Source organism: Chryseobacterium sp. MP_3.2, assembly GCF_035984805.1.
Classification (GTDB): Bacteria; Bacteroidota; Bacteroidia; order Flavobacteriales; family Weeksellaceae; genus Kaistella.
Map to the genome: position 1 here is coordinate 55,976 of NZ_JAXCHW010000011.1, position 44,183 is coordinate 100,158.

Here is a 44,183-nt window from a genome sequence, read left to right on the forward strand (position 1 = left end):
AAAGAGGATGAACTGGATTCTTAAGAATAAACCACAGCTTGCCAATCTTGTTTCCCATTGGGAGGTAGAAGGTAAAGGCGGAAAACATTTGATGAGCGTGCTAAGGAAAACCCGGCTCACCAGGATTCTGCAACGGATGGCAGATGAAAAAGAATTTCTATCTGATTACGGAATTCGATCCATGTCAAAAGTTTACGAAGAAAACCCCTTCACCTTTAATGTAGATGGAAAAAACTTTAAAGTAAAATATACCCCTGCAGAAAGTGATAGTTCCATGTTTGGCGGAAATAGCAATTGGCGCGGACCCATCTGGTTTCCAATTAATTTCTTAATCGTAGAAAGTCTTCAACGCTTTCACTATTACTACGGCGAGAGTTTACAGGTAGAGTATCCTGCAAATAGTGGTGAAATGAGAAATCTGGAATTTGTTTCCGAAGATTTAAGTGACCGCTTATGCTCTATTTTTTTGAAGGATGAAAATGGAAACCGCGCATTTAATGGGGGCAACCAGCTTTTAAATCAAGATCCACACTTCAAAGATTATATTCAGTTTTTCGAGTATTTTAATGGAGACACGGGTAAAGGAATTGGCGCCTCTCATCAAACAGGGTGGACAGCAACAGTAGCGAAATTGATTCAACCAAGATTAGGGACACTTAACTCATAATAAAAAAAGGCTAAATTAATTTAGCCTTTTTCTTTTTGCAGTATAAAATAGGGTTAAAAAAGAGATTACGCTTTTTCTCCATTAACATATACTGCGTATTCCACGGTTACATTTGGCTCCATGGTTTTAGAAACAGAACAGTATTTTTGAAAAGAAAGATCCGCGGCTTTCCGGGCTTTTACAGGATCGATCTCTCCCTCCAGATAAAACTTTACTTTAATATTTTTAAAAGGTTTTGCTTCATCTACTTCAATTCTTTCTCCTTCTACCTCTGCAGAAAAACCCGTTACAATCTGGCGCTGTTTTTTCATAATAGAAACCATATCAATGCCACTGCAACCTGCAAGTGCCATCAACAATGACTCCATGGGAGAAACTGCTTTTGTGCCCTCAGATTCAGAAATATTATCAAGTAAAATGGCGTTCCCTATGGAATTGGTACATTCAAATAAATAGTCACTGTTCAGTCTTTTAAGAGAGATTTTCATAATTGGGAAGGGATTTTTAATTTTTTAAAGATAAGGAGATTACGTTAATGCATCAAAGGAGGAAAATGAATTTTAGCTTTTTTTGATCGAGGTCTCATTTCTAAAATTACTAATGAATTGAATTTAACTAAAAGTAGCAGTGAGTTTTCTGCTCGAAAACAAATTAAAAACATAGTCAGAAACTCCTGCTTCCACAATTTAACCAAAAATAACAATGGAAAATTTTCATTACAGTAAATATTTAGTAAATTTAAGTGATAAAAAAAATATTATGAGATACGAAAATGATAGATCCGGCAATGGCGGTGTAATAAGTGCACACAATGAGGCTGAAGAAGTGGGAAGATTAACCTATACCATTTTTCCAGATGATCATAAATTGATCATTACCTTTGTCCTTGTACATTCAAAATTTGAAGGAAAAGGAATGGGAAAATATTTAGTAGATGAAGTAATAAAATTTGCGCGAGACAACAATTGGAAAATTTATCCACACTGTTCTTATGCAAGATCCGTTATGAATCGAATGACTGATGTGGATGATATCTTACTAGACCGATAACAAAAAAACTCAAAGAATTTCTTTGAGTTTATGTTTTACATACTGTTCATTAGCTCTTCGGTGATTTCCATGTTGTGATATACATTTTGCACATCATCATCTTCTTCGAAACGTTCCAGCATTTTCATGTTGATTTTGAAATGCTCTTCAGTAACTTCTTTAGTAGTATTTGGAATTCTCTCTAAATCGGAGCTTTTAGCATCCATCCCTAAATCTTCTAATTTGTGTGACAGGGTACCAAAATCTTCAAACGCTGTAGTGATCATGACTTCTTCGTGATCGCTATCAACATCTTCAGCACCGCCATCAATCATTTCCATCTCGAAATCGTCCCAATCCATTTTAACTAAGGATTTATCGATAGAAAATATTCCTTTTCGATCAAAAATAAAAGCAAGTTCTCCATTCTTTCCTAAACTTCCTTCAAACTTATTAAAAATTGCTCGAACGTTCGCAACAGTTCTTGTTGGGTTGTTTGTCGTACATTCTACAAAAAAGGCAACACCGCCTTGTCCATAACCTTCGTAAGTTATTTCCTCATATTGTTCTGCATCTGCTCCACTTGCTTTTTTAATGGCTCTCTCTACATTGTCTTTCGGCATATTCGCGCCTTTGGCGTTTTGAATACATCTCCTCAAGGAAGGATTTGAATCTGGATCAGGACCGCCGGCTTTAACTGCAAGTGCAATATCTTTTCCAATTTTTGAGAATGACTTGGCCATTTTATCCCAACGAGCCATTTTTGAAGCTTTTCTATATTCGAATGCGCGTCCCATAATTTTTTTTATTAATATTTACAAATTTACATAAAAACAAAAAAACGCCCTCAAATTGAGGACGTTTTTTTTATAAATTGAAAGGATTAATTATTTCCTTCTTTTTTTAGTTGAAGTCTTTTTTACTTCGATAACTGGTAAGTCAGATTTTTCAATCGCATCAAAAGCAGCTCTATCAACAGCAGTTGCAACAACTTTTCTGTCAGCCATTCTTTCAGCGTCAGATGCTTTCTCAGAAACCATTGCGTTAGCTTCACCAACACCTTTAGATTTCAATTGATCAGCAGCTACTCCTCTTGCTTCTAGAGCGTTTACTACCGCAGCAGCTCTTTGTCTAGATAATCTTAAGTTATAAGCTTCAGAACCTTTTTTATCAGTTTCACCTGTTAATAAGAATGTTCCACCGTTAGAAGATTTAATAATCTCTGCAGCTTGATCTAATTTAGTATTAGATTCTGGTCTGATAGTCGCTTTGTTAAAGTTAAAGAAGATTCCTTTTAGAGCTCCTGTAGCTTCATCAGCGAATACTGTTTGTGGTTTAGGACAACCGTTGTATTCAGCAAGACCGAAAACTGTAGGACAAGCATCATCTTTATCTAAGATTCCGTCTCCGTCTGTATCTGGCCAAGGACAACCATTGTTTTCAGCTGGACCAGCAACTTCTGGACAAGCGTCATCTTTGTCAACTACACCGTCTCCGTCTGTATCTGGCCAAGGACATCCGTTGTTTTCAACTGGACCTGCAACATCTGGACATTGATCATCAATATCTGGAATTCCGTCTCCATCAGTATCTGGACAACCTTGAAATTCTGCTAAACCTGGAGTATCTGGACATCTATCATCTTTATCTAAGATACCATCTTTATCTCTATCCATGTTTCCGAATCTAAACAATAGGGAAGCAGATGCTTGCCAAAAGTTTGCTACATCAGACTTATCAATTGGAGTAGAAACATAATCTCCTTGAACACCTAAACCAAAGTTTTTAGTGATCCAAAAATTAGATCCAATTCCTGTAGCTAAAGTAAAGTGATCTTTTCTTCTTTGAGTACTTGGCTCACCAGAGAAACCTGCATAAGTTTTACCATTAACATCAGTTAAAGGAAACGCTACACCTGAGTAGTCATGTCTCATATAGTTTGCACCAGCTCTTAAGTAAGGATCAAACCAAGAATCTTCATTCCAAAGACCATTAAATTTAAATTGTAGACCAAGACCTGTCATTAGGAAAAATTCTTTTCCCATTCCAATTCTTTTATTATCAACATTCCCAACAGAAGTTTGCCAGTCTAGAACTAAATACTTGTTCAAGTTTCTTGCAACTGTTAATTTTGATAATGGTGGAGTAATGGTAAAATTGTCAATGTTATACAAGTCACCTCCGTCGCCGCCTCCGAAAGCACGTGGAAGTACGTCTCCAACTTGTCCTCCTGCTGCAACATGATTTACCCCGTGAGCACCAACACCGATTAACCACGGATTACTGGTAGTCTGAGCGAAAACAGTAGAGGCAACAGTAAGTGCCAATGCTGAAATTCCTAATTTTAGATTTTTCATAGAATTAAATGATTAAATAATTGATAATGCAAAATAAATATAATTTTTCCTTATAAACAAAGAATTTTAGAGTTTTTTTAACTTTTCTTTAATATTCGGTCCAGATTTCTTTTATTTTCTCTGTCTTTTATACTTTCTCGTTTGTCAAATAACTTTTTACCTCTTCCTAAAGCGATTAGAATTTTGGCTTTCCCTTTATCATTGATATAAAGTTTTAAAGGAATAATGGTGTTTCCAGCGTCCTTTAATTTTTTTTCAAATTTTTGTAGCTCTCTTTTGTGCAACAGCAACTTCCGTTCCCTTTTGGTTTTATGATTATAAAATGTTCCCAATTTATATTCATCAATCATCATATTAATAATGTAAAGCTCCCCATCTATAAACTGACAAAACGCTTCTGTGATACTTGCTTTGCTTGACCGCAGAGACTTTATTTCTGTGCCTGTAAGTACCATTCCCGCTTCTATTTCGTCTAAAAGCTCATACTCAAAACGAGCACGTTTATTAAAGATATTTACAGTTTTTTCTATTTTCATTCTTTCTATTGTTATCTCTTAAAAAATGTTAAAAATTATCTAATTTTAACTAAATATTTTCAATGTTCATTTTGAGTTATCCTTTTTAAAACCAAGATCTTGTAAGTTGCTCGCTAAACCCAATTTCTTTTCGTAATTTTGCACCAAATTTACAAAACTATATGTTAACAGTATCTAATTTATCATTACAATTCGGGAAAAGAATACTATTTGACGAGGTAAACATCATGTTTTCCAAAGGAAACTGCTACGGAATTATCGGAGCCAACGGTGCTGGTAAATCCACATTTCTTAAAATACTTACTGGTAAACAAGATCCAACCAGCGGATCAGTATCATTGGAGCCAGGAAAAAGAATGTCCGTTCTAGAACAAGATCACTTCGCGTACGACGAATTTACAGTCTTAGAAACCATATTAAAAGGCAATCAAAAACTCTACGAAATAAAAGAGCAGATGGATGCACTCTATGCAAAAGAAGACTTTTCTGATGAAGATGGAATAAAAGCAGGAGAGCTCGGCGTAATTTATGATGAAATGGGCGGATGGAATTCCGAATCTGATGCAATGACAATGCTCTCTAATGTAGGAATCAAAGAGAATATGCATTATCAAATTATGGGTGAACTTGAAAACCAGAACAAAGTAAAAGTTCTTTTAGCTCAAGCACTCTTTGGTAATCCAGATGTTCTTATTTTAGATGAACCTACCAATGATTTAGACATTCAAACCATTGCTTGGTTAGAAGATTTCTTGGCTGATTATGAAAACACCGTTATTGTTGTTTCTCATGATAGACACTTCTTAGATACCGTTTGTACGAACATAGCCGATTTAGATTACTCCAAACTAAATTTATATTCTGGTAATTACTCTTTCTGGTATCAAGCCTCCCAATTGGCCACAAGACAAAGATCTCAAGCTAATAAAAAGGCAGAAGAAAAAAAGAAGGAACTTCAGGATTTCATCGCACGATTCTCTTCTAACGTAGCAAAAGCAAAACAGGCCACTGCGCGTAAAAAGATGATCGACAAACTGAACATCGACGATATTAAACCAAGTTCCAGAAGATACCCCGCAATAATATTCGAAACAGAGCGTGATGCAGGAGACCAAATCTTGGAAGTTAAAAATTTAGAAAAAACAAAGGATGGTGAGTTATTGTTTTCGAACATTGATCTCAACCTGAAAAAAGGAGATAAAGTGGCGGTGCTTTCTAAAAACAGTTTAGCCATCACAGAATTTTTTGAAGTTCTGTCTGGTAACACGAAAGCGGACAAAGGAGAATTTAACTGGGGAATTACAACCAACCAATCTTATATGCCCGTAGATAACAATAATTTTTTCCAAGAAAATATCAATTTAGTAGACTGGTTACGTCAATTCACAAAAAATGATGAAGAACGCCACGAGGAATATATGCGCGGCTTTTTAGGAAAAATGCTATTCTCTGGTGATGAAGCTTTAAAATCTTGTACCGTACTTTCTGGAGGTGAAAAAATGCGCTGCATGTTCAGCAGAATGATGTTGCAGAGAGCCAACGTACTTTTAATGGATGAGCCAACAAATCACTTAGATTTGGAGAGTATTACTACTTTAAACAATTCCCTAAATAATTTCAAGGGAACGATACTATTGTCTTCTCATGACCACGAAATGCTGGAAACGGTTTGTAACCGGGTAATAGAATTGACTCCTAAAGGAATTATTGACCGCCAAATGACTTATGATGAATATTTGGCAGACAAAAAAATTAAAGAACTACAAGAACAGATGTATTCATAATTTCAATTTGTCCTTATTTATATAAACCGTTCATTTTGAACGGTTTTTTTCTTAAAAAAAATCCCCTCAGAATAAAATTCCGAGAGGACAAAAAAACTAATATAAGGGAAAATTACGCGATAAATAAAGATGCAATCGCGGTTGCTTGAGCTCCAGTGATAGTCTCATCAAAAGATGCTGATCCAGCAGCCGCTCCAAATAAGGCAGCGGTATTGTATCCTGCTTGAACCGTTAATTCTTCGCCAGCATATACTGCATCTGTAGCTGCAGGCATATTTCCGCCGTTTTTCAATTCAATCCAACCTTTATTGGCACGCATTCTACGAACCTTGGAAGCATGTCTTGCTTCAACAGAGTGAATCTGTAACGCTGCTTGTAAAACTGCTTTATTAGAAGCAACATTTCCAGCTTGTCCTTTGTAAGCTCTAACACCAGTATCTTCGAAAGCTTGTGCAAGAATCATAAATTGCTGGTAATCAGTAAAAGGTTGGAAGTTTCCACCCGCTGTAAAATCAAATGTTGGTTTTGCTTTAGGAGCTTCTCCTAAAGAAGTCAAAGCAGCTTTTAGGAACACAACGTGTGCGGTTTCATGTTTGCTGATTTGGTTAAAAACTACACGATCATTTGCTGGTATAAGACCAGATTTTTCTAAGCCTAATCTGTAGTATTCATCTTCCAAATATTCCAGTACCAATGCTAATTGCAATGCATCTGTTAGTGCAGAAGCAGGTGCGAAGCTTGGTGCTGCTAATGTTTCTGCTTTAGCATTAGTAGTCATCATAGCTCCCAATCCAAGTGGAAGAACAGCTACTGCAGCTTTTTTTCCAAAATTAGAAATGCTAGTTAAAGATCCTAATCTTGAGGTTTCTGTGGTGAAAAATTTATCATCCGACAGTTTATCTAGTATTGTAAGTAAGTTCATAATAAGTAAATTTAAAATTAATGGTTATCCGATCCCTTGTTCTTTCCAAGTAAATGGTGTTTTGAAAAATGCACCTGCTGCAGCCACAATTTCTTTCGGCTCTTTTGCAACATCTAATCCATTTGCTGCAACCACATCATCTCCAGCAAAATCTCCAGAACCTGGGTTAATTAGATCTCGGATTGCAGATGCATGTCTCGCTTCTACACTTACAATTTTACCTGCAATAACTAAATAATCTAAATTCGTAATATATTTACCTGCTCCGTTATAGGCGGCAACACCAGTATCCTCTAATGCTTTAGCTGTGGCTAAGATTGAAGTTCTGCTTTTAAAATCAACCCCGTCATATTTAAATTCTAATTTAGGTGTTGGAGTTGCTCCTGCTGCTAATAAAGCTGCTTTGAAAAAATCTCTGTGGATTACTTCGTGATTATAAATGTCCGTGAAAACTTGTTTCTCGGCATCAGATATACCAGTATAGAAACCGTTAACAACCTTTGTATAAAAATCTGCTTCTAATTGCTCCAAGGCATAAGCATAATTTAATATTCCTACATCACCCTTTCCCAAATCAAAGATGGAATCTGGTTCCACATATTGATAATTGTCATCTCTACAACCTGCTAAAGTTAGCCCTGCTACAACGAGTCCTACCCCACCTAATTTTAGAAAATTTCTTCTGTTGGTATCCAAAGTCGCTCCTTTGTTTGATACTTGGATCTGTTTTTCCATAATAAAATTTTTTATTTGTTTGTTAATATCATCTACGAATGATAGATGCATTTAGATTTAGACATTAACAAACAAAATGCCAAGTTGTTGATTATGTGGTCAATAAATTTTGTTTAATTCTATAAACTAACTTTTATTTTATATTTTAAGTACTAATTTTCACTTTATCTTAGAGAATTATTAAATGTCTGTAAATAGCTTCATATAAGTCATTTTTTACTTTTATAATATACTTGCGAGCTAAATTATTAAGCCTTCTTTAATGAAATTGAGTAAAACTTTCGACGAGATAAATTATAAAGCCAAAGAAAACTTGATAAAAAAAATCGTTACTTTTGTGTATGATGATTCAAAAATGGATATATAAAGAAGAACCGAATGAAGATGTTGTTGATAGTCTGAGTACTTCCATTGGTTGTGGCACTTTCGAATCTAAAATATTGGTGTTGCGTGGAATTGATAATTATCAAAAAGCGAGAGAATTCTTTAAACCAAACATTGGCGATGTTCATAATCCTTTTCTTATGAAGGATATGCAACTTGCGGTAGACCGTGTAGCAACAGCCATTGAAAACGGTGAAAAAATATTGGTTTACGGTGATTATGATGTGGATGGCACTACTGCCGTTGCGGTAATGTATCTTTATCTAAGTAAGATCGTTGATAAAAAATATTTGGATTATTACATTCCAGATCGAAATATTGAAGGCTATGGAATTTCTATTGAAGGTATTGACTTTGCCAAAAAGAATGGCTTTTCTTTGATTATTGCATTAGATTGCGGAATTAAAGCTTTGGATAAAATTGATTATGCTAAAAGCTTGGATGTTGATTTTATCATTTGTGACCACCATTTACCAGGTGAAAAAATTCCTGAAGCAGTAGCGGTTCTAGATCCAAAAAGAATCGATTGCAGATATCCTTTTAAGGAACTTTCTGGTTGCGGCGTTGGATTTAAATTATGCCAAGGCTTAAACACACTCTACAAAATTCCAGAAGCGGAACTTTTTGAACTTACAGATTTGCTTGCAATTTCCATCGCAGCAGACATCGTTTCTATGACGGGGGAAAATCGTTTTTTTGCCAAGCAAGGTTTAAAAATTTTAAGAAAAGCAAAAAATTTGGGTTTAAGAATGCTTATTCCCGAAGATAAACTCGCCACTTTCGAAATATCCAATATTGTATTTGAAATCGCTCCAAAAATCAATGCCGCCGGAAGAATTTCTCAGGGAAAAGCTGCCGTAGAATTGATGGTTTCCGATAACTTAAAACAAGCTCACCAAATTGTAAATGACATTGTTACGCTCAATGAATCCCGCAGAGAAATGGATATGAGCAGCACCACTGAAGCTTTATTACAGGTAGAAGAAACTGGTCAGGTCAATAATTTTTCTACAGTTGTCTACGGTTCTGGGTGGAATAAGGGAGTAATTGGAATTGTAGCCAGTAGATTAACGGAAACCTATTATAAACCCACTTTAGTTTTTGCAGATGGGAATAATGGAGAAATGGTAGCTTCTGCGCGTTCTGTTTCAGATTTTGATGTACACGATGCCTTAGAAAACTGTTCAGATTATTTTCTGAAGTTTGGAGGTCATCCCGCTGCAGCAGGATTATCTTTAGAGAAAGATAAGTTTGAACTCTTTAAAGAAAAATTTGAAAAAGTAGTTGCCGCCAAAATTAAAGAACACCAAAAAGAACCCAGTATTGAAATTGATGCAGAAATCACTATTGATAATTTAGACCGGGATTTCTTTAGTTTCCACAAAAAATTAGCGCCCTTCGGGCCGCATAATATGAAACCTATTTTGGTCTTAAAAAATCAAAAAATTACGGGCTTGGTGAAAACTATGGGGAAAGACAACAGTCACGTAAAATTTTTCATTAAGCAAGAATCTACTGGGAAAAACATTGAATGCATCGGCTTTAAACTCGGAAAATACTTCGAGGACTTCCGAACCAAATCATTTGATTTTGCCTTCACTGCAGAAGAAAATCACTGGAAAGGAAATGTGACCTATTACCTCAATATTCGTGACGTAAAATTTAACTAAAAAAAATTACCGTCAAAAGTTATAAACTTTTGTGGCGTTCAAATTCCTTGGTGCGATCAAATAAAAATCGATAGGTTGCTAATTTTCGGGTGACTTCGGTTTCTAGGTTTTCTGCAATGCTCATCATTTTTGGATTAAAATCGCCTACCCACTGCATCTCGTAATCTTCAAAATCAGTTGCTTTTTTGAAATGTTTGGTGCCTTCCCAAATGAGATAGCCATCAACTCCCTTTCTTTGCCATTCTGGAACGATTCCAAAAACAAGCCCAACCATTTTTTTATTTTTCTTAAATTTTTTCACAAATAGAAACTTCAGTTTTTGCCAAAGTCCAAATTTTCCGTCCAAATATTTAAACCATTGATTAAGATCTGGAATATTCATCCAAACAGCAATCGGTGTTTCTTTTTCATAGACAAACCAAGAAATATGTTCATTGATTACGGGCTTTAAAGTATTGAACATCTTCGTTGTCTGCGGAATGGTGAGTTGCTTACCTTCCCCATGTTTTGCCCATGCCTTGTTATAAACTTCTGTGAAATCTGCGGCGAACTTTTCCATATTTTTCACCCTCATTCTTTTCGCCGAAATATTCTTGTTCAAAGAAATCCGCGCATGCATATCCATGAAAGTTTGCGCAACCTTACTAGGAATTTTCCTGCTGTAGCACAATTGATTAAAATAAATCTGAAATCCGTAATGGTCAAAAAGATCTTTATAATAAGGAGCATTGTAATTCATGCAATAAAGCGGTTCCGTAAAACCCTCGATCAAAAGACCCCAAAACCGATCTCTTTCTCCAAAATTGATGGGTCCATCCATCGCTTTCATTCCCTTTTTTTCTAAAGTATCCTTTGCGAAATCAAATATAAACCCGGCAGCATCCTGATCATTGATACAATCAAAAAAACCAATTCCACCGGTTGGCTGATCTTGTTTATATTTTTTATTGATGAAAACTGCGATTTTTCCCACCGTTTCATTATTTTCATTTGTAAACAGAAAACGTTCACATTCTCCAAATCGAAAGGATTTATTTTTAGCGCTATCAAATACAGCCTCAATATCTTTATCAAGTGGTCTGATGTAATGAGAATCGCGTGCAAACAAGCGCGCAGGAAAATCCAGAAATTCCTTTATTTGAGCTGGAGACTGTACTTTCTCTACCTTCATTTCTCAAAAATAGTAAATATTTATTTTCAATAATAAGGTAATTTTTATTTTTTTTCAGTATTTTTAAAAAAATCAATTCTTTTGAAAAAAACCCTCGTTATTTTCGCTCATCCCTACTTTGAATATTCTACTTCTAACGTAGAACTGATCAAAGTGTATGATGGTGTGGATAATTTAGTTTTTAAAGATTTATATGAAGAATATCCAGATTTTCACATTCAAGCTTTTAAAGAAAGAAAAAGAATCAGAGATTATGAAAGGTTGGTCTTTCATTTCCCCCTCATCTGGTTTTCTATTCCACCATTACTGAAATTGTGGATAGACGAAGTTTTTGATATGACCTGGACTATGGAAAAAAATCATCCTCTCCAAAATAAAGACGCGGTTATTATTGTAACCGTTGGTGGTAAAGCAGAGCATTACACCGCAGAAGGAATGTACGGCTCCACCTTAGAAGAATTGCTAAAATCACTTACCTTATCACTAAAAGTGAATCAAATTGATGTAAAAGAATTCATTGCCATACATTGTTCCGATGATTTAACGAAATTCGATTTAGACACCCATTCAGAAAAAATTAAAAAAACCCTCAACTTAAAATAATGGAGAATTCATTCGCGATGACCGCGCTCATTTTTTTAGGTGCAGCAATCATTATGGTTCCGCTTGTCCGAAAACTGGGGTTGAGCTCTGTTATCGGCTTTATTTTAGGGGGAATTATCATTGGTCCATTTGTTTTAAAATTAACAGGTAGGGGCTCTGAAGACATCATGCATACCACAGAATTCGGGGTGATTATGCTGTTATTTTTGATCGGTTTAGAAATAGAACCAAAGAAATTTTGGAAAATCAGAAAGAAAATTTTCGGCATGGGAATGAGCCAGATGGTACTCACGGTGGGTATTTTATTTGCCATCTTCTATTATGCAGAATGGCGCATTGATCAAGCATTAGTAGCTGCACTGTGTTTTGCGCTTTCTTCAACAGCAATCGTTTTACAGACTTTAAAGGAAAAGAATATTTTCCGGACAGAAGCTGGAGAGTCCTCATTCTCCATCTTATTGTTTCAAGATATGGCGGTAATTCCAATTTTGGCCTTATTACCTATTATCGCAAAAATGCCAGAGGATAAAGAGAAACAGATACTCCTTCAATATCTTCCAGATTGGTTGCAACCATTTTCCATTATTTTCGGAATCGGACTACTTGTAGTCATAGCCCGTTATTTATTTGTTCCGTTTTTAAGATATGTTTCTAGATCTGGGATGAATGAGTTACTCACCGCTTCTTCCCTATTTTTAGTCATTGGAGTTTCAGAATTAATGGATGCCGTAGGATTAAGTCCCGCCTTGGGAGCTTTTATTGCCGGTGTTATGTTGGCAACGAGCGAATTTCGACACGAGCTCGAAAGTCAGATTGAACCATTTAAAGGATTGCTCCTCGCTGTCTTCTTTGTGAGTGTGGGTGCAAGCATTAACTTCTTCGTCATCATGGAAGATCCGATGTTCATTTTCACTACCACTCTCGTTGTTTTAGCAGTAAAATTTGCAGTGCTTTTTGGAGTAGGGAAATTCTTTAAACTAAAGTGGGATCAGAATTTTATGCTGGCTTTTGCCTTGTCACAGATCGGAGAATTTGCTTTCGTATTAATTAATTATTCTACAAATCTCTATTTATTAGATCCCGTATTGAATGCGCAACTGTTGGCTATTACTGCGATCACAATGTGTATTACACCGATTCTACTGCTTATTAATGAAAAATTTATTGAACCACGATGGCAAGAGGTAAAAAATGATGATGATGATGAAATAACTGAACCGGTAAAACAACAGAAAATTATTATTGTCGGTTTTGGACATTTCGGGAGCACCGTGGGGAGATTATTGCGAGTAAATGGTGTGCAGGCAACGGTTTTAGATAATGATCCAGAACGCGTGAATATCTTGAGGACCAACGGATTTAAAGTATATTATGGAGACGCTGCAAAACCTGGAATTTTACGTTCAGCCGGTGCAGAAACCGCTGATTTACTAATTCTTTGCCTGGATAGCCCCGAGAAAAATAAATTCGTTTTAGAATATGCCAGAGAAAAATTTCCACAGCTAAAAGTATTTGTTCGTGCAAAAAATCGGTTAGACGCGTATGATTTTATAAGCAATGGAGTTGATAATATTTATCGAGAAACTTTAGGAACTGCAGTGAATATGGCAGTAGACATATTAACAGCCAATGGAATGCGGGCCTATGCTGCAAGACGACTTGGTCAGCGATTTATGCTGATTGACAAAGCGGTAACACGCAGATTGGCCACGGAAAAAAACAATGGTACGGTAACATTTACGATGAAGGAATATTTGGAAAGAGAAGCTGAACTTCTGGCGCAAGACAGTCACTCATTTGATGATTCCCAATGGAATGAAAATGAAGATTTCTAGCTAGTTAGCAGGACAATCTTTCACTTCAATATTTACCAAATTAACAATTTTATCTTTAGAAGTTACTTTAACATCAGGGAAATTTCCGGAAATACATTCGGAAGTGGTGTCTGAAAACGCACCTCCTGTTGCAGTAATCTTCACATCAGGGCCAGAAAGCTTATAGTTATTTTCATTAAAATCTGTTTGGTCTAAAATGTAATTCTGACCATCAATATTAATATTTCCCGTACTGGAGTTTTGATCAAAGTAAAAAATCACTTGTCCTTTTTGCGTAAAAATAACACGGCCTTTTTCCGAGGAAACTTCTTGAGGGACAATAGAAAAAGCCACTATTGGCTCAGCATTATCGAAGGTTGGGATTTGAATACTGTCTAAAGTTGTCATTCTGGTAGAGTCTTTGGCCGCAGCTCCTTCAATGGTTTCACTCTCTTTTTTACAGGAGAAAACAGTCATTAAAATTGCTAATAAAAGGATTTTTTTCATGTTCAAAATTATATTTTAATCTTCAACAAGAATCATTCCTTCGTTAAAACTAAGTAGGACCAAGGTAAAAGAGTAAGCATTGTTTTGTCTTCAATATTGTATATTTTTCCCGTGAACAATTCTATGTATTTTCCTTTGTAGTATTTTGTTTCTAATGTAACCAATACCCTTTTATCTGAAAAATTAAGAATTGGAAGCACCGCATCCTTATTTTTTTCCCGGTAAAATGAAATAACTTGATCTTGATGATTATTTACAACACGAATCATTTCTCCCCCATATTTCCCATTCCAAAGCGCTTCATTCTTATGTTTCAGGTGAAAAAGCTTTGTAAATATTTCTGCGTTTTCACTCTCTTTCCATTCAATAACATCTTTTTCAAAAAATTGTAAACTTCTGTTTAGCCCCGCTTCCTGACCACTATAGCAAAGCGGCATTCCATTCACAACGCCTGTCATCACGATGGCCGTTTTTAAGCCGGCACCAAAATTTAAATAAGGATTTCCTTCCCAAGAATTTTTATCATGATTATCGGTGAAGGTCATGCGATATCCATTTCTCGGCACCGTATTCACATCATGAGAAAGATATTCAACCAAACCCGATAATTTTTGCTGATTGGTTGCCACTCGAAGCTCATTCCATAAACTCCAGGAATAGGTCATATCGAAAGATTTCTTGTACAAATCCCGACTTTCCCATTCCGCCAACATAAAAACAGGTTTAATTTCATCCAATTCTTTTCTAGCGTTTTCCCAAAAATCTAGCGGAATAAATCCGGCAACATCTGCTCTGTACCCATCAATATTGGTTTCTTTCACCCAATATTTCAGTGCATCCGTCATGTATTTCCTTAACTCTGGATTATCATAATTAAAGTCAATTACATCGTCCCAATCATACCACGGTGTTGGCTGAAAATTTCCCTCGCGGGTTTTTGTGTACCAATCTGGATGTTGCATTGCTAATGGATTATCCCAGGCAGAGTGATTCCCAACCCAGTCGATGATGATGTACATTCCCATTTCATGAATTCTATCCACCAAATGCTGAAAATCTTTTCTCGTTCCAAATTCCGGATTAATTCCTTTAAAATCTTTCACGGAATAATAACTCCCCAAACTTCCTTTTCTATTTTTATCCCCGATCGGATGAATCGGCATAAGCCAGATAATATCTACTCCCATTTTTTTCAAGCGAGGTAAATGACTTTCAAATGATTTAAAAGTTCCTTCTGGCGTATATTGGCGAATATTCACCTCATAAATCGTGGCATTCTTACTCCATTCTGGGTGTTCTATTTCCACATATTCTTTCGGTTGATACTGAGATTCCGTGGTTTGACCGTAAATTAAGTAGATTCCAAAAAATAAGATGAATATGGTGTAGAAAAGCTTTCTCATGATTTTAAAAATTAATTTAAATCCAAACTTAAAATGGCAAGTGAATAACCTTTCATCCCAAATCCACTTATAATTCCGTCTACATTCACGGCGGTTACAGATTTTTGGCGGAATTCTTCTCTCTTATAAATATTGCTAATATGAACTTCAACTTTAGTAACGGAAATGTTTTTTAAGCAATCTGCGATGGCGTAGGAATAATGGGTAAATGCACCTGGGTTAATAATTAAAGCCTCGAAATTATTTTTTTGTAAGCGATTAATTATTTCTCCTTCCACATTAGATTGAAAATACTGTAACTCATGGTGTGCAAAATTTTGTTTTAATTCTTTTAGATAATCTTCCATAGAAACATTGCCATAAACATCGGGTTCTCTTGTTCCTAAAAGGTTTAAATTAGGTCCATTCAATATTAAAATTTTCATGATTTTTTTTTACAAAGGTGATTTCTTTACGTAAAGTTAACATTTCTCACCTTAAAAATTAATTATGAATCATTTATTAGCGATGAATGACTGAAAAACAACTCAAAACTTATAAAAAAAACATACTATAATCAATAAAAATGTATTTTTGTGGTAGTTTTTCATCCCATAATATAAGCCATTGAGCACCTTTAAGAACGTTTTAAAATATATTGGAATCTTCCTGCTAGGCTTGATTTTCTTTGTTATTGTCTTAGTTTTAAGCTTACAACTTCCGGGCGTGCAAAATTTAGCCAAAGGTAAATTGGTTAATTTCTTAGAAAAAAAGATTCAAACTAAAGTCAGTCTAGATCGAGTTTATATTGATTTTCCGAACAGCTTGGTTATGGAAAATCTTTATTTAAAAGGACAAAAAGTAGACACTCTACTTTTCGCTCGCAAATTAGACGTGGGGTTAAACATCCCGAAACTACTGAAAAACACTGCAGATATTACGTCCGTTAATTTAGAGGGTGTAAAAGCAAATGTGGTTCGGAATGAGGACGGTACTTTCAATTTCGATTATATCATGAATGCCTTTGCCACGAAGGATGAAGAAGAAAGCCCTTCAAAACCCTTTATTATTTCCTTAGATAAAATCGATTTAAAAGATATTCAGGTTTCTTTTATTGATCAGCAGTCCCGAAATGATATCGCGCTCTACTTTAAATCATTCAGCACGCGGGTGAAAACCTTTGATTTGCAGAATAATTCCTATGCCGCAAATGACATCAACATGGATGGTTTAAGGCTGAAGCTAAAACAGGATTTTCTAGAAGAAGTTGCGGATGAAGTAGAACAGAAAGTTGATTCATTAAACCAGCAAAAACCCATGAAGATTGGTTTAAATAAAATAATGCTGACCAATTTTGATATTGACTATGGGGATGAAAATACGAAGACTTTTGCAAAAGTTATTTTTAAAGAACTAAGTACCAAGATTAACAAAATCGATTTACAAAACGCTAATTACGGGATTGAGAACGTTTATTTAAGAGGTGCGAACATCAATGCGAAATTATTTTTACCCGCCACAAATGCAAATCCAAAAACGCAAACTGCGAATTCTGCTGAAACTGAAAAACCTCTCGCTTTACTCCTCAATAAATTTGTTTTTGATGATGTAAAAGTAGTTTATAATAATGCCGCAATCGCTAGAACCCGAAGCGGAATGGACTTTAATCATTTAAATTTCTCCAAAATGAATTTGGAGGTTCGGAATTTTAAAATGAAAGAGGGAACTTTCGCAGGTACGGTGAACTCAGCAGAAATCAAAGAAAGTCGCGGTTTAGATATTCAGAGACTTGAAACGGATTTTATTTATGAGGAGAAGCAAGCGTACCTGAAAGATCTATATCTAAAAACTCCAAAAACGCTACTTCGGGATGAATTAATTCTTAATTATAATTCCATAGAGCAACTTTCTGCAAATCCCGGAGCAGTAAAAATCTCCGCCAATATCGAAAATTCCAAAATCGGTTTTAGCGATATATTGATGCTTGCACCTGAATTAAGAAATACCGCACCTTTTAGTAAATACCCGAATGCAATTTTAAATATCAACACCAGATTAAAAGGAACCATCAACGATTTGAATATTCAAACCCTACAACTTTCTGGGTTGGATAATTTAAGGGTCAATGCATCTGGAACCATTAAAAACGCGATGGATCCGAAAAACTTGTATTACGATTTAAAAATAGGAGAATTAACCTCTTCCGCGAAAACGATTTTTAATCTCGTACCAAAAAACACCATTCCAAGTAATATTTCCCTTCCTTCGACTTTTAAATTAGCGGGAACGGCAAAAGGCACCACGGAAATTGTGAATACAAATTTAAAAATGACCTCAACTTTAGGAAATGCTGGGATTAATGCCTCCGTGAATATGAAGGTAAAAGGAGCTGAACGCTATGATGTTGTCGCAAATCTTAAGAATTTACAGATTGGTCAAATTATCCAGAACAAAGATTTAGGTTCTATCACCGGACAAGTTTCCGTGAAAGGGCAAAGCTTTGAACCGGAAAGAGCCATTGCAGATATCAAAGGTAATATCGCTTCTGCTTATTACAATGGTTACACTTATCGAAACATGGCGCTGAATGGCAAAGTGAATCGAGGTTCTTATGTCATGAATTTAGACTCTAAAGATCCCAATGCGAATTTGAAACTAGTGGCTTCCGGAAATTTCGTAGATAAAAATCCTTCCATCAAAGTTAACGGCACGATCCAGAAATTAGATTTGAATAAATTAGGATTCTATGATGAGCAACTGATTCTGGCCGGAGATATTGACGGCGACTTTTCCAGCTTGAATCCAGATGCGCCCAATGGAACTTTGCAACTAAGAAACTTTGCAATTTCTGACACGAAAGACGTTTATCCTTTGCAAGATGTTTATCTAAATGCGGTTTCAACATCAGACAGCAATAAAATTGAATTGAAATCTCAGATTGCAGATATTAATTTAAGAGGAAAATATAAATTAACGCAAATTTTTGGCTCATTGCAGCAAACGGTTAATCAATATTATCAATTTCAACCAACGGGAACAAAAGCAGTGAAAATTGCTGCAAACCAATACTTCACTTTTGACGCGAAGGTGAAAGATGATAAATTACTCCGGAAATTTGTTCCTGAATTAACAGATTTTGAACCAATCACTTTAACCGGAAATTACGATGCAGACTCCAGAAAATTAGAGATTAATGGGCAAATTCCACAAGTGACATATGGCGAAAATGTCATAAGAAACGGAACCATCGCCGTTAATAATCAAAATGATGCATTGGTTTATGATTTAAATTTAGGCGAATTTAATAATGAAAGCATTGCCTTGATGAAAGTTCAGGTGAATGGTGATATCAAAGAAAACCTCGTCACTTACACAGCTTCTACAAAAGACGAAAAAGACGAGATTAAATTTCTAATTGCTGGAAACGCAAAAAAAATGGGAGATCTCACCAAGATTTCCTTAAATCCAAATGGCTTAAAATTAAACTATACAGATTGGCAAGTAACTCCAGATAGTTACATTCAGCTGAGCAACCGTGGCATTTTTGCCAATAACTTTGGAATCTCAAACGCAGGTAGCGAAATTCTGCTTCAATCTGAAACCAATACGCCAAACAGCCCGCTCAATATTTCCATCAAAGATTTTAAAATTGAAACCCTAACGGAACTTGTAAAAAAAGATTCCCTTTTAGCGAAAGGAAATATAAATGGAACGGCGCAACTTCGGGATTTACAAAATAACATGACTTTCACGTCGGATTTAGATATTACAGAACTCTTCTTTTACGGCAGTCCGGTTGGAAATTTAGACGTACAAGCAAATTCACAGTCTGCAGATCTTATCCGAGCAGACATTGCACTGAGTGGTTTTGACAATGATGTAAAATTAGGTGGAACTTACAATATTAAATCCAGCGGACTGAATATGAATTTGGACATGAACCAACTTCAAATGAAAACGGTACAAGGATTTTCTATGAATTCCATTGAAAACGCAGAAGGTTATCTCTCTGGAAATTTAAAAATTGGGGGCGATACGAATGCACCAAAAGTTTTAGGCGCGGTGAAGTTTAATGAAGTCGGTTTAGGAATTGTACAGCTAGGAACTAAATTCAAAAACATCAATGACGAAATTAAATTTACAAACCGTGGAATCGATTTCGATGATTTTAAAATAAAAGATGAATCTGGAAATGCAATTGTAATTGATGGGTCGGTACTCACGAAAACGTATAGTGACTTCGCTTTCAATTTAGATGTTGATGCAGAAAACTTTAAAGTGGTAGATTCCGAGAAGAATAATGACCGAATGCTGTATGGAATTTTAGCCGTCGATGCGGAATTAAGAGTTCGTGGAGATTTAAATTTACCGCAAGTTGACGGAAATTTAGTGGTGACAGAGCAAACAGATTTCACCTTTGTGTTGCCCCAATCTTCCCCTTCTTTAAAGGATAGAGAGGGAATTGTAGAATTTATTGACCAAGATAATATAGCCCTGCAGCAAACCATTAAAGCAGATTCCTTGACGAACCAAACTGATATTAAAGGAATGGATGTGAATGTGAATATTGAGGTGATTAAAGAAGCAAAAATCTCTTTGATTATTGATAAAGCGAATGGTGATTTTGTAGAACTACAAGGAGAGGCGCAATTAACCGGCGGTGTAGATCCTTCCGGGAAAACTACGTTGGTTGGTGTTTACCAAGTTGAAAGTGGAGGTTATGAAATGTCTGTAAGTTTATTGAAGAGAAAATTCGAGATAGAAAAAGGCAGCACCATTACTTGGACAGGGGAACCTACAACGGCGCAATTAGATATTACCGCGATTTATACAACCGACGCCGCACCGCTTGACCTATTGCAGCAGCAATTAACAGGAGTTACAGGCTCCGAATTAAATCAATACAAGCAAAGAATTCCTTTCAATACTTTATTGATTATGAAAGGGGAACTGATGAAACCAGTCATCACTTTTGATATTACGACTGATGAAGATAACAGTTCCGTTTCTGCAAGTGTTTTAGACAACACAAAAGCCAAACTGGATCAGTTAAGAAGGGAAGAATCTGAAATGAACAAGCAGGTTTTCGCTCTTTTGCTCCTGAACAGATTTATAGGGGAAAACCCTTTCCAAAGTGATACTGGTTTATCCGCATCTACGGTAGCCAAACAAAGTGTGAGTAGAATTCTTTCCGAACAACTCAATAATTTGGCGAAAGATTTAATTGGCGGTGTAGACTTAAATTTCGATTTAGAATCGACGGAAGATTATTCCTCTGGCGATAAAAATGAGCGGACTGATTTGAATGTAGGTCTAACTAAAAGGTTATTTGATGATCGATTGAAAGTTTCAGTTGGGAATAACTTCGCTTTAGAAGGAGACGCCCGTGCGAATGAGCAAATGACCAATATTGCTGGAGACATCACTTTGGATTACAGTTTATCTAAGGACGGACGATACATGTTACGAGCTTACCGTAAAAATGATTATCAGGTTGCTTTGCAAGGGCAGATTATAGAAACAGGACTTGGATTTATCATTACGCTGGATTACAATAAATTCCAAGAAATCTTCGACAGATCAAAAAAGAACAAGGAAATCAAAAAACAAAATACGTCTTCCAAAAAATGACAAATTTGAAAAATAGATACTATAAAATTGGAGCTGCACTTGCTTTTGCTTTGATGATTTCATCTTGTAGCAACACAAAATTTCTGCAAGAAGGTGAAATGCTTTACGTAGGCGCGAAGATTAACATCAAAAACGATACGCTTTCTAAAAAAGAAAAATCAAGTTTAAAAGATGCGTTGCAGGATCAATTACGACCAAAACCGAACTCCTCCTTTTTGGGATTGAGACCAAAATTGTACATCTACAACATCACGAAAGAACCGAAGAAGCAAAAAGGACTTGGTTACTGGCTGAAATACAAAGTGGGAGAAACACCAGTTTTACTGGGCGATGTAGATCGGGAATTCAACAAGGAAATTATCGTTAACTATTCCGAAAACAAGGGTTTCTTTAACGCCAAAGCTACCTCTGATACGATCTCTAAAAATAAGAAAGCGAGCGTACTCTATACTTTAACTCCAGGTGCAAGATATTTAATCAGCAACGTAAAATTTCCTGCAGATTCTACAGTAATCAATGCAGAAATACAATCCATCACGGACAAATCATTTTTGAAAGCGGGGAATCCGTTCGATTTAGACGTCATCAAAGCAGAAAGAGAAAGAATAGACGAGCATTTAAAAAACCGTGGATTTTATTACTTTAGTCCAGACAATATTATTGTGCAAGCAGACAGCACCGTTCAAAAGGAGCCGAAAGTTGAATTGATTGTGAAGTTGAAAGACAATACTCCCGCAATTTCCAAAGAGCAATTTACCATTGATAAAACAATTGTTTTCGCAGATTATAATATTGATGATTTAAAATTGGGTAAATATGGTATTCCCTACAAAACAGATTCTGTAAAAGTTTTTAATGACCTCTACATCATTGACCCAAAAAATAAATTTAAACCGAAAATTTTTGATCGCGCACTTTACTTTAACCGCGGAGATTTATACAATAGAAAAGACCATAACTTATCTTTGAACAGATTAATCAGTTTAGGTGTTTTTAAATTCGTGAAAAATGAATTCGTGGTTTCAGATTCTACCACTCATACCTTTGATGCCTATTATTTATTGACGCCACGACCATTTCAGTCATTGAGATTGGAAACTTTGGTTAAAACCAATTCAGCCAATTACACGGGGGGAGAAGTTAACCTCAACTGGACAAACCGAAATTTCTTTAAAGGAGCAGAGCAATTGACAGGTGCCATTTATGGCGCATTTGATGTTCAAATTGGTGGTCCAAAAGATGCCAATAACATCATTAGATTCGGAGCCAATGCGCAACTTTCTATTCCGAGAATTGTGGCGCCTTTCCGATTTAATTCCTCCAGTGCCTATGTGCCACGAACTAATTTCAACATTGGATACGAGTATTTAAGCCGAACAGAACTTTATACTTTGCATAATTTTAATACCTCTTTTGGCTATGTTTGGAAAGAAAATGAACGAAAAGAACATGATCTGAAAGTTTTTGATATGACTTTGGTAGCACCTCAAAATGTAACGGAAAAGTATCAAACGCAAATTGATGGAGATAATTCTGATCCCCTCAACATCATTAAACCAAATCCTTCTCTGCAAAGAGTGATCGACAAGCAATTAATTTTTGGTCCAACTTACAGTTATACTTATACCAATACAATGTTGCCGAAAAAAAACACCTACTATTACAAAGGAAGTGTAGATTTAGCCGGAACGATTACAGGAATAGTGAGTGGTGCCGACAGAAAAGCCGGCGAGGGAAAACTCCTTTTCGGAATTCCATTTAGTCAATACGCTAAAATGGAGCACGACTTAAGATATTATAGAAAAATAAATGAAAAAAGTTCCATTGCAACCCGAGCGATTGTGGGCATCGGTTATCCTTACGGAAATTCTGTGTACATGCCATATGTGAAACAATTCTATGTGGGCGGAAGCAACAGCATCCGTGCATTTAGAGCCAGAACTTTGGGACCAGGAAGTTATGACCCAAGAGAACAAGAAGCGACCTTCTTTTTCGATCAGTCTGGAGATTTAAAGTTGGAATTTAATGCCGAGTATCGCGCAAATATTTATAAATTTTTGAACGTGGCAGCTTTTGTTGATGCAGGAAATGTTTGGTTGGTTAATGAAGACCCAGAGAAGCCAGGCGGAAAATTCAGCAAAGATTTTGCGAAGGAATTAGCAGTAGGCGCCGGAATTGGTTTACGATTAGATTTTTCTATTCTTATTCTGAGATTAGATTTAGCCACACCACTTAGAATTCCTTACTATGAAGAAGGTGACCGCTGGACTTTTGATAAAATGGACTTTGGCAATAGAGAATACAGAAGAGATAATCTCATCTTGAACATTGCTATTGGATATCCTTTCTAATTAAAAAAAAAGTGATGAAAAAAATTAAATTTTTCTGGGAGGCTTTAAAGGAAACTTTTACGGAGTGGAATAATTCTGCAGCGGTGAAGGATTCCGCTAGTCTGGCGTATTACGCAATATTTTCTATACCTGGGTTACTCATTATCATCATTTGGATTGCGGGCAATTTTTTCGGACAAGAAGCAATTCAGGGTCAAATCAGCAGTCAAATTCAATCCATGATGGGTGCAGAGGCAGCAAAGAGTGTAGAAGATATTATTGCAGGAGCCTTAATTGACAAAGAAAATATCTTCATGAAAACTGTCGGCGTGTTTGCTTTGATATTCGGAGGAACCACCGTTTTCTTTCAGCTTCAGAAATCTTTGAATGACTTATGGGACGTAGAATCTGCCCCGAAAAAAGCCATCATCAAATTTTTACTGGATCGTGCTAATTCTTTGGGGATGATTTTGGTCATTGGATTTTTATTGATGATTACCATGGTGCTTTCCTCTTTGATCAGTTTGCTTAATCATTTCATTACTTCTCAACTGGGTTTAGAAACCTATTTACTCATGGAGTTGGTGAACTTCACGGTAGGATTTATTTTGGTCACCTTGGTTTTTGCCTTTATGTTCAAAGTTTTGCCAGATGCAGAAATTTCTTGGAAGGCGGTTTGGCCCGGAGCGATTCTCACAGCAATTCTATTTACAATCGGGAAATTTCTCCTCAGTCTGTATTTTTCTGAGCTAAAGCCTACGTCTGCATTTGGAACAGCGGGCACGGTAGTTTTAATTATGATGTGGATTAATTACACCTGCATGCTCATCTTTTTTGGTGCCGAATTCACTAAAGTATATTCAAAGAAAAAAGGATTCATAATCGTTCCCTCCAGACATGCAAAATGGAGCGCCGCAAAACTTTACCGAGAAGATCAAGCGGAAAAAGCTTTAGCTTCTGCGAAAGCATACAATTAGAAGCTGTATTCCTTTATTTAAATAATAAGGCCAATTAAATAATAAGACCAACTGAGAATTTGGTCTTTTTGTTTGAACACAAATGAAAATCTACCCTCTTCTGTAGAATTGTTTAATTTGGTTTTCCTACAGAAGAAAACGATCATATCATCTTTACACACAGCAGGAAAGTACTAGCGTTTAAACACTAAATTAGCGGTCAATTATCAAGTCTCAATGCCATTTTCATTACGGTTATACCTACGAATTCTTCTATCCGAACAATTGTCCAATTAGTATACATAAAAAAAACTTCCGAAAAGAAACTTTTCGGAAGTTAAGTAGCCCGTAGGGGAGTCGAACCCCTCTTACCAGGATGAAAACCTGAGGTCCTAACCGATAGACGAACGGGCCAGTGCGTCTTTTATAATGAGTTACGCTAACTTATTAACGTGTTTTGTCAACTTGCTTTTTAAGTTTGCTGCTTTGTTCTTGTGGATGATGTTTTTCTTCACCAATTTATCCAACAGTGAGATTACTAAAGGCAACTGTATTGTAGCTGCAGCTTTATCTTCCTCACTTCTCAATACTTTCAAAACTGTACGAGCAGTTTTGTGGTAGTATCTGTTTCTTAATCTTTTCTTTTCGCTTTGTCTGATTCTTTTCAGAGCTGATTTATGATTTGCCATATCTTTCTAAAAACTTGGGTGCAAAGATAGAATTTCTTTTCTGATTACAAAATTTATTTTAAAAAACTTTTCAAGATTTTCAACTTTAGTAGCCTATAGGGGAATCGAACCCCTGTTGCAAGACTGAAAATCTTGAGTCCTTACCACTAGACGAATAGGCCTGGTTTAGGGACTGCAAAACTATTGATAAATTTTTGATTTTGCAAACTAATCCTTGCTCTATTTAAACATTTTTTGGATCACTGTGTTTTTCACTCCTTTATCCTCCAATTGACGCTGCATTTTTACCGCATCTTCTAAAGAAGAAAATCGACCATAAGTGTAATAAAACATATTGTTTTGTTTCACTCTATTCACATCTTTTAACGTCTTTAAAATATAAGAATTAGTGCTTAATTTTTTGTCAGAGGCTTCTAATTCTATGGTATAATAACCCGTACCTAATTTTTGATTGGGCACAAAGGATATAGACGTTGCATTTTTAAATCCAGCATCTTTTGCGGTCTTCAAATTATTATCTCGAACAGAAGCTAAGTTCGTGGTACTGTAATAGTATTTATACATTCCATTTTCCTTTAAAGGCATAATGTAATTTAAACCTTTCAAGGCTGGATCACTGGATGCATATTTCATGGGTGAGGACATTAGTAAAATACGAAAATCATTTTTCAACGCTACTTCTGCGGGTTTATCTTTTTCTCTTGGCGAGTTGCTTACTCCGCCATTTCTTTCGATGGTCTTTTTATAATTAACTATTGCATCATAAATACTCTCTGCAATTTCATTTTGGCCTTTATCAGACGCCAAATATGCAGCTTCTTCATAATTACTCACAAAGCCAGTCTCAATCAATACAGACGGCATTGCGTTTAATCTTAAAACATGCAGATTTTGCTGTTTCACGCCTCTGGAAAATCGATTATCCTTTTTTACAAAATTACCTTCAACATAACTTCCGAAAAGCAAACTGGTTTCTAAGTATTTACTTTGCATCATTTTCAAAGCAATCAAAGACTCTGGAGATTTTGGATCGTAAGAGGCAAATGTTTCACGATCTCGATCATCTAAATAAATTACATCATTCTCCGCCTTCGCAACTTCAAGATTGGTTTTATTCTGATCAGGACCTTGTACAAAAGTTTCTGTTCCGTAGGGCGATGTCTTGGTACTCGCATTTACGTGAATTGAAATAAACAAATCTGCTTTGCTGCGATTGGCCAAAGTTGTGCGGTCTGTTAAGGATGGAAATTCATCAACTTTTCTGGTATAAATAACTTTGTAGTCTTTATTCCTCTCTAGCATTCTGCCTAATTTAAGGGTAATGGCTAATGTAACATCTTTTTCTCTTACCATTCCCAAGTCATCGTACCTTCTGTTCGCACCGTGGTCAGTGCCTCCATGACCAGCATCAAGCACAATGGTGAATTTCTTTTGTGCATCTGTAAATACAAATACCGCGATTAAAAGGAAGGTGAAATATTTTTTAAGTGAAAAACTAGAAGTAATCATCTTTAGATTTTAAAAATTATATTAATTTTGACCACAAATTACAGAATACACCGATTTGGTCACTACCGGCTTCAAAAATATATTACAAATCTTAATTATCCTAATTTTTAACAATTTTTTAGCACAACAAGGCGCTCAAAATTTGGCTGGAAATAAGATAGTAAACGATACGATTCCAAAATCTGATACCATTGTTCTGAAAAAGGAGCAGCTTGAATCTGTGGTTAATACCAAGGCAGATAATATACGGAATGATATTCCAAAAAAGATGACTTACCTCAATAAAAAGGCTCAAGTTACCTATCAGGATATGATCATCGATGCCGATTACATTTCTATCGACTGGGACAAATCGCTCATTTTTGCCCGCGGAGAACTGGATTCTTTAGGTCGGGTAAAAGTTCCTGCTGTAGCCACACAAGCTGGAAAAAAATATGAATATGATGAGTTTACCTACAATATAAAATCAGGTCAAGCCATTGCATTTAATGCCAGAACCGAAGAAAGTGAAGGCGTGATTGTCGCTGAAAAAACGAAGAAATACAATGATTCTGTCTTTTTTATGCGCCGTGGAAAATACACCACCGATGAATATTTCATCAAGAAAAAAGACACCGTTGCCGATTATTATTTGCTGGCTCCTAACATTAAACTGATCAAAGGAAAAGACAAGTCACAAGTGATCACAGGACCGATTCAATTGTATATTGAAAACGTGCCAACTCCTTTGGTTTTGCCCTTCGCTATCCTTCCATTTTCTGATAAAAGAAGTGCGGGAATTTTAATTCCGAGTTTTGGGGAGCGAGAGGATGTCGGTTTTTTCCTCAATTCCCTCGGCTATTATCAACCTATTGGGGAACATTTTGATTTAAAAATTCTGGCAGACATCTACACGAAAGGAAGTTGGAATCTACGGCCGGAGATGAATTATAAGAAGAATTATAAATTTTCCGGAAATTTTTCTGCAGACATTGGAACTACAGTTCGTGGAATTAAAGGTTTATCGGATTATTCCAAAACCGGAACCTATAGAATTGCGTGGCGACATCAACAAGATACCAAGGCAAATCCTTTTCTCAATTTTTCCGCCTCTGTGGACGTGGTAAGTAATAAGTTTTATAACAATACGGTTAATAACAATTACGCCTTCAATCAAAACAATCTTAATGCACAGCAGAACTCCAGTTTGAGTATTGTGAAAAGATTTTTGACTTTGCCCGTTACCATTACGGGAACTTCTTCTTATTCTCAAAATTTTTCTACTGGATTAGCTGATTTAAAATTGCCGGTTTTAAATGTAGCCATCAACCAGTTCTATCTTTTCACCCCGAAAACGGGCATCAGACAAGGACTGCTAGAAAACATTACGATCAACACGGGATTAAACTTTAATAATTTCGTGCAGACCACCGAGGATGAATTGTTTAAAAAAGAAATGTGGGACAAAATGCAGACGGGTCTTCGGAATAATATTGCAATAGGAACCAATACTACTTTAGCAAAATATTTTACTTTTTCCCTCTCGGCGAACATTGACAATGCACTCACGACCAAAACGCTAACGAAGTTTTACAATCCCATTGAAAATAAAGTTGAAGATGTATTCAATAAAAAAATTGCGGGTTACTCTTCCTTTTCTACCAGTGCGAGTTTGCAAACGGTTTTGTATGGAATGTTAAACTTTAAAAAAGACTCTCCCATTCAGGCTATTCGTCACATGATGACACCACAGATTGGGTTTAATTATTCCCCCGATTTTTCTGCGCCAGAGTTCGGGTACTATAAAAATTATTTCAATGATCGTGGGGAAATGACACCCTACTCTATTTTTGATGGTGGAATTATCGGTACGCCAAATTCTGGGTTGGTACAAGCTTTAAGCATTGCCATCAATAATAATATAGAAATGAAGGTGAAATCTAAAAACGATTCCATCGGCACCAAAAAAATTAAGATTTTCGAAGCTTTAAATTTCAATACCAATTATAATTTTGCAGCAGAAAAGTACAAGTGGTCTATGTTTACCTTTAACGGACAAACCACTATTTTTGAAAAGCTTAATCTGAATACGAGTTTGGTTTTAGAACCTTATAAAATACTCTTCGTACCTGGTGACGATGTCGGGATTAGAACAGAGGAATTTGGAAACTTCAGTATTCAAGGATTTAATGCGCAATTGTCTTATCCATTGAGCAGTGAACTATTCGGCAAAAAAGAGAAAGTTGAGCTCGCCAAAAAATACAATACTAAAGGTGAAATCCGCAATGAAAATTATTATTTTGATGAAGATAATTACTCCAGATTTCAGCAACCCTGGACTTTAAATGTGAATGCGCAATACAGTTACACCAAAAGTCTCACGCGTTTCGGAACTCAAATGGCTTCCGTAGGTTTAGATGCTACCATTAAACTTTCTCCCTATTGGAATGTGAATGGAAATCTTTATTATGACGTCATCACAAAAGAAATTGCAAACACGAGACTTGGTTTTTCTCGGGATCAAAGAAGTTTTACCATTAATTTCAACTGGATTCCGTACGGACAATATAAAGTGTATGATTTCTTTATTGGAATCAAAGCCAACATTTTACGTGATGCCTTAAAATACAAAGACCGAAGTTTCACCCAACCCAATGCGCCTTTTTAAAAAGAAATTTTTAAAACAAAACAATAGTTTTATATTTGCCAAATACAGCTGCTATGAAAACAATCATTACTACCTCCAAAGCTCCTGCCGCGATCGGACCTTATGCACAGGCGAATTTTGCGAACGGAATCCTCTATATTTCTGGACAAATTCCTTTGAACTCAGAAAATGGGAAACTTGCAGAAGGCATTGAAAAAGAAACGCATCAGGTAATGAAAAATCTGGAGGCTATTTTAACTGAAGCTGGGATGACCTTTAAAAATGTAGTGAAAGCTAGTATTTTTCTAAAAAACATGGATGATTTTTCCGTGATGAATGACATTTACGCGTCGTACTTAGATGCAGCGCATTATCCGGCAAGAGAAACGGTTCAGGTTTCCTGCCTTCCGAAAAACGTTGATATCGAAATTTCCATGATCGCACATCAATTCTAAATGAATTTTCTTCAAAATACTTTTGCTGTTTTTGTAGGTTTGGCTGTAGCTGCGCTTCTTATTTCCTTGGGAGTTAGGCTCAATTCTGCCTGGATTACATATGATGAATTTGCACCTTTTGCGCACTGGCAAAAACTGCTCAAATCCATGGAACATAAGCCGTATTTCTTTGTAGCGCTCCTTATTTCTTCTGGAATTGCAGCAAGTGTCGGTGGCGTTGTTACCGCGATTTTAGTCAAATATGCAAAAGTAGCTTACGCGATTTTGATAGGCTTTATTCTTTTATTTGTGGCAATGTTAGATGTGATTATTAACCCTTATCATCCTACATTTTACAAAATTTTAATATTTCTAACGTTCTTTCCATTCGCTTGGATTGGGGGAAAAATCACGGAGGTGATCTACAACCGCAAGAAAAAAAAACTCAGAAGACTGCAAAATAAAAAGCAGTAATTCTTTTATTCGGAGCAACAAAATAACATTTTCTTTAAAAAGCAGTCCCGCTGTTCACTATATCTTTTTTGACATTGCTTAGATGAAAAGTCTATTTTTTGAAAATTTTGCCAAAGCAATACCAAAAAAGGATGCCGTTTCCATCGCGGCTAAAAAGAACTTTTCGTTTTTCTTTTGAACTGATTTTAATTTGGTATTTTTAAGAGGTCGAATTATACTTCAACTCAAAAATAAAATACCATGAAAAAATCCCTAATTCTTCTTTTAGTTACCGTATGCACGGCTGCTTCCTTCGCGCAGAAATTCGATAAGGAAAAGCTGGATCGCTATCTTCAGACTTTGGAAAAAAATGACAAATTCATGGGAAGTGTCGCCATTTCTGAAAACGGAAAGATCATTTACTCCAATTCTCTGGGATATTCCGATGTAGAAACGAAAACCAAACCGAACGAAACCACCAAATACCGCATCGGTTCCATTTCGAAATCCTTCACGAGCGCTTTGATCTTAAAGGCGATGGAAGAAAATAAACTTTCCCTAGATACCAAAATTTCAAAATATTTTCCAAACATTAAAAATGCTGATCAAATAACCATCAGTAATTTACTCAATCACAGAAGCGGGATCCACAATTTCACAAGTGATGATGAGTATATAAAATGGAGCACGCAGAAAAAATCTGAAAAAGACCTGATGGATATTATTGAAAAAGGCGGAAGCGATTTCGAACCAAATTCCAAAGCAGATTACAGCAATTCCAATTATGTTTTACTAAGTTTTATTCTGGAGAAAATTTATAAAAAATCATATTCGGAAATTTTAACGGAGAAGATCATCAAACCACTTGGATTGAAAAATACCTTTTACGGTGGAAAGATTAATCTGAAAAATAATGAAGCTAATTCCTATCATTTTGAAAATGGCTGGATAAAAGAAAGGGAAACCGACATGAGTATTCCGCTTGGAGCCGGAGCAATTGTTTCTACTCCCAGTGATTTGCTGCGATTTGCAGATGCACTTTTTGGAGGAAAAATAATCTCTGAAAACAGTTTAAAATTAATGGAAACCCTCAAAGAAAATTATGGTTACGGACTTTTTCAAATGCCTTTCGGAGATAAAAAAGCGTTCGGACATACCGGTGGAATTGATGGTTTCAGCTCAAATTATGGATATTTCCCTGCAGAGAAAGTTTCTTTTGCCTTCACCTCAAACGGAAAAAACTTTAAAAACAATGATATCGCAGTTGCAATTTTAAGTGCTGCATTTAAGCAGCCTTATGAAACTCCAACTTTCAAATTGATCGACTTAAAAACAGAAGATTTGGATCAGTATTTAGGAATTTACTCCAGCAAAGACACCCCTTTGAAAATAACAATCACAAAAAATGATAAAATATTAACAGCGCAAGCAACGGGACAATCTGGCTTTCCCCTGGACGCAACGGCAAATAATATGTTCAAATTCGATCAAGCAGGAATCGTGTTAGAATTTAAACCCAGTGAGAAAAAAATGATTTTAAATCAGGGAGGTAAATCATATAACTTCACACAGGAATAAAAAAAAAAGTTTTATGGCAAGTGCAGATATAAAAATTCATGACAAATTTACGCTGGAAATAAAACTGCGTTTAGAACCCCTTCGAGATCAAAAAGGAACGTCGTTTTCTATCAACTCCTGGATCTTTCTGCCGAAAAGTATCGACATCAATCAACATACCTTTTCCAAAAGTGATTTTTATAAAAATCTAAAATCCAATATCAGATTAATTACGCCTGTTTTTAATCTTCATGAAATTGTACATTTTGAGAATTCGCCGCTGCAATATCTCACAAAATCTTTTGAGACTGTTGCAACTGATGCTACGAAAAGGTCCATCTCGGAGTATAAATATAATATCAGAATGTTTCTGGCCATTCTGAAAAGTTCGCTTCGAAATGAAATTCGTTTTATAAAAGAAAGCGAAAGCAAAGAGGAACGTGATTTCCTGACCGACCGTTATTATACGTCGGTGAACAGTATTTTCGCACAGTACAGAAAGCTGGAAAATATTCTCACAAAACATCTGGTAACGCCCGAAATTTTAAAACCTTTTACTTTCGGCGACGAATTCATGAGTTATTTGGTGGAAAAACAGAATTTCCATTTGTTGAAAACCTTGCTCAACGGGGAAGAAAAAGATGATTTAGCCGCGAAAAAAATTCAAAATTTAATTGACAGAGAGCGGGAATATAAGAAATCGGCGAATTACGCCATATTTGAGAAAAATAAGACAAAACAAAACCGTCATTTACTTTCCAGATTGGGATTTCTTAAAAAATTTGCAGAAAGTGAACTGTATTTAACGACCTTAAAACAGAGAGATGGAGTTTTTATCGAGCAAATTTCCATGAGCATTGCGGCAGGACTTTCCATGATCTTTGCAACTGCGATTGCTTTCGGTTTTCAGCAAAAGTTTGGAAATTTAACCATGCCTTTTTTTGTTGCTCTCGTGGTAAGTTACATTCTAAAAGATCGCATCAAAGAATTTGCGAGGTACTATTTGGTCCATAAATTATCCAATAAATTTTTTGATCAGAAGATCAATATCAATATGGATGATAAAATCATTGGGACAGAAAAGGAATCCTTTGACTACATTGACCCAAAGAAAATTCCGGAAATGGTATCGCGACTTCGAAAGGAAAATCCAGTTTCCGAAGATATTAACACCTTAAGAAATGATAATCTTATTCTGTACAGAAAAATGATCCTACTCAACCGGGAAAAACTTGACGAATTGAGTTTTTATGAAATTCCGGGAATCAATGAAATCATCCGACTCAATATTTCTAATTTTATGTTCAAAATGGACAATGCTTATTTTCCTATTTCCATTCCAAATGAAGAGAACGGTTACGAAATTACACAAGTGGAAAAAGTATACTTCTTAGATATGGTTTTGCAATTAAATATGAATGAGGTTGCAACCTACTCTTATTACCGAATCATCGCAAACCGAGAAGGAATATTGAGTGTAGAAAAAATTGCAGACCAATAAATTGGATGTTGGATGTTGGATGTTAGTTGTTAGATGTTAGATGTTAGATGTTAGATGTTAGAAAGATGCTAAATGATTCGACAAAAAAAACGCAACTTTAAAAAGTTGCGTTTTTTCTTGAATTTATTCTAAAACTAAGGCATTTTAAAACCTCTAGTGGTAATTCTTCCGTATTCATCTACGTATTTTACTTGAACATTTCCACTGTAAGACTGTAGAATTTTGTCTACATCTTTCTGGGAGTTCACAGGTTTTCCGTTGATTTCGATAACAATGTAATTATCAACAACACCAATTTTAGCCATCTCACTTCCTTCTACAACATTCCGTACGATAACACCGCTATTTAAGCCGTAGTCTGTTTTGAATTTTTCACTTAAATTATCGAATTCAGCACCAATTTTTTCAGAGACTGATAAATCCGCTTTGCTTCTGGCTTTGGTTCCGCCATTTTGATCTTTCAAGGTAACATTTGTAGTTCCTGTTTTACCATTTCTGATATATGTTACTGCAACCTTATCTCCTGGTCTTTTACTGCCTACCGCAAAAGATAAATCGTAATAACTGCCGATTGCAGTATTGTCCACTTTCGTGATGATATCGCCGGTTCTTAATCCTGCATCTTCCGCACCACCATTATCAGAAACCTCGATCAGATAAACGCCATCTCCAACTTTAACATTGGCTTTCTTCTGCTGATTGTAAGATGCAACTTGTCTTTGATCTGATAAATCCAAAGGAACTACGCCTAAGAATCCACGCTGAACCAAACCAAATTGTTTAATGTCTTCTACTACTTTTCTGGCTAAGTTAGCTGGAACGGCAAATCCATAGCCTTCATAATACCCTGTTTTAGATGAAATTGCAGAATTAATTCCGATTAATTCACCCGTCGTATTGACTAGAGCACCACCAGAGTTCCCTGGATTAATCGCTGCATCTGTTTGAATAAAACTTTCAATCGGCGTTCTAGATTGCTGACTTAGTAAATCAATGCTTCTGCCTTTTGCAGAAACAATTCCGGCAGTTACGGTAGAGTTAAGACCCATTGGATTTCCAACGGCCAAAACCCATTGCCCAACTTCTACATTGTCTGAATTGGCAAAATTTAAAAAGGGTAAACCTTTCTCTTCAATCTTTAAAAGTGCAATGTCTGTAGTTGGATCAGTTCCCACGAGATTTGCGATGTAAGATTTTTTATTAGATAATACTACTTCCAATTTAGTGGCACCTGCAATCACGTGATTGTTAGAAATAATATAGCCATCTGGGGAAATAATTACTCCCGACCCCATTCCTGTTGGCATATTTTGTGGCGGTTGCTGCTGCTGTTTTTGCTGCTGCCCAAATGGATTTCCAAAAAACTGATCAAACATATCTTGTTCACTTCTGTTATTTTTTCTATCGGAAAAGTTTTTAATACTCACTACTGCAGGAACTGTAGATTTTGATACTTTCACAAAATCATCACTTAATCCTGCCATATTCAGGGAGGCAAATTTAGCATCCGTGTTTTTCGGGGCGAAATAAGAAAGTTCCGAGTTTTTATCTTGAACTCCAAAATAGTTAATGGCACCAAAAGTAGTGGCACCAGAAAAGATTCCGACCAAGGCGTACGGAATCATCTTTTTCATCGTATTCTTCATTGTCATATATTGTTAATTCTTTGTTATTCTGCTATGAACCAAGCAAATTTAATGCTAAATAAGTAGGATTGAAAAGTGCTTCGTTTCAATTTTAACTAATTATTAACACCTTTTAAAACTTTTTAGTGATTTTTATACCTATTTGGGAAAGCATGGTAGAATTTTGTGAGTCTAATAAAGCCATGTGTGCAAATTTGTCAGTCCAAATTGTCACAATTAATTATTTCGTCACCTGAAATGCTTTGTTTAAATTTGTGACAATCCATAATGTATGAACCTAAATATCCATAACGAAACCGGCCTATTAAAATCTGTAGTTCTAGGAATGCCAAATTCCATGGGAGTTCCCCACTCCTTAGAAGACAGTTATGATGCCAAATCCTATCATTCTCTTGAACACGGAATATATCCAAAGGAAAATGATATTGTCAATGAAATGACGGCTTTCGAGAAGATTTTAGTGAAACATGGTGTTGAAGTTTATCGACCGCAGCTCATTAAGGACTACAATCAGGTTTTTGCACGTGATGTGGCTTTTGTGGTAGAGGATCAAATGATTATATCAAACATCATTCAAGACCGCTACGAAGAGCAGGATGCGTACCGGAAAATTTTCGCTCGCGTTGGGTGGAAAAAGATTATCAACCTTCCAGATACCGCACATATAGAAGGTGGAGACGTTATTGTCTGGAATGATTTCATCTTCGTGGGAACATGCTTTTCTGAAGATTACAGAAATTTTAAAACGGCAAGAACGAATGAATACGCCATAGATATTTTAAAAGAATATTTTCCAAAAAAGAGAATCATCGATTTAGAATTAAATAAAAATGATACAAATCCTTTTCAGGGAATTCTTCATTTGGATTGCACCTTTAATCCTGTGGGGAAAGACAAATGTATTATTTACAAAGAGGGTTTCGTAGATGAAAGTGACTACCGACTTTTGCTGGATATTTTTGGCGAAGAAAATTGTTTTCATGTAACAAAGCAGGAAATGTTCGAAATGAATCCCAATATTTTTTCCATCTCCCCAGAAATTGTAGTTTCTGACCAATCTTTTACGCGGATGAATAATCACCTGAGAAATGAATGGGGAATGACAGTAGAAGAAATTCCGTACCGAGAAGTTTCTAAAATGGGTGGATTGTTAAGATGTTCCACCTTGCCATTGGTTAGAGAATAATTCAGGAATTTAAGAACACCCTTGTTTCAATTTTTTAATTTCATCTTCCGTCACGAAGGTGTCATATTTCATAATCGCTGAGGAATGGAAACTGGTTCCACCTGTAAATTTTTTCAAGGCTTCTATATTTTCACTTCGCACGCCGCCACCGATTAAGATTTCAATTTTGTGCGCGTATTTTTCGACCAAGTCTTTTATATTTTCTTTTCCTGCAACTGCATTTTTTTTTCCGCCAGAAGTTAAAACTGTTCTGAAACCTATTTTAATGAGAGTTTGCATGGATGCATCTAAATCTGAAGTACGGTCAAAAGCCCGATGAAAAGTACACGGAATTTCTCCCGCCAAAGTGAGAAGCTCTTGATTACGGGGAATATCAATTTCATTGTGTGCATCTAAAATCCCGAAAACAAATCCATCTGCACCACCTAATCGAAAATTGATAATGCTATTTTTCATCTGAGTAAATTCTGAATCAGAATAATAAAAAGGTCCACCCGTCGGACGAATCATAACGTAAATTGGCTTTTTAAAGGTTCTTTTCAGATGCATAAATTCATAAAAATCCGGAGTAGTGCCGCCTTTTTCTATATCATGGCAAAATTCTATGCGATCTGCCATTGATTGTAGGGCAGTTTCCGCGGAGGTAATTTCAAAACACGCAATTTCTAACATAAGATTTTTATTATCTTTAAATTTAAGTAAATTTGAGGGATAAATAAGGAGTTCAAAGCTCTTAAAATAAAATTTAATATTGATGCAAACAGCCAAAACTGTACTGATGGTAGAACCGATTGCATTCGGTTATAATTCCCAAACGGCGGAAAACAATTATTTTCAAAAAGAACAAAAAGAAGCGAATATCCAAGAGAAAGCCTTGGAAGAATTTAATGCTTTTGCCACCAAACTTCGGGAGAAAGGTATTGAAGTGATCACTGTAAAAGACACGCTGGAACCTCATTCGCCAGATTCTATTTTTCCTAATAACTGGGTGAGTTTTCATGAAGATGGCACCGTAGCTCTTTATCCCATGTTTGCCATGAACAGAAGAGTAGAAAGAAGACCGGAAATTTTACAAGCCCTGCAAAACGAGGGATTCAATATTGACAAAGTAGAAGATTTATCTCCTGCGGAAAATGAGGAAAAATATTTGGAAGGAACAGGGAGCATGATTTTCGATCATGAATATAAAATTGCGTACGGTTCTGTTTCTTTGCGTTTAGATGAGGAACTTTTTCGGGAATTCTGCGAAAAGTTTGGATATCGACCTGTCGTTTTTCATTCTTTTCAAAATGTAGGAAACCAACGTTTGCCAATTTATCACACCAATGTAATGATGTGCGTGGCGCAGCAATTTGTGGTAATTTGCCTTGATTGTATTGATGATGAAATGGAGAGAGAGAAAATTCAGGAAACCATTAAATCGACAGACAAAGAACTGATAGAAATCTCTGAAGATCAGATGCAACAGTTTGCAGGGAATATGCTTCAGGTGCAAAATCAAGAAGGACAGCAGTTTTTGGTAATGAGTGAAACCGCCTATCAATCCTTAACAGAAAAGCAAATTTCTGCAATTGAAATGCATTGCGAGATTATACATGCAGACTTAAACACCATAGAAACCAATGGTGGCGGGAGCGCAAGATGCATGTTGGCAGAAGTTTTCTTACCACGCAATTAATATCTGAAAATCAAAAAACCTTTAGAAATTCTAAAGGTTTTTTTGAAAAATATAATTAGCTGAATGAATGTTATCTCGTTCTGTTTTTAATGTCCTTATCTGCACTGTCTATATCTCTAACTTTCTTAACTTTTTGATTTCCGAAATTGTAAACTAAAGTTAGTTTAACACCTCTTTTGTAGCGATCCTGAGAAATATTATTATAATTCCCATTTTTCTGAAAGTCTGTAATAGAAAGCAATTGTGTATCTAAAACATCATTTAAATCTAGGGCGAAAGTCCAGTTGTTCCAGATCTTTTTCACGGTAAAGTCTAAACTCATCAAAGCATCTAATTCCCCCAATTCAATCATTTGCTTATCAATGTAAAAATAATTTACGCCCAGAAACCAAGTCTTCTTTTTATCTAACTGAATATTATTACTGGTCTGAATTACAAAACTCGTAGACTTTTTACTGTTTTCATAAAGGGGGAAAATATCACCACTTAATGGATCTTGACTTAAGCTTCCTTTATTAATATTGTGCTGAATTCCTGTATTGAAATTGGTAGAAAGATAGCCTTTGAAAAAACTTTTCTGCATTCCAAGCATGGCTCCAAACTCTTGAATAGTCCCAAAATTTGTTCTGATATATCGCACTTGATTCACACCATTAATCACTCCTTGAAGAGGAACTTCTGTAATATTATCTTTCACCAAGGCGTGATTCAAAATTAAAAAGTAAGAGTTTTTATGCATGTACGTTAACTCTTGACGGTACACAGAAGCAGCTTTTACAAAAGGATTATTTTGGGTATAATTAAATTCAGTTAAATAAGTTTTAATGGGATTCAGTTCCCAAAAGCTGGGTCTTTTCATACGGCTAGAAAAGGCGTAAGAAATATTATTTTTGTCATTCATCGCATAGTTGAAACTTAGATAAGGCAAAAGTTGATTGTAATTTCTTTTAATGCTTTTCAATCTTTCGTCGATTGCATTGTCAGAATTACCTTCACTTACCGTTTGCTCGTAGCGCGCTCCAATTTTTCCAGAAAATTTTGGGGAGAATGATTTTTCAAAGGTTAAGTATGCTCCATAAATACTTTCTTCATAAAGAAACTCGTTGGGTTGTGGATTCATTAATCCTGTGCGGTAATCATATGCATTGAATTTAGTATCATTATCCGTATTGGTACTATTTAAATTTCCACCAAGGGCAATAGTGAAGTCGTTTTTGAATTTTTTGATGTAATCTGCTGTAGCAGAAAAGTTATTAATGAGTTGCGGCTGATCTTGATCAATTCTTAGAATCGGGGAATTTTGATTTTGATTAATATCCGAAGCGTAGGTGAAATTGGTGGATTCTTGATATCTTCTATAAAGTAAACCAGCCACATTTAAATTTAATTTACTACCCAAAGAATCTGTTTTCAATTCATAATTGACATTCATAGAATTGTTGTACGTATGTGCATCTTCCTTACTTTTGGTCAAAGTATAATCTGTAATGTTGGTGAGATTATTTGTAGAAGCATTAAACAAATCAATGGTAGAATTCAAGCTATTATTGAAGCGAGCGTTATAAGTGAGGGCTAAACTACTTTTGTCGTTTAATTGATAATCTATATTGATGTAACCTCCTAAATTTTTGTTCGGATCAGAAATCGCACCAACTGAGCGATTTTTTGCGGCTTGATTTCCATTGTTCAAATCATAATATTTGTAATCTACATTTTCATTAGAGTTCACGTTTGCGCTAATTCCCAATTTATCTTTTCTGTAATTGAGGCTTGCTCCAACTCCTGTGGCGTTGTAATAATTTTGCTCGTTTACAAATCTTAGATTTCCATTTAAACCATCGGTAGTTTTCTTTTTAAGAATGATATTGATAATACCGTCTGTTGATTCCACTTTAAACTCACTTCCGGGCATGGTAATCACCTCTATTTTCTGAATGTTTTCTGCCGGCATATTTTTTAAAAACTGTTCTAATCCATCTGCATCCATTTGGGTAACTCGACCGTTGATGTAAATGATGGCGTTGGATTTTCCAGCAATCTTTAAATTTTTATCGTCCGTAGAAGAAACGAGCGGCGTTTCTTTCAATAGACCAAAAGCTGTATTGCCTTTAGCAACTGGTGAAGCAGCTACGTCATACACAAAACGGTCACTTAATTTTTTAAAGACCTTTTTCGTCATGACTACTTCTTCAATTTTCTGGACTTTAGAAGAATCACTTTGTTGCTGCCCTTGTGCGAAGGTGAAAATTCCACTGAATAGGGAAATGGTTAGGATTAATTTTTTCATGGTTTTAGTTTTTTGTAGCAGATTGAGAAATAAGTTGATGTTTAAATCTACAAGCTGGAATTGGTTTGTTTTCTATAGTAGTATTACTATGCAAAGATATGTTATTATTTTAGTATTATGCAATACAAAGTAGTAACAAATATTTTATCCGTTATTTAAAGAGTTGAAAGTCAATGATAAAAATTTACAATTTGATATTAACCTGACAATTTGAACCTGCCATTTATTACATAAGATCACAAAAAAAGAACAAATTTCTTTGTTCTCGACTTGTATAATATTAAAGTTTAAACCTATTCTTCCCGATCAAATCTTGCCAATTTTCTATCTATCCAAATGGTAGCAAATGGAAAAAATGCCGCGATTAATGCAAAGACAGTGTCTTCATCGTCCCATTTAAAAATTTTTCGTGCGGGAACTAAAAGCAAGAGGTAAAGGCTGAAAAATAATCCGTGGATATTTCCAATGATGATAATATAAATAGTAGGTAAAAGAGCATCTCGCTCATACCGAATCCAAATCATAGCGCTGAAAAGGAACAGCCAAGAAAGTGCTTCTAACAAACATACTTGCTTAAACCACTTGATGATTTTTTCCTCTGAATATTTAGCAAAAAAGTTTTCAATAAGTTCCATATAAATTGTTTCAAACTCCTGCATTTAGTAAGGTGTTGGAGTGCTGCAAATTTAAGGAATTAAAAGAGATTTTGTAAAGTTGCTATTGTTATTTATAAAAACTGCTTCCATCTAAATATTCGAACACTTCAGGCGGAACCATAGGTCGTATATTTTTTCCCTCCTTAATCATTTGTCGAATTTTGGTCGCAGAAAGTTCGATGATGGGCGCATCAATCATAGAAATATGTTCATGTTTTATATATTGCGAATGGTCACTTTCAGCCTCACTTATTCTTGGATAAATAATAATTTGATGATTCTTAATCAACGTTTCCGAATTTTTCCATTTGCCTAAGCTTTTCAGGTTATCTTCTCCCATAATTAAAGCAAAAGAAAAATCTGGATATTTTTCATGAAGGTACGTCAACGTATCAATCGTATAACTGGGTTTCGGCAAGGAAAATTCCACATTTGAGGCGCGCATTTTTGGATAATTTTTTAAGGCAACTTGTACCATATCTAATCTATTATGATCTGTGAGCAGCGACTTTTTATCTTTAAAAGGATTCTGCGGACTTACTACGAACCAAAGTTCCTCCATATCTGTATTCTCCAAAATATAATTGGCCAAAATTAAATGCCCAATATGAATGGGGTTAAAACTCCCAAAAAACAACCCAATTTTCTTCATCTACTTCCTAATCTATATTTCTGGATACTGAATTAAAATCATTTGCAATTAATAATAACGGTCGATAAGTTGAAATTTCCAGGCTTTAAAGATAAAAAAATTAAAGCAGCATTTGAAGCCAGTGGAAAATCAATGCTATTAATAAAATAGAAATAAAACAAAAAAGCGCATTCTGCGATATAATAAACTTCCGTAAATTGAGTTCCATTTTAGGAACATCCTTTTGAAATTTTACTACTCCATATTTGTACTGCTCTTCTGTGTTTTTTACCAAGCACAGAAAAAGGAATATTGGCTCATTGACGTTCAAACTCAAACTAAAAAAGTTCAACCTGATTCTCTTTCTGCAGTTCAATTTCTGGATTCGCTTGCACAAAACAATTACTATCTAACAGAAGTAACCGACGTTAAAGTCATACAGCAAGTCACGGAAATCTACTTTGACAAAGGGAAAAATTACAATGAAGCAAACGTTCAATTAACAGAGAGCGTTCAAAAATCCATCAAAACACCTTCTGCATTTTTTACCAAAAATTTAGATTCACTGAAAAGAAGTATCGGCGAACAATATCGAAATAGGGGTTTTACCTTTAACCGGGTAAAGAGCAAATATTTAGGAATGAAAGATGACATTCCGCTCGTAGAAATTTCTATAGCAGAGGGAAATAAAAGGCAAATCGATGCCTTTGTGGTAAAAGGCTACGAAAAAGTTCCAAAGCGCTTCATCAAAAATTTAGAAAAAGAATACCGAGGTAAAACATATGCCGATAATAATCTGAATCAAATCACTCAATCCCTCCAAAACCACCCTTTCCTTCGCTTAGAAAAACCACCGCAAACTTTGTTTAAAAAAGATTCTACGCAGGTTTTTCTTTTTTTACAGAAGAAAAAATCGAATACTTTTGATGGCGTTATTGGTTTCGGAAATGATGATGAAGAAAAGTTTACTTTCAATGGAAGTCTTAATGTAAATTTCCGGAATATGTTTAACAGTTTTGAAACCGTAAATATATTTTGGCAAAGAAACCCCGATAAAGGTCAAACCTTTGATTTGAAAACAGATATTCCGTACCTCTTTAAAACAAACGTCGGAACTGAAATTAATGTTAATGTTTTCCGTCAAGATTCTACTTTTGCGCAGGTAAAACTTCGTCCCAGTCTTTACCTGAATTTGGGCAATCGTCAAAAAATTGGTCTTCGAGGCACTATTGAGACGTCTACAGTTTCTGATTCTCTCTACACACAGGCAAAAGATTACACCAAACAAGGAATTGGAATGTGGTACTCTTTCACAGAACCTTCGGAAGTGGAACTTTTTCTTTATAAAACCAGAATTAGGGTTGAAGCAGATTATCTAAATACCACGTACCAAAAAGAAGATCTAACTTTTTCACAAAATAATTTCTACTTGTCTGCAGAGCGAAACTTCGGGATTAAAGGAAATCATTATCTTAATTTACGCGGAGAATCGGCCCTCTTAAATTCTAAAAATGAATTAGGGACCAACGAATTGCTGCGTTTTGGCGGATGGAATTCTTTCCGAGGGTTCAATGAGAATTCTCTTCTGGCAGATTTCTATTATTTCGGATCAGCGGAGTACCGCTATCTTGTGGGAAGTCAGGCTTTCTTTGATGTCTTTGGACAATTTGGAGAATTTAACAATAAGAGTTTAAATTTAAAACCAAAAATTTACAGCTTCGGATTAGGATTTAATTTCGTGTTGCCAATTGGCTTAATGAGTTTTCAGCTCTCCAACGGAAATGAATTTGGTAATTCAATAAAATTTGGAGACACTAAAATCCATTGGGGAATACTGAGCAGGTTTTAATATTCCAATAATGTTCAACCAAAATATAGCTAGACGCTAAAGATAGGATTTTAAGTGAATTGCAAAAGCTGTAGTTTTTAAAGTTAAATGGCTATAAGAAGAATAATAAATAGAAAATTAGCGAATGCTTTCTTTTGTATTTACATTAAATTATTTTAAAAGTGGATCTAAATTTTGGGGACCTTTGCATTTTAAAATCATTCTTATATAATTAGTTTAATGACCTTGTTCTAAGAAATAATACATCAAAAATCGTATGATATCACTTCAAGATTATCACAATCAGAGTTAAGACAAATTTAATTATAAAATTAAATACAAATGACTTTCGAAGAAGCTTACACCACTTGTATTCTAGGCAAGAAGATTATTTCCTGGGGATTTCAGCAACCTGTAAAAACACATTTGCCAAATGGCTACTATGTCTATCCAGCTGGTTATTCTACGGTATATGATAATAATTACCTAATGATATTTAGCGGTGCTTCTTTAGAAAAAGCAGATTCAAGAAGTGATGATTTTGGATCCGACGGGTTTACCGATTTCGAGAGATACAGAAGCAATTTATTATTTTTAGGAAGATTAACATTTTTACCAAACCAAAAAAATGCACTAAAAGAAAACACATATGAAAGCGAACCACATACTGGAACGGTTCCTATGTAATAAAGAGGTGATGGTAGATTTAAAATGTCTTCGGCTTTATTATCTTGACTAAGCACTAAATATATTATACTATTTTTTTAGGACTTACATTTAATCTCTTATCTTCCATACTGGGTCTTTTTACTTTACTTTTTTATGTTGCCTATTTTCTCTTTTTCTTGTGTCTCTTATCTATCCGTCTGTTATCTCTTCGTCATTCATCTAGTTTTCGGGCACAAAAAAACCTCAATCTAATAAAAGATTGAGGTTTTAAAAAAAACTGGCGGCGACCTACTCTCCCGCGTTAGCAGTACCATCGGCGCTAGAGGGCTTAACTTCTGTGTTCGGAATGGGAACA

35 protein-coding genes, 2 tRNA genes and 1 rRNA gene (1 of these 38 cut by a window edge) are annotated in these 44,183 nt (G+C 35.5%); 18 read left to right on the forward strand and 20 right to left on the reverse strand.

Annotated elements, in window-relative coordinates; genetic code table 11:
- On the forward strand, positions 1-667 hold the final stretch of the coding sequence (locus tag RCH13_RS12185) for an MGH1-like glycoside hydrolase domain-containing protein (protein WP_326987521.1). It extends 1,958 nt beyond the left edge of the window; only the last 667 of its 2,625 coding nucleotides appear in the window; the start codon falls outside the window, past its left edge; it ends in the stop codon at positions 665-667.
- Between the two features lie 65 nt (positions 668-732).
- Here RCH13_RS12185 and RCH13_RS12190 read toward each other — a convergent pair whose 3' ends face one another.
- On the reverse strand, positions 733-1,155 hold the full coding sequence (locus RCH13_RS12190; RefSeq protein WP_326987522.1) for an OsmC family protein: 423 nt from the start codon (positions 1,153-1,155) through the stop codon (positions 733-735).
- A gap of 214 nt (positions 1,156-1,369) precedes the next feature.
- Here RCH13_RS12190 and RCH13_RS12195 point away from each other — a divergent pair, with 214 nt between their 5' ends.
- Positions 1,370-1,717, forward strand: coding sequence for a GNAT family N-acetyltransferase (locus RCH13_RS12195; RefSeq protein WP_326987523.1), 348 nt, complete (start codon positions 1,370-1,372; stop codon positions 1,715-1,717).
- Positions 1,718-1,752: 35 nt separating this feature from the next.
- Here the strand turns inward: RCH13_RS12195 and RCH13_RS12200 are convergent, their stop codons facing one another.
- The 3 genes from RCH13_RS12200 to smpB form a co-directional block, all read right to left on the reverse strand.
- Positions 1,753-2,493, reverse strand: coding sequence for a YebC/PmpR family DNA-binding transcriptional regulator (locus tag RCH13_RS12200; protein WP_326987524.1), 741 nt, complete (start codon positions 2,491-2,493; stop codon positions 1,753-1,755).
- Between the two features lie 90 nt (positions 2,494-2,583).
- On the reverse strand, positions 2,584-4,053 hold the full coding sequence (locus tag RCH13_RS12205) for an OmpA family protein (protein WP_326987525.1): 1,470 nt from the start codon (positions 4,051-4,053) through the stop codon (positions 2,584-2,586).
- A gap of 77 nt (positions 4,054-4,130) precedes the next feature.
- Complete coding sequence (smpB, locus tag RCH13_RS12210; RefSeq protein ID WP_326987526.1) at positions 4,131-4,589, reverse strand: SsrA-binding protein SmpB; 459 nt, start codon at positions 4,587-4,589, stop codon at positions 4,131-4,133.
- A 161-nt stretch (positions 4,590-4,750) separates the two neighbouring features.
- On the opposite strand from smpB, the gene RCH13_RS12215 reads away from it, so the two are divergent.
- Complete coding sequence (locus tag RCH13_RS12215) at positions 4,751-6,373, forward strand: ABC-F family ATP-binding cassette domain-containing protein (RefSeq protein WP_326987527.1); 1,623 nt, start codon at positions 4,751-4,753, stop codon at positions 6,371-6,373.
- 112 nt (positions 6,374-6,485) lie between these two features.
- Here RCH13_RS12215 and RCH13_RS12220 read toward each other — a convergent pair whose 3' ends face one another.
- Together RCH13_RS12220 and RCH13_RS12225 are read right to left on the reverse strand one after the other, a co-directional pair.
- Positions 6,486-7,295, reverse strand: a complete 810-nt coding sequence (locus tag RCH13_RS12220; protein WP_326987528.1) for a ferritin-like domain-containing protein — start codon at positions 7,293-7,295, stop codon at positions 6,486-6,488.
- Positions 7,296-7,319: 24 nt separating this feature from the next.
- Entirely contained in the window at positions 7,320-8,030 is a 711-nt protein-coding gene (locus RCH13_RS12225) for a ferritin-like domain-containing protein (RefSeq protein ID WP_326987529.1), read from the reverse strand.
- A gap of 344 nt (positions 8,031-8,374) precedes the next feature.
- Here RCH13_RS12225 and recJ point away from each other — a divergent pair, with 344 nt between their 5' ends.
- Complete coding sequence (gene recJ / locus RCH13_RS12230) at positions 8,375-10,084, forward strand: single-stranded-DNA-specific exonuclease RecJ (protein ID WP_326987554.1); 1,710 nt, start codon at positions 8,375-8,377, stop codon at positions 10,082-10,084.
- Between the two features lie 19 nt (positions 10,085-10,103).
- Here recJ and RCH13_RS12235 read toward each other — a convergent pair whose 3' ends face one another.
- Positions 10,104-11,255 (reverse strand): hypothetical protein, encoded by a 1,152-nt coding sequence (locus RCH13_RS12235; RefSeq protein ID WP_326987530.1) that lies wholly within the window; start codon positions 11,253-11,255, stop codon positions 10,104-10,106.
- Positions 11,256-11,336: 81 nt separating this feature from the next.
- Here RCH13_RS12235 and RCH13_RS12240 point away from each other — a divergent pair, with 81 nt between their 5' ends.
- A complete protein-coding gene (locus tag RCH13_RS12240) occupies positions 11,337-11,858 on the forward strand; it encodes an NAD(P)H-dependent oxidoreductase (RefSeq protein ID WP_326987531.1) in 522 nt (173 codons plus the stop codon).
- A complete protein-coding gene (locus RCH13_RS12245) occupies positions 11,858-13,693 on the forward strand; it encodes a monovalent cation:proton antiporter-2 (CPA2) family protein (protein ID WP_326987532.1) in 1,836 nt (611 codons plus the stop codon). The genes RCH13_RS12240 and RCH13_RS12245 overlap by 1 nt, the downstream gene beginning before the upstream one ends.
- On the opposite strand, the gene RCH13_RS12250 is transcribed toward RCH13_RS12245, so the two are convergent.
- From RCH13_RS12250 to RCH13_RS12260, 3 genes are read right to left on the reverse strand one after another with little or no spacing between them, the layout of a single operon-like run.
- The gene (locus RCH13_RS12250; RefSeq protein ID WP_326987533.1) at positions 13,694-14,179 is read right to left on the reverse strand and encodes a hypothetical protein; all 486 of its coding nucleotides are present in this window, start codon (positions 14,177-14,179) and stop codon (positions 13,694-13,696) included.
- A 32-nt stretch (positions 14,180-14,211) separates the two neighbouring features.
- Positions 14,212-15,582 (reverse strand): alpha-amylase family glycosyl hydrolase, encoded by a 1,371-nt coding sequence (locus tag RCH13_RS12255; RefSeq protein ID WP_326987534.1) that lies wholly within the window; start codon positions 15,580-15,582, stop codon positions 14,212-14,214.
- An 11-nt stretch (positions 15,583-15,593) separates the two neighbouring features.
- Positions 15,594-16,007: a type II 3-dehydroquinate dehydratase gene (locus RCH13_RS12260; protein WP_326987535.1), complete on the reverse strand. Its 414-nt coding sequence runs from the start codon at positions 16,005-16,007 to the stop codon at positions 15,594-15,596.
- A 211-nt stretch (positions 16,008-16,218) separates the two neighbouring features.
- Between RCH13_RS12260 and RCH13_RS12265 the strand changes: the two genes are divergently transcribed.
- Genes RCH13_RS12265 through RCH13_RS12275 form a run of 3 tightly spaced genes read left to right on the forward strand, consistent with a single transcriptional unit; the run spans position 16,219 to position 24,499 of the window.
- Positions 16,219-21,192 (forward strand): translocation/assembly module TamB domain-containing protein, encoded by a 4,974-nt coding sequence (locus tag RCH13_RS12265; protein WP_442784632.1) that lies wholly within the window; start codon positions 16,219-16,221, stop codon positions 21,190-21,192.
- Positions 21,189-23,543: a translocation and assembly module lipoprotein TamL gene (gene tamL / locus RCH13_RS12270; RefSeq protein WP_326987537.1), complete on the forward strand. Its 2,355-nt coding sequence runs from the start codon at positions 21,189-21,191 to the stop codon at positions 23,541-23,543. The genes RCH13_RS12265 and tamL overlap by 4 nt, the downstream gene beginning before the upstream one ends.
- Before the next feature lie 11 nt (positions 23,544-23,554).
- On the forward strand, positions 23,555-24,499 hold the full coding sequence (locus tag RCH13_RS12275) for a YihY/virulence factor BrkB family protein (RefSeq protein ID WP_326987538.1): 945 nt from the start codon (positions 23,555-23,557) through the stop codon (positions 24,497-24,499).
- Positions 24,500-24,820: 321 nt separating this feature from the next.
- Here RCH13_RS12275 and RCH13_RS12280 read toward each other — a convergent pair.
- The 4 genes from RCH13_RS12280 to RCH13_RS12295 all read right to left on the reverse strand — a co-directional run bounded on the left by RCH13_RS12280 (position 24,821) and on the right by RCH13_RS12295 (position 26,676).
- Positions 24,821-24,892 (reverse strand) — tRNA-Glu (locus RCH13_RS12280).
- A 20-nt stretch (positions 24,893-24,912) separates the two neighbouring features.
- Entirely contained in the window at positions 24,913-25,167 is a 255-nt protein-coding gene (gene rpsT / locus RCH13_RS12285) for a 30S ribosomal protein S20 (RefSeq protein ID WP_326987539.1), read from the reverse strand.
- Positions 25,168-25,256: 89 nt separating this feature from the next.
- Positions 25,257-25,328, reverse strand: a tRNA-Glu gene (locus RCH13_RS12290).
- Positions 25,329-25,386: 58 nt separating this feature from the next.
- On the reverse strand, positions 25,387-26,676 hold the full coding sequence (locus RCH13_RS12295; RefSeq protein WP_326987540.1) for an N-acetylmuramoyl-L-alanine amidase family protein: 1,290 nt from the start codon (positions 26,674-26,676) through the stop codon (positions 25,387-25,389).
- Positions 26,677-26,731: 55 nt separating this feature from the next.
- On the opposite strand from RCH13_RS12295, the gene RCH13_RS12300 reads away from it, so the two are divergent.
- The 5 genes from RCH13_RS12300 to RCH13_RS12320 all read left to right on the forward strand — a co-directional run bounded on the left by RCH13_RS12300 (position 26,732) and on the right by RCH13_RS12320 (position 33,247).
- Complete coding sequence (locus RCH13_RS12300; protein WP_326987541.1) at positions 26,732-29,323, forward strand: putative LPS assembly protein LptD; 2,592 nt, start codon at positions 26,732-26,734, stop codon at positions 29,321-29,323.
- Between the two features lie 53 nt (positions 29,324-29,376).
- Positions 29,377-29,757: a Rid family detoxifying hydrolase gene (locus tag RCH13_RS12305; protein WP_326987542.1), complete on the forward strand. Its 381-nt coding sequence runs from the start codon at positions 29,377-29,379 to the stop codon at positions 29,755-29,757.
- A complete protein-coding gene (locus RCH13_RS12310; RefSeq protein WP_326987543.1) occupies positions 29,758-30,210 on the forward strand; it encodes a hypothetical protein in 453 nt (150 codons plus the stop codon).
- A 240-nt stretch (positions 30,211-30,450) separates the two neighbouring features.
- Entirely contained in the window at positions 30,451-31,767 is a 1,317-nt protein-coding gene (locus tag RCH13_RS12315) for a serine hydrolase domain-containing protein (protein ID WP_326987544.1), read from the forward strand.
- A 13-nt stretch (positions 31,768-31,780) separates the two neighbouring features.
- Positions 31,781-33,247, forward strand: coding sequence for a hypothetical protein (locus tag RCH13_RS12320; RefSeq protein WP_326987545.1), 1,467 nt, complete (start codon positions 31,781-31,783; stop codon positions 33,245-33,247).
- A 134-nt stretch (positions 33,248-33,381) separates the two neighbouring features.
- Here the strand turns inward: RCH13_RS12320 and RCH13_RS12325 are convergent, their stop codons facing one another.
- Positions 33,382-34,893, reverse strand: a complete 1,512-nt coding sequence (locus RCH13_RS12325) for a trypsin-like peptidase domain-containing protein (RefSeq protein WP_326987546.1) — start codon at positions 34,891-34,893, stop codon at positions 33,382-33,384.
- 271 nt (positions 34,894-35,164) lie between these two features.
- Between RCH13_RS12325 and RCH13_RS12330 the strand changes: the two genes are divergently transcribed.
- A complete protein-coding gene (locus RCH13_RS12330) occupies positions 35,165-36,079 on the forward strand; it encodes a dimethylarginine dimethylaminohydrolase family protein (RefSeq protein WP_326987547.1) in 915 nt (304 codons plus the stop codon).
- Positions 36,080-36,088: 9 nt separating this feature from the next.
- Here the strand turns inward: RCH13_RS12330 and RCH13_RS12335 are convergent, their stop codons facing one another.
- Positions 36,089-36,751 (reverse strand): copper homeostasis protein CutC, encoded by a 663-nt coding sequence (locus tag RCH13_RS12335; protein WP_326987548.1) that lies wholly within the window; start codon positions 36,749-36,751, stop codon positions 36,089-36,091.
- 82 nt (positions 36,752-36,833) lie between these two features.
- On the opposite strand from RCH13_RS12335, the gene ctlX reads away from it, so the two are divergent.
- The gene (gene ctlX / locus RCH13_RS12340; RefSeq protein ID WP_326987549.1) at positions 36,834-37,757 is read left to right on the forward strand and encodes a citrulline utilization hydrolase CtlX; all 924 of its coding nucleotides are present in this window, start codon (positions 36,834-36,836) and stop codon (positions 37,755-37,757) included.
- A 70-nt stretch (positions 37,758-37,827) separates the two neighbouring features.
- Here ctlX and RCH13_RS12345 read toward each other — a convergent pair whose 3' ends face one another.
- The 3 genes from RCH13_RS12345 to nadD all read right to left on the reverse strand — a co-directional run bounded on the left by RCH13_RS12345 (position 37,828) and on the right by nadD (position 41,352).
- Positions 37,828-40,044, reverse strand: coding sequence for a TonB-dependent receptor domain-containing protein (locus tag RCH13_RS12345; protein WP_326987550.1), 2,217 nt, complete (start codon positions 40,042-40,044; stop codon positions 37,828-37,830).
- A 293-nt stretch (positions 40,045-40,337) separates the two neighbouring features.
- On the reverse strand, positions 40,338-40,679 hold the full coding sequence (locus RCH13_RS12350) for a DUF3817 domain-containing protein (protein ID WP_326987555.1): 342 nt from the start codon (positions 40,677-40,679) through the stop codon (positions 40,338-40,340).
- An 88-nt stretch (positions 40,680-40,767) separates the two neighbouring features.
- Positions 40,768-41,352, reverse strand: a complete 585-nt coding sequence (gene nadD, locus RCH13_RS12355) for a nicotinate (nicotinamide) nucleotide adenylyltransferase (protein ID WP_326987551.1) — start codon at positions 41,350-41,352, stop codon at positions 40,768-40,770.
- Positions 41,353-41,575: 223 nt separating this feature from the next.
- On the opposite strand from nadD, the gene RCH13_RS12360 reads away from it, so the two are divergent.
- Both RCH13_RS12360 and RCH13_RS12365 read left to right on the forward strand, forming a co-directional pair.
- Positions 41,576-43,180, forward strand: a complete 1,605-nt coding sequence (locus tag RCH13_RS12360) for a hypothetical protein (protein ID WP_326987552.1) — start codon at positions 41,576-41,578, stop codon at positions 43,178-43,180.
- A gap of 321 nt (positions 43,181-43,501) precedes the next feature.
- Positions 43,502-43,846, forward strand: coding sequence for a hypothetical protein (locus RCH13_RS12365; RefSeq protein ID WP_326987553.1), 345 nt, complete (start codon positions 43,502-43,504; stop codon positions 43,844-43,846).
- Positions 43,847-44,103: 257 nt separating this feature from the next.
- Here the strand turns inward: RCH13_RS12365 and rrf are convergent.
- A 5S ribosomal RNA gene (gene rrf, locus RCH13_RS12370) occupies positions 44,104-44,183 on the reverse strand; the annotation flags it as partial.

Coding starts and splice junctions, on each gene's coding strand:
- nadD (WP_326987551.1), bottom strand. CDS start 41,352: ATGAAGAAAATTGGGTTGTTTTTTGGGAGTTTTAACCCCATTCATATT.
- RCH13_RS12235 (WP_326987530.1), bottom strand. CDS start 11,255: ATGAAGGTAGAGAAAGTACAGTCTCCAGCTCAAATAAAGGAATTTCTG.
- RCH13_RS12315 (WP_326987544.1), top strand. CDS start 30,451: ATGAAAAAATCCCTAATTCTTCTTTTAGTTACCGTATGCACGGCTGCT.
- RCH13_RS12220 (WP_326987528.1), bottom strand. CDS start 7,295: ATGAACTTACTTACAATACTAGATAAACTGTCGGATGATAAATTTTTC.
- RCH13_RS12250 (WP_326987533.1), bottom strand. CDS start 14,179: ATGAAAAAAATCCTTTTATTAGCAATTTTAATGACTGTTTTCTCCTGT.
- RCH13_RS12195 (WP_326987523.1), top strand. CDS start 1,370: ATGGAAAATTTTCATTACAGTAAATATTTAGTAAATTTAAGTGATAAA.
- RCH13_RS12260 (WP_326987535.1), bottom strand. CDS start 16,007: ATGAAAATTTTAATATTGAATGGACCTAATTTAAACCTTTTAGGAACA.
- RCH13_RS12335 (WP_326987548.1), bottom strand. CDS start 36,751: ATGTTAGAAATTGCGTGTTTTGAAATTACCTCCGCGGAAACTGCCCTA.
- RCH13_RS12325 (WP_326987546.1), bottom strand. CDS start 34,893: ATGAAGAATACGATGAAAAAGATGATTCCGTACGCCTTGGTCGGAATC.
- RCH13_RS12200 (WP_326987524.1), bottom strand. CDS start 2,493: ATGGGACGCGCATTCGAATATAGAAAAGCTTCAAAAATGGCTCGTTGG.
- RCH13_RS12205 (WP_326987525.1), bottom strand. CDS start 4,053: ATGAAAAATCTAAAATTAGGAATTTCAGCATTGGCACTTACTGTTGCC.
- RCH13_RS12345 (WP_326987550.1), bottom strand. CDS start 40,044: ATGAAAAAATTAATCCTAACCATTTCCCTATTCAGTGGAATTTTCACC.
- RCH13_RS12320 (WP_326987545.1), top strand. CDS start 31,781: ATGGCAAGTGCAGATATAAAAATTCATGACAAATTTACGCTGGAAATA.
- smpB (WP_326987526.1), bottom strand. CDS start 4,589: ATGAAAATAGAAAAAACTGTAAATATCTTTAATAAACGTGCTCGTTTT.
- ctlX (WP_326987549.1), top strand. CDS start 36,834: ATGCAAACAGCCAAAACTGTACTGATGGTAGAACCGATTGCATTCGGT.
- RCH13_RS12365 (WP_326987553.1), top strand. CDS start 43,502: ATGACTTTCGAAGAAGCTTACACCACTTGTATTCTAGGCAAGAAGATT.
- tamL (WP_326987537.1), top strand. CDS start 21,189: ATGACAAATTTGAAAAATAGATACTATAAAATTGGAGCTGCACTTGCT.
- RCH13_RS12350 (WP_326987555.1), bottom strand. CDS start 40,679: ATGGAACTTATTGAAAACTTTTTTGCTAAATATTCAGAGGAAAAAATC.
- rpsT (WP_326987539.1), bottom strand. CDS start 25,167: ATGGCAAATCATAAATCAGCTCTGAAAAGAATCAGACAAAGCGAAAAG.
- RCH13_RS12310 (WP_326987543.1), top strand. CDS start 29,758: ATGAATTTTCTTCAAAATACTTTTGCTGTTTTTGTAGGTTTGGCTGTA.
- RCH13_RS12225 (WP_326987529.1), bottom strand. CDS start 8,030: ATGGAAAAACAGATCCAAGTATCAAACAAAGGAGCGACTTTGGATACC.
- RCH13_RS12330 (WP_326987547.1), top strand. CDS start 35,165: ATGAACCTAAATATCCATAACGAAACCGGCCTATTAAAATCTGTAGTT.
- RCH13_RS12295 (WP_326987540.1), bottom strand. CDS start 26,676: ATGATTACTTCTAGTTTTTCACTTAAAAAATATTTCACCTTCCTTTTA.
- RCH13_RS12305 (WP_326987542.1), top strand. CDS start 29,377: ATGAAAACAATCATTACTACCTCCAAAGCTCCTGCCGCGATCGGACCT.
- recJ (WP_326987554.1), top strand. CDS start 8,375: ATGATTCAAAAATGGATATATAAAGAAGAACCGAATGAAGATGTTGTT.
- RCH13_RS12190 (WP_326987522.1), bottom strand. CDS start 1,155: ATGAAAATCTCTCTTAAAAGACTGAACAGTGACTATTTATTTGAATGT.
- RCH13_RS12255 (WP_326987534.1), bottom strand. CDS start 15,582: ATGAGAAAGCTTTTCTACACCATATTCATCTTATTTTTTGGAATCTAC.
- RCH13_RS12215 (WP_326987527.1), top strand. CDS start 4,751: ATGTTAACAGTATCTAATTTATCATTACAATTCGGGAAAAGAATACTA.
- RCH13_RS12245 (WP_326987532.1), top strand. CDS start 11,858: ATGGAGAATTCATTCGCGATGACCGCGCTCATTTTTTTAGGTGCAGCA.